At 66.0% G+C, this 49742-nt stretch carries 35 protein-coding genes (1 of these 35 only partly in view); 15 read left to right on the top strand and 20 right to left on the bottom strand.

What is annotated here, in order from left to right:
• Positions 1-142: 142 nt before the first annotated feature.
• Both CH274_RS05630 and CH274_RS05625 read right to left on the bottom strand, forming a co-directional pair.
• On the bottom strand, positions 143-1501 hold the full coding sequence (locus CH274_RS05630) for a YibE/F family protein (protein WP_094656828.1): 1359 nt from the start codon (positions 1499-1501) through the stop codon (positions 143-145).
• 215 nt (positions 1502-1716) lie between these two features.
• Positions 1717-2967, bottom strand: a complete 1251-nt coding sequence (locus CH274_RS05625) for a pyridoxal phosphate-dependent aminotransferase (protein ID WP_094656829.1) — start codon at positions 2965-2967, stop codon at positions 1717-1719.
• Between the two features lie 101 nt (positions 2968-3068).
• Here CH274_RS05625 and CH274_RS05620 point away from each other — a divergent pair, with 101 nt between their 5' ends.
• Complete coding sequence (locus tag CH274_RS05620; protein WP_094656933.1) at positions 3069-3773, top strand: SOS response-associated peptidase; 705 nt, start codon at positions 3069-3071, stop codon at positions 3771-3773.
• Positions 3774-3780: 7 nt separating this feature from the next.
• Here the strand turns inward: CH274_RS05620 and CH274_RS05615 are convergent, their stop codons facing one another.
• The gene (locus tag CH274_RS05615; RefSeq protein WP_094656830.1) at positions 3781-4008 is read right to left on the bottom strand and encodes a DUF3263 domain-containing protein; all 228 of its coding nucleotides are present in this window, start codon (positions 4006-4008) and stop codon (positions 3781-3783) included.
• A 101-nt stretch (positions 4009-4109) separates the two neighbouring features.
• On the opposite strand from CH274_RS05615, the gene CH274_RS05610 reads away from it, so the two are divergent.
• Positions 4110-6023 (top strand): dipeptidyl-peptidase 5, encoded by a 1914-nt coding sequence (locus CH274_RS05610; RefSeq protein WP_094656934.1) that lies wholly within the window; start codon positions 4110-4112, stop codon positions 6021-6023.
• Here CH274_RS05610 and CH274_RS05605 read toward each other — a convergent pair.
• The 3 genes from CH274_RS05605 to CH274_RS05595 form a co-directional block, all read right to left on the bottom strand.
• Complete coding sequence (locus tag CH274_RS05605; RefSeq protein WP_032396085.1) at positions 6016-6285, bottom strand: hypothetical protein; 270 nt, start codon at positions 6283-6285, stop codon at positions 6016-6018. The genes CH274_RS05610 and CH274_RS05605 overlap by 8 nt on opposite strands.
• An 89-nt stretch (positions 6286-6374) precedes the next feature.
• Positions 6375-7394, bottom strand: coding sequence for a type IV toxin-antitoxin system AbiEi family antitoxin domain-containing protein (locus CH274_RS05600; protein ID WP_256993477.1), 1020 nt, complete (start codon positions 7392-7394; stop codon positions 6375-6377).
• A 171-nt stretch (positions 7395-7565) separates the two neighbouring features.
• Positions 7566-10844 (bottom strand): (Fe-S)-binding protein, encoded by a 3279-nt coding sequence (locus CH274_RS05595; protein ID WP_094656831.1) that lies wholly within the window; start codon positions 10842-10844, stop codon positions 7566-7568.
• A gap of 579 nt (positions 10845-11423) precedes the next feature.
• Here CH274_RS05595 and CH274_RS05590 point away from each other — a divergent pair.
• Complete coding sequence (locus tag CH274_RS05590; protein WP_032396083.1) at positions 11424-12080, top strand: hypothetical protein; 657 nt, start codon at positions 11424-11426, stop codon at positions 12078-12080.
• Between the two features lie 281 nt (positions 12081-12361).
• On the opposite strand, the gene CH274_RS05585 is transcribed toward CH274_RS05590, so the two are convergent.
• The 6 genes from CH274_RS05585 to CH274_RS05560 form a co-directional block, all read right to left on the bottom strand.
• Positions 12362-13471 (bottom strand): S1 family peptidase, encoded by a 1110-nt coding sequence (locus tag CH274_RS05585; RefSeq protein WP_094656832.1) that lies wholly within the window; start codon positions 13469-13471, stop codon positions 12362-12364.
• 89 nt (positions 13472-13560) lie between these two features.
• Positions 13561-14859: a S1 family peptidase gene (locus tag CH274_RS05580; protein ID WP_179275635.1), complete on the bottom strand. Its 1299-nt coding sequence runs from the start codon at positions 14857-14859 to the stop codon at positions 13561-13563.
• 75 nt (positions 14860-14934) lie between these two features.
• Positions 14935-16581, bottom strand: coding sequence for an Hsp70 family protein (locus CH274_RS05575; protein WP_094656833.1), 1647 nt, complete (start codon positions 16579-16581; stop codon positions 14935-14937).
• A complete protein-coding gene (locus CH274_RS05570; RefSeq protein ID WP_094656834.1) occupies positions 16578-17738 on the bottom strand; it encodes a hypothetical protein in 1161 nt (386 codons plus the stop codon). The genes CH274_RS05575 and CH274_RS05570 overlap by 4 nt, the downstream gene beginning before the upstream one ends.
• Positions 17739-17781: 43 nt before the next feature.
• A complete protein-coding gene (locus CH274_RS05565) occupies positions 17782-20292 on the bottom strand; it encodes a helix-turn-helix transcriptional regulator (protein ID WP_094656835.1) in 2511 nt (836 codons plus the stop codon).
• A gap of 7 nt (positions 20293-20299) precedes the next feature.
• Positions 20300-22069 carry an Hsp70 family protein gene (locus CH274_RS05560; RefSeq protein ID WP_094656836.1) on the bottom strand — a complete coding sequence of 590 codons (1770 nt, stop codon included), beginning with the start codon at positions 22067-22069 and terminating at the stop codon, positions 20300-20302.
• Between the two features lie 261 nt (positions 22070-22330).
• Here CH274_RS05560 and CH274_RS05555 point away from each other — a divergent pair, with 261 nt between their 5' ends.
• From CH274_RS05555 to CH274_RS05545, 3 genes are all read left to right on the top strand, one after another.
• Entirely contained in the window at positions 22331-24856 is a 2526-nt protein-coding gene (locus CH274_RS05555; RefSeq protein WP_094656837.1) for an IniB N-terminal domain-containing protein, read from the top strand.
• Between the two features lie 148 nt (positions 24857-25004).
• Entirely contained in the window at positions 25005-26813 is a 1809-nt protein-coding gene (locus tag CH274_RS05550) for a dynamin family protein (RefSeq protein WP_045196879.1), read from the top strand.
• Complete coding sequence (locus tag CH274_RS05545) at positions 26810-28270, top strand: dynamin family protein (protein WP_032396077.1); 1461 nt, start codon at positions 26810-26812, stop codon at positions 28268-28270. Before CH274_RS05550 ends, CH274_RS05545 begins: the two co-directional genes overlap by 4 nt.
• A 1-nt stretch (position 28271) precedes the next feature.
• Here the strand turns inward: CH274_RS05545 and CH274_RS05540 are convergent, their stop codons facing one another.
• The 3 genes from CH274_RS05540 to treS all read right to left on the bottom strand — a co-directional run bounded on the left by CH274_RS05540 (position 28272) and on the right by treS (position 35716).
• Positions 28272-32861: an EAL domain-containing protein gene (locus CH274_RS05540; RefSeq protein ID WP_094656838.1), complete on the bottom strand. Its 4590-nt coding sequence runs from the start codon at positions 32859-32861 to the stop codon at positions 28272-28274.
• 86 nt (positions 32862-32947) lie between these two features.
• Entirely contained in the window at positions 32948-33496 is a 549-nt protein-coding gene (locus CH274_RS05535) for a hypothetical protein (RefSeq protein WP_094656839.1), read from the bottom strand.
• Between the two features lie 39 nt (positions 33497-33535).
• Positions 33536-35716 carry a maltose alpha-D-glucosyltransferase gene (gene treS / locus CH274_RS05530; protein WP_032396074.1) on the bottom strand — a complete coding sequence of 727 codons (2181 nt, stop codon included), beginning with the start codon at positions 35714-35716 and terminating at the stop codon, positions 33536-33538.
• 297 nt (positions 35717-36013) lie between these two features.
• Between treS and CH274_RS05525 the strand changes: the two genes are divergently transcribed.
• The 6 genes from CH274_RS05525 to CH274_RS05500 all read left to right on the top strand — a co-directional run bounded on the left by CH274_RS05525 (position 36014) and on the right by CH274_RS05500 (position 42193).
• The gene (locus CH274_RS05525; RefSeq protein WP_094656840.1) at positions 36014-36514 is read left to right on the top strand and encodes a Pro-kumamolisin, activation domain family protein; all 501 of its coding nucleotides are present in this window, start codon (positions 36014-36016) and stop codon (positions 36512-36514) included.
• 304 nt (positions 36515-36818) lie between these two features.
• A complete protein-coding gene (gene dnaK, locus CH274_RS05520) occupies positions 36819-38663 on the top strand; it encodes a molecular chaperone DnaK (RefSeq protein ID WP_032376212.1) in 1845 nt (614 codons plus the stop codon).
• The gene (grpE, locus tag CH274_RS05515) at positions 38660-39292 is read left to right on the top strand and encodes a nucleotide exchange factor GrpE (RefSeq protein ID WP_032396072.1); all 633 of its coding nucleotides are present in this window, start codon (positions 38660-38662) and stop codon (positions 39290-39292) included. The genes dnaK and grpE overlap by 4 nt, the downstream gene beginning before the upstream one ends.
• Before the next feature lie 30 nt (positions 39293-39322).
• Positions 39323-40498: a molecular chaperone DnaJ gene (gene dnaJ / locus CH274_RS05510; RefSeq protein WP_045196873.1), complete on the top strand. Its 1176-nt coding sequence runs from the start codon at positions 39323-39325 to the stop codon at positions 40496-40498.
• Positions 40498-40914, top strand: coding sequence for a heat shock protein transcriptional repressor HspR (locus CH274_RS05505; protein ID WP_045196872.1), 417 nt, complete (start codon positions 40498-40500; stop codon positions 40912-40914). The genes dnaJ and CH274_RS05505 overlap by 1 nt, the downstream gene beginning before the upstream one ends.
• Before the next feature lie 517 nt (positions 40915-41431).
• Positions 41432-42193, top strand: a complete 762-nt coding sequence (locus CH274_RS05500; protein ID WP_045200378.1) for an FAD-binding oxidoreductase — start codon at positions 41432-41434, stop codon at positions 42191-42193.
• Between the two features lie 3 nt (positions 42194-42196).
• On the opposite strand, the gene CH274_RS05495 is transcribed toward CH274_RS05500, so the two are convergent.
• Positions 42197-42598: a MarR family winged helix-turn-helix transcriptional regulator gene (locus tag CH274_RS05495; RefSeq protein WP_045196871.1), complete on the bottom strand. Its 402-nt coding sequence runs from the start codon at positions 42596-42598 to the stop codon at positions 42197-42199.
• The gene (locus tag CH274_RS05490) at positions 42595-44010 is read right to left on the bottom strand and encodes an MFS transporter (protein WP_094656936.1); all 1416 of its coding nucleotides are present in this window, start codon (positions 44008-44010) and stop codon (positions 42595-42597) included. The genes CH274_RS05495 and CH274_RS05490 overlap by 4 nt, the downstream gene beginning before the upstream one ends.
• Before the next feature lie 154 nt (positions 44011-44164).
• On the opposite strand from CH274_RS05490, the gene CH274_RS05485 reads away from it, so the two are divergent.
• A complete protein-coding gene (locus tag CH274_RS05485; protein WP_032396068.1) occupies positions 44165-44395 on the top strand; it encodes a hypothetical protein in 231 nt (76 codons plus the stop codon).
• 1 nt (position 44396) lies between these two features.
• Here CH274_RS05485 and rsgA read toward each other — a convergent pair whose 3' ends face one another.
• The 3 genes from rsgA to CH274_RS29095 all read right to left on the bottom strand — a co-directional run bounded on the left by rsgA (position 44397) and on the right by CH274_RS29095 (position 47235).
• Positions 44397-45413 carry a ribosome small subunit-dependent GTPase A gene (gene rsgA, locus CH274_RS05480; RefSeq protein WP_094656841.1) on the bottom strand — a complete coding sequence of 339 codons (1017 nt, stop codon included), beginning with the start codon at positions 45411-45413 and terminating at the stop codon, positions 44397-44399.
• A 148-nt stretch (positions 45414-45561) separates the two neighbouring features.
• Entirely contained in the window at positions 45562-47010 is a 1449-nt protein-coding gene (locus CH274_RS05475; RefSeq protein WP_094656842.1) for an alpha,alpha-trehalose-phosphate synthase (UDP-forming), read from the bottom strand.
• Between the two features lie 51 nt (positions 47011-47061).
• Positions 47062-47235 (bottom strand): hypothetical protein, encoded by a 174-nt coding sequence (locus tag CH274_RS29095; protein WP_008710019.1) that lies wholly within the window; start codon positions 47233-47235, stop codon positions 47062-47064.
• 105 nt (positions 47236-47340) lie between these two features.
• On the opposite strand from CH274_RS29095, the gene CH274_RS05470 reads away from it, so the two are divergent.
• Together CH274_RS05470 and CH274_RS05465 are read left to right on the top strand one after the other, a co-directional pair.
• Entirely contained in the window at positions 47341-49089 is a 1749-nt protein-coding gene (locus CH274_RS05470; RefSeq protein ID WP_179275636.1) for an ABC transporter ATP-binding protein, read from the top strand.
• Positions 49086-49742 carry the 5' portion of an ABC transporter ATP-binding protein gene (locus tag CH274_RS05465; protein ID WP_094656843.1) on the top strand. The gene runs 1092 nt beyond the window's last position, so the window shows 657 of its 1749 coding nt (coding positions 1-657); it begins with the start codon at positions 49086-49088; the stop codon falls past the right edge of the window. The genes CH274_RS05470 and CH274_RS05465 overlap by 4 nt, the downstream gene beginning before the upstream one ends.

The following is a 49742-nucleotide window of genomic DNA, read 5'->3' as shown; positions in this document are numbered from 1 at the left end:
CCTCCGCTATGGCCGGTCACAGTGCCCCGCAGTATCACCACAGCCCGTGTGTCACATGTCCCTGGACATCTCGTGTCTCATATGTCTCCGGACTCAACACGTAGCCCACTACGAACTTCTGCTCACATGGGGCGAAGCCGCTCTACGCACTGTGGCGGCCGGAGCGCCGGGTCTTGCGGGTAGGTACCGCGGCCCGGCGCTCTGCTCGGTTCGAGGTTCCCACGACGGTGATCGGCCGCGCCAACAGCACAGCGATCGCTGTGGTCAGCGGAACCGACAACGCCAGCGCCACACCGCCCACCGCGGACCGAACGATCTCGATGGCCACCGAATCGCCGGTGAGTACGTCCTGGATGGACCGGTCGGCGACGCTGAAGAGCAGCAGCAGCGGCAGCGCGCCACCGGCATAGGCGAGCACGAGCGTGTAGACCGTGCTGGCGATGTGGTCACGCCCCACCCGCATCGTGGCGGTGAAGATCTCGCGCCGCGACGCCGTCTCGTCCACCGAGGCGAGCTCGAAGGCGGCCGAGGCCTGCGTGATCGTCACGTCGTTGAGCACTCCGAGCGAGCCGATGATGAAGCCTGCCAACAGCAGGCCGGTGACGCTGACGTTGCCGATGTACGTCTGTACGGCGGTGTTCTGTTCCTCGGACAACCCGGTCAGGTGGGTCATACGGATGGCGATGTAGGACAGCACCGCCGCCACCGCCATGGAGGTCAGAGTGCCCAGCAGCGCCGAGCTGGTGCGCAGATTCACCCCGTGCGCCAGATACAGCACGGCGTAGAGGATCACCGCCCCGGCGACGAGGGCGACCGGAATGGCGGGTGCACCGTCGAGCAGGGCGGGCAGCATGAACACCACCAGCACGGCGAACGCGATGAGCAGCCCGACCAGTGCACGGAATCCCCGCCAGCGCGCGACGACGCAGATGACCACGGCGAACACGCCGACGATCAGCGCCAGCGGCAGTCCGCGGGAGTAGTCGTTGAAGGAGTAGCGGACTCCACCGGCGGGGTCGGTCTGTACGACCAGCCGGATGTCCTCACCGGCGCTCAGGCTCGGTTGGCCGGGCCCGGGCGCGATCTCGAGTACCGTGCGCTTGCCTGCGTCGGCACCGGTGGTGATGTCGACGATGCTGCGCTGACATTCGTACGAGTCGTTGACCGCAGGCGTCGGGTCGCCGGTGAACGCCCGGCCTGCGTCGGGACTTCCGCACGGCCCGATGCTCTGCGAGGTGATGGTGCCTGCCTCGGTGGACACCGCGCCACCGCCTGCGGTCTGGAACGGCAGCGGGATGTCGATGCTCTGCTGGCTGGGCCACAGAGCGACGGCCCCGCCGATCACGGCGATGGCTATGGCGACCAGCAGTCCGACGACCACCTTGGCCGCCACCGGTCCCAACGGCACCGGTGAGTCGCTGTGGCCGTGACCGTGACCATGACCCACATGAGATCCGAGGCTCGGTTTACTGCCGTCGGAAGGACTGCCGTGTGATTCCACGGTGTCAGGCTAGTGGCCGATGCGAGGAGCTCGGTGGCGGGGAGCAGGGGGGGGCGTCCCCCGCCACCACCTGACCGACCCGGGGGGGAGGGGTACGACCAGGGCTCGCGGGCACCGAAGTGCCGTCCGCCAATGTACAGATCATTCGTCGTTCAGGCGGGATCGCCCCGATGTTTTGTGCATCACTTTCAACTACTTTTCGGTAACTTCGTGTCTCACTGCTTGTACGACGCGAGGAAATTGCCGAACCTCTCGATTGCCACGGCCAGATCTCGTGCCCACGGCAGCGTGACGATGCGCACGTGATCGTGGCCGGGCCAGTTGAATCCGGTGCCCTGAACCACCAGGATCTTCTCCTGCAGCAGCAGATCCTGGACGAGCTTCTCGTCGTCGTAGATCTCGTGGACTTCGGGATCGAGTCGCGGGAACGCATAGAGTGCACCCCGCGGTTTGACGCACGAGACGCCGTGGATCGCGTTGAGCTTCTCCCACGCGACGTCGCGCTGCTCGAGCAGTCGGCCGCCGGGCAGGATCAGATCCTCGATACTCTGATATCCGCCGAGTGCGACCTGAATGGCATGTTGCGCAGGCACATTGGGGCACAGTCGCGTCGACGCGAGGAGGTCGATGCCCTCGATGAAACCTGCGGCGTGGGCCTTCGGTCCGGTGATCGCCAGCCATCCGGCGCGGTACCCGGCCACCCGATACGCCTTGGACAGGCCGTTGTACGTCAGGCACAGCAGGTCGGGAGCCAGGCTCGCCAGCGAGGTGTGCTCTGCGTCGTCGTAGAGGATCCGGTCGTAGATCTCGTCGGCGAGCAACAGCAGCTGGTGCTTGCGCGCCAGATCGACGAGGCCTTGCAGTACCTCTTTCGAGTACACCGCGCCGGTCGGATTGTTCGGGTTGATCACCAGCAGTGCGACGGTCTTCGGGGTGATCTTGGACTCGATGTCCGCCAGATCGGGATTCCACCCGTTCTCCTCGTCGCACATGTAGTGCACGGCCTTGCCACCGGACAGCGTCGTCATCGCCGTCCACAGCGGGTAGTCCGGGGCCGGGATCAAGACCTCGTCACCGTCGTCGAGCAACGCCTGCATCGTCATCGTGATGAGCTCGGAGACTCCGTTGCCCAGATAGATGTCGTCGACGTCGAGCTCGGGGAAACCCGGTTCGAGCTCGTAGCGCGTCACGATGGCCCGTCGCGCCGACAGGATGCCCTTGGACTCCGAGTACCCCTGGGCCACCGGCAGCGCCGCGATCATGTCCCGAACGATCACGTCGGGGGCCTCGAATCCGAACGGTGCCGGATTGCCGATGTTGAGCTTGAGGATGCGATGCCCCTCGGCCTCGAGCCGGGCGGCATGGGCGTGTACCGGTCCGCGGATCTCGTACAGCACGTTCTGCAGCTTGGTCGATTGCTGCAACGTGCGATAACGCGGCTGGGAGTGGATCTGCGGAGTGGTCACCCGTCACATCGTGCCAGGTGGGCGGTATCGGTTTCCACGAGGTTGTTTCGCGCGGGGTTGTTCGAGCGCGTTGTCGGTGCCGGGTGGAACAATCTCGTTCCATGTGCGGACGGTATGCCAGTACCCGGAGTGACAGCGACCTGCAGGCGGTGTTCGACATCGCCGAGACCGTCGGTGCGGAGGTGCCACCGTCGTACAACGTGGCCCCCACGCAGACGGTGCGGACAGTGCTCGAACGGTCGCCGAAGGACGAACCCGAGGCCGACGCCGTGCGGCAACTGCGGTCGGCGCGGTGGGGCCTGATTCCGTCGTGGGCAAAGGACGCGAAAATCGGTTCCCGACTGATCAACGCCAGATCCGAGACCATCACCGAGAAGCCGTCGTTCAAGAAGGCGGCAAGCCGTCGGCGATGCATCGTCCCTGCCGACGGGTACTACGAGTGGGAGAAGCGCGACGGAGCGAAGGTGCCGTACTTCTTGCACCAGGACGGCGTGCTCGCGATGGCCGGGTTGTACGAGCTGTGGCGAGACCCCACCAAGGCCGAGGACGACGAAGCACGTTGGGTCTGGTCGGTCACCGTGCTCACCTCGCCTGCCGCCGACGCGCTCGGCCACATCCACGATCGCTCGCCCGTCGTGCTCCCGCCGGATCTGCGCGCGAGTTGGCTCGACCCTGCGGTGACGGACCTCGGTGACGTGCGAGACCTGTTGGCCGCGATCCCGGAACCACGGCTCGAGCCCTACGAGGTGAGTACCGCGGTGAACAGCGTGAAGAACAACAGCCCGGAGCTCTTGACGCCGGTGTAGGGGTGGCTCAGCCGAGTCGCAACCGGCAGATGTCGGCGATCGCGGCCCGTTCGTCCGGCGTCAGCTCCTCGGCGACCGGCGAATCCAGTATGCGACGCAGTCGCTGGAAGTAGGTACGCGCGTCGACGCCGAATGCCACGTAGATGTCCTCGTCGCTGCCACCGCCGTACCCACGCCAGGTTCGGCCGAATGTCAGAATCTCGTGGTCCACCGAATGGGTAGTGGTCCGGCGCATGGTGTTCCCCCTCGTATTACTTGCCTCCCATCATCCGGGTCACGGTTGAAGAGCCGGTGAACACTGCGTTACGTGCGCGTCAGTTCACTAGGGTGGTCGGGGTGACCGCACTCGCCTTCGGATCCTGGCCCTCGCCCATCACCGCAGCAGATCTGTCCTCGGCGGGCCACCCCGTCGAGGGTGGTTGCTTCGTCGGCAGCGAGATCTGGTGGTCGGAACTGCGGCCCGCCGAGCAGGGCAGGACGGCCATCTGCCGCTATGTCGACGGCGAAGTGCAGCCCATTCTGCCCGCACCGTTCAACGCCCGCACCCGCGTCCACGAATACGGCGGGGGAGCCTGGACCGCGACGGCAGACGGAGACCTGGTGTTCGCCGAGTTCTCCGATCAACGCGTCTACCGACTCACCCCCGGCGGGGCACCGGTACCGCTGACTCCGAAACCTGCTGTGGCGTCGGCCATTCGGTACGGCGATCTCTCGGTGGTCGGCACCGACGTGATCGCAGTTCGTGAGATGCACGACGCAGGCGCGGTGTCACGAGACATCGTGGCCATCGATCTCGGCGGCGGTGGGGTGCGTTCGCTGGTGGCGGGCTCGGACTTCCTTGCGTTCCCGAGACTCTCGCCCGACGGCACCCGCATTGCCTGGATCGCCTGGAACCATCCGCAGATGCCCTGGGACGGAACCGAATTGCGCGTGGCTTCGCTGGCCGATCCGTCGTCCTGGACGGTGCTGCTCGGTTCGACCGAGGAATCGGTGATGCAGCCGGAATGGATCGACGACGAATCGCTGTACGTCATCAGCGATCGAAGTGGTTGGTGGAACCTGTATTCGGTCACGCTCGACGGTTCGGTGACTCCGCTGGTGACGCTCGACGCCGACTTCGGGGCTCCGCTGTGGCGGTTGGGGTCGATCTGGTATTCGGTGCTGGACGACGGGAAGCTGCTCACCGTGCGCACCGTCGGCACCGACACGTTGGCGGTGCTCGATCCTGCCTCCGGGGCACTGGAGGACATCACGCTCGACGGTGTGACCTCGGTGGGGCTCGGTGGGCGCGCCGGGTCGACGGTGCTCCTCAAGTGCGGTGGAGCCAGGGTGGCAGCGGGGTTGTTCGCCCTCGACCTGGAATCCGGCGAATTGACCTCGGTACGTTCGGGTTTCGAATCCGTACCCGACAGCGCATACCTGCCCGAGGGACGTCAGGTGACATTCCAGGGGCCAAACCGTGAGGTGCACGCCATCACCTACGCGCCGCGCAACCCGTCGTACGAGGGCTTGGACGGTGAACTGCCGCCGTACGTCGCGTTCGTTCACGGCGGCCCGACAGCGCACGTCGCCCCTGCTCTGAACCCGTTGTTCGCCTACTTCACCAGCCGCGGCATCGGCGTCGTCGATGTGAACTACGGCGGGTCGAGTGGATACGGCCGCGAATACCGCAACCGGCTGCGCGGGCAGTGGGGAGTGGTCGACGTCGAAGACACCATCGCCGCGGTGCAGGGTCTGGCCGACAGCGGGCTCGCCGACCCACGCCGGTTGGCCATCGAAGGCGGGTCCGCAGGGGGTTGGACGGTGTTGGCCGCGCTGACGTCTTCCGACGTGTTCGCTTGCGGTGCATCGTACTTCGGCGTCGCCGAGCTGGAGCTGTTCGTCGCCGAGACCCACGACTTCGAGTCCCGCTACATCGACGGGCTCATCGGACCTCTGCCCGAGGCAATCGACCTGTACCGCACCCGCGCGCCGGTCAACAACGTCGACGGACTGTCCTGCCCGGTGCTGTTGTTGCAGGGGCTCGACGATCCGATCGTGCCGCCGTCGCAGGCCGAGCGGTTCCGAGATGCCATGGTGAAGAAGGGAATTCCGCACGCCTACCTGGCCTATGCGGGCGAGTCGCACGGATTCCGCAAACTGGAAACGCAGGTGAACGCGCGGGAATCAGAACTGTCCTTCTACGGCCAGGTGATGGGCTTCACTCCGCCCGGAATCCCGGAGCTGCAGTTGTGGCGTCCCGCTAGCTGAGTGGTGGGTGCGCGCGCTTCGCTTCCAGAAATTCGAGGAGCGCGCTGGGGATGGCGCAGTACTTGCTGTTGCCCTCGGACAACCTGCTGCCCACCTCGAACGCTGCCTTGGACGGGCCGTCGTTCTCGAGGATGAGGGCACAGAGGCGCTCGTCGGTGCGGCCGGACTCGCAGCACTGCTCGACGTGTGCTCGGTCGTCGGGGGTCAACGCCGTCCACCACTCGTCGTAGCGGCGAAAGAGCTTGTCCGCGTCGTCGGTCATGCCTGCTCCCTACTTGTCGGTACGCCTTCGGGTCCGACCATACTCACGGTGTCCGATTCGGGCACTTTCGAGGGGGGTGCTCGGCAACCTCACACCGCTTGTGCAGGGTGCGCGCCCCTGTTTCGACGCGACGAGGGGCGCGCGGTCGATAGAAGGGTCGCTCGGTTGCCCAGGTTGCCCAGGTTGCCTACGTTGCCTCGTGCGGCTCTGTCGGCAGCGTCGCGGATCATCCGATCGACGAGCTCGGGGTGATCGAGATCCGACCAGGCGATGCGCACCATCTGGCGGCCGGTTGCGCGAATGCGATCCTCGCGACGCTTCTCGTCCCACAACACATCGGCCGCAGACTTCCCTTCGGGCACGTAGCGTCCGTACTTAACCTTGCCGTCGAATTCGACAACGGTCTCGAGGTCGGGCAGATCGAAATCCACGCGCCCGACGAAACCGCGGGAGTCCGTGATCGGCACCCGCAGCTGCGGTGTGTAGCCCAGCTGATGCAGCACTACTCGGGCACGTGACTCCCCGACACTCTCGGACCGGCCGTCCATGAATTCCGCGACTCGGCGCGCCATCCGGTTGCCTGGATGGTTCGGACATGAATCCAGCGCTGCGACAACATCTTCGGAGGTGATCCCGCGGGTTCTCGCAGCGAAGTCCGCGATGCAGACGGCCGTCTCGAACGGAAGCGTGCGAGCGCAATCGGCAACCGTGCGCGCCGGACCGGTGACACGCACACCGCCGAGGTCGACGATCTCTTCGTCGGTGTACGGCGAGGTGTGCACTGCTCGAACGGCACTGCTACGACCGCCGCCCCGGGCACGATTGCGGGTGATGTGCACCCGGCTCAGGTCGGCATTCCACACGTCGAGACCATGGAATATCGCTGCGCTCACATGGCTGACCACGGCATCGGGAGCGATGGTCGCGTCGAACACCGCCTCGGCGATGACCCGATGCTTGTCTTCCCTGGGCAGTGCGTCGAATTCGTCTCTGCTGACGAACCGTCCTGGACGGAGTCGACGCCACGCTCGCGTTCGGCAGTAGCGCTGCAACTCTGCGTCGGAAATGCCGCGGGAGAGTGCGTCGGATCGCGAGACGATGCGGGTCATGAACGAATGCTCTCGGGCGCAATCGCTTTCGACAACCCCCACTCGGCAGATTGTGGATAACCGGTGTGCCTGTGGATAACTCGTAGGAGTGGACCTCACACCCTTACTGACGACTGCGCGCCCCTGCTCTGAGGTGAGCAAGGGCGCGCAGTCGGTGAAAAGGGTGTGAAGTTACTTCCGGCGACCCGGAACCTTTGCCCCCGGAGCGAATCCGAGTCCACCGGCCTTCGGCTTGGGCGGAGTGCGATCGTCGGATTCACCCGCTGCGTCCGACGCCTCGGCCTTCGGTGCCTCTGCTGCCGGTGCCTCGGCCTCCGGTGCCTCTGGTGCCGGTGCCTCGGCCTTCGGTGCCTCGGCCTTCGGTGCCTCGGGTGCAGCGGCTTCCTCGGTCGGCTCGGCCTTCTCGGGCTCTGCAGTCTTCGGCTCGACGGGTGTCGCGGCGGCCGCACCGGGCGTGCGTGCGCCCGGCTTCTTGAATCCGGACTTCACGGCCAGGCCCTTGGGCTGGACGGTCGGCTTGGATTCGGTTGCGGCCTCGGTGGCGGATGCCGCCGACGCCGTCGCCTCGGCAGTAGGAGCCTCGGACTCGGGAGCCTCAGCAGCAGGCGCTTCGGCAGCAGGCTTACCCGGTGCCTTGGCGCCCGGCTTCTTGAATCCGGATTTCACGGCCAGACCCTTGGGCTGGACGGTCGGCTTGGATTCGGTTGCAGCCTCGGTGGCGGGTGCCTCCGACGCCGTGGCCTCGGCAGTAGGGGCTTCGGCAGGCTTACCCGGTGCCTTGGCGCCCGGCTTCTTGAAGCCCGACTTCACGGCCAGACCCTTGGGCTTGACCGACGGAGTCGACTCCGAGGTCTCTGCGGTGGCAGGTGCTTCGGCCGCCGCGGGAGTCTCGGCAGGTGCAGGTGCAGCCGCCTTCGCGCCGGGTGCCTTGCCCTTCATCTGCAGGCCCTTGCCGCCGGGTGCCTTGCCGCCGGCCATGCCGAGACCCTTGGGCTTGGCGGCGGGTTCTGCGTCGGCACTGTCGGCCGGTGCAGCGGAACCGGGTGCCTTGGCTCCCGGAGCCTTGGCCAGACCCTTCATCTTCAGTCCGCCGGCCTTGGGAGCCGGAGCTGCCGGAGCGGACTTCGCCTCGGCCGGTTCCTCGACGGGTGCGATCCGCTCGGCCTCTTCGACCTCGGCGGCATTCTCCGTTGCCAGCTCCTCCTGAGGAGTGCGCTCGCGGGGGATGACCTTGATGTTCTCGGCCAGCACCGAGGACTCGACGCGGGTGATCGACTCGAGCATCAACTGTGCGACGTCGACGACCTCGACGCCCTCGTGTGCGCCGCCTTCCTGACGTGCGGTGACACCGTCGGTGAGCATGACGCGGCAGAACGGGCAACCCGTGGCGATCTTCTTGGGGTTGGTCGCCAGTGCCTCGTCGACCCGGTCGATGTTGATGCGCTTGCCGATGTTCTCTTCCATCCACATGCGTGCGCCACCGGCACCACAGCACATGGACCGCTCACCGTGACGCGGCATCTCCTTGAGGTTGGAGCCCGACGCCGCCATGAGCTCACGCGGGGCGTCGTACACCTTGTTGTGACGGCCCAGGTAGCACGGGTCGTGGTAGGTGATGTCCTGGCTGACCGAGGCCACCGGGATCAGCTTCTTCTGCCGCACGAGTCGGTTGAGCAGCTGGGTGTGGTGGACCACCTCGTAGTCGCCGCCGACCTGCGGGTACTCGTTGCCGAGTGCGTTGAAGCAGTGGGCGCAGGTGACGACGATCTTGCGCTTGTTCTGCTCGACACCCTCGAAGACGTTGTTCAGCGTCTCGATGTTCTGCATGGCGAGCTGCTGGAACAGGAATTCGTTGCCTGCGCGGCGAGCGGAGTCACCGGTGCAGGTCTCGTCGGCACCGAGCACCAGGAACTTCACGCCTGCGGTGGCGAGCAGCTCGGCGACGGCCTTGGTGGTCTTCTTCGCGCGGTCCTCGTAGGCACCGGCGCAGCCGACCCAGAAGAGGTACTCGTAGTCCTGGAACGAATCGGCGTCCTGGCCGAAGACCGGGATGTCGAAGTCCATCTCGTTGATCCAGTTGAGCCGGTCCTTGGAGTTCTGGCCCCACGGGTTGCCCTTGTTCTCGAGGTTCTTGAACAGACCTGCGAGCTCGGACGGGAACTCCGATTCGATCAGCACCTGGTAGCGGCGCATGTCGATGATGTGGTCGACGTGCTCGATGTCCACCGGGCACTGCTCGACGCACGCACCGCAGGTGGTGCAGCTCCACAGCACCTCGGGATCGATGATGCCGCCCTCGATGGCGTCGGCGACGAGCTTGCGATCGGCTTCGTCACGAGCGTTCTGCGGGATGGCGTCGAGCGCCTTCTGATCGACGTTGCCCTCGGCGTCGACGAGTCCGACCTCGTCGCCGGCCATGTCCTTCTTGCCGCCGGCCAGCAGGTACGGGGCCTTGGCGTGGCTGTGGTCGCGCAGCGACATGATCAGCAGCTTGGGGGAGAGGGGCTTGCCGGTGTTCCAAGCGGGGCACTGCGACTGGCAGCGGCCGCACTCGGTGCACGTGGTGAAGTCGAGCCAGCCCTTCCAGCTGAAGTCCTCGATCTTGCCTGCGCCGAACGCGTCGACGTCGGGGTCGGCCTCTTCCATCTCGAGGACCTTGCCGCCGGACATCATCGGCTTGGCCGGCCCGAGTGCGACGGTGCCGTCGTCCATGCGCTTGAAGTAGATGTTGGGGAACGCGGTGAAGCGGTGCCACGCGACACCCCAGTTGATGCGCGAGCCGACGATGTAGAGCCAGATCATGCCGGACATCAGCTTGATGAAGGCGAACACCGAGACCATGTTCGAGTTGGCCGGCAGGAGCTCGGCCAAGCGCATCGTGAAGAAGTCGGTGTACGGGTTCGAGTGTCCGTAGGTGGCGATCTTGCCCGCCTTGACGAACACCATGCCCAGGCCCTCGATGAGCACGACGGCCTCGACGAAGTAGGCGGCCTTGAACCCGGAGCCGGCGAAGCGCGACTGACGCTCGGGCTTACGCGGGTGGTTGAGCTGGCGAATGATGATCAGCGTGGTGATGCCGATGACGGTGCCGAGTCCGAGCAGCTCGTCGATGAGGTGGTAGGCCGCGGTGTCACCGACAATGGGCCAGTGGAACTCGGGGTTGAACGTCTGGCCGTAGGCCTCGAACCAGACGATGGCACCGAGCATGAAGCCGATCATGACCAGCCAGTGTGCCCAGCCGACGGTGCGGAACTTGACCATCTTGGTGTGAGCCAGGAACTCGACGACCATCTGCTTGAAGCGAGGGACTATCGGTCGCCAGCGGTCGGGTGCCGGCTGGCCCAGTCGCACGATGTTGAACATCCGCAGGCCCCCGCGAATGAAGACGTACCAACACACGAGGCTGAGCAGAGCACCGACTGTGCCCAACGTGATCGTCAGGGCGTTCATGTCGCGGCCTTTCGCTAAAGGTGGCAGCTGGAGGGCTACCGCGGGTTCAGCCCGTCGAGCTGGATTCCGGTCTATGTTACTCGCCAGTAGTAATTCCGCTGTACTGATGGGTAACTTAGCATCGCCGGGTGAAGCGATGCTGGTTGGTGCGCAAATGAGGCCGTCCGACGGGTGGGCTGAACTCGTCAGTAGGTTGTCTCGCAGATCACCGTATGCGTATGCCGTCGAGGTGTTCTCGCAAAGGCAGTCCTTACTTGGCGGGGAGTCGCCGTATCGGTATCCAGCGGAAACCGACGCCGAGTACTGGTTGCGCTCCAGTCTCGGGGGCTACGACAGATTGCAGCGACTTCGATGGAGTTCACGTATGCCGATGCTGCACAGGCGGCGAATCCGACTGTGACAGTGAACAAGTGGTGGAGGTCGGGGCGGTTTCAGAAGGACAACGATCGGTCCGATTTGTACGCTACAATTTCGAGCGCACCACAAGTCTCAGACGCGTCATCGGGGTGACTTTGCGTTTGACGGTTGCCTAGCGGAACTGCCAAGCACCCACTGCACAGAAACGGAACTGAACTCCACATGAAACTTCGCAAACTGGCCGTCACATCGGCCCTCGTCGCAGTCGCGATGGGCCTGGCCAGCGGAACCGCGTACGCGCAGCCCGCCGAGGAAACAGCCCCCGGTGACACCAACTACACCGTCGACCTCGAAGATCGCACGATCGTCACCACCATCGATGCAGGCGTCTTCAAGGTCGCCGACGACGGCAAGACGGTCGACGTCCTCGACGCCGCCGACAACACCCTCGTGACGCTTCCGCTCTCGTTCAACCTCGGCGGACTCAACTTCCCCTACGAGCAGAACGTCGACGACAACGGCAAGACCCTGCGTCTGGTTCCGAACCTCGACTTCACGAAGGCATCGGCCAACTCGCGCAGCATCGGCGCGACGACCGTCGCCTCGCCCGAGGAGAACCTCAAGGCGCAGCAGAACTTCTCGTCGCAGCTCGGTATCGCGACCGCGATCGGTGGCTTCACGGGTACAGCCATCGGTGCTGTTGTCGGTGGACTCGGTTTCCTGGGCGGACCCGTCGGCTTGGCGTCGGTACCGCTCGGTGCAACGGTGGGCGGCATCGCGGGCACGATCATCGCCGGCGGTCCCACTCTCGTCGTTGCCGGTATCGACCTGATCAACACGCTGAACGCGGCACCGGGCACCACGGTCTGGGCCAAGTAGCCTTCAGCCCATACGCCGAGCAGGGCCCGCACTCTCACCGAGAGTGCGGGCCCTGTTTCTTTCGAATCCGTCAGGCTCCGTGGATGGTGGCGAGCGAGATGGCCTCGACGACGATGGTGTAGGCGTAGCCGAAGAGTGTGAATCCGACGGACAGCAGTTCGGTCATGGAAGGTTCCGCCTCAGCAGTCGAACGGGTGCACTGTTCGAGCGCGCCAATGCGCCTCGCAGCGATGGACTCGTCGGATCATACGGAGCGCGGGTGTGTTTGTCCGGGTGGACGCCTACGAGGTTCGGATGGTCAGACCGGGGTTCTCTGCGAGTACGTCGTTGATGGGGGTGGCGAACAGCTCGGGTCGCTGACCCTGCAGCATGCTGACGACGGTCGCGATCTCGCAGGAGGGCTGGTCTCCCACGTTCGACGCATTGGCGATTCCGACGGCGAGGGTGCCGCTGACGACGGGGCCGCCGCTGTCGCCGCGTAGCGCGCAGATCGAGGTGGAGAAACTGCGGTCCAGGACGTTGTCTCCCAGTGCCACCTGCAGGCCGGTGGAAAGAATTGTGCCGCAACTGAATCCGGTTCTGGATCCGGACTTGCAGACCGGCGCACCCACGATCGGGTCGACCGTGCCGGTGACATGCAGCGGGTCCGCTCCGGGGACTCGCACTGCGTTGCTCTCGAATTCGGCGACGTTTGCGTCGTCGATGTCGATCAAGGCGTAGTCGTTGCGCGACTGGCTCGTTCGGTAGAACGTTCCGAATTTCGAGCCCACGAGACTGCCGTACATCGGGTACGCGCCCGTCAGTGCTGCGGAGCCGGTATCGGTGGTGCTCGGATTGCAGTGGCCTGCAGTGATGTTGACCGATCCGCGCGTCGTGTCGACGGCATTGAACCCGAGCGAGCAACGTTGCCCGAGGCCGGCCGGTGTGCCCGCGAGAAAGCTGTCGCCGCCGAGATACGAACTCGCACGGATCGGGCCTGCCGTCGGTGACGGATCGAAGTGGAGTAGGTCCCACAGCGGCCGGACGGCATCGAACATGGCCTGGGGGATCACGAGGGGCGAGGCATCGATCTCGAAGCCGTTGGCGGACGCGGCATCTGCCACGTCGGCGCGGGTAGGTCCGTCCGCCACCGCGACGACGGGGCGTCCGTCGGCGTCCAGCCACGCGCTCGCGACCCCGTCGGAACCGACCGTATCGGTGAAGTCGGCCAGTCGACGTGCCGCGTCGGCCCGATCGAGGAATTGTTGCGGAGTCAGGCCGAGGTCACGGGCCACGGCGTCGGCCAGCGCGGGAGGCAATGGTGGTTCTGCGCTCGCGGTCGGTGCGAACACCGCCATCGTCGCCAGAATCGGAACCGCGACGAACGACAGCCGGAAAGCTCGGCGACGCATAGAAACCTCTCCCCCGGGCATCTGGTGATGTGATGCCGTTCACCCTGGAGTACGACTATAGGCGGTGGAGGGCTCCCGAAGTACCCGACTCAGTCGGTTCGCAGCGTGGCTCCGGTTGCGCGCGTGACCTGATCGATGGGAATGCCCAGGCTGGCGGTGCCGCCGTACTGTGCCAGCGCGAGGTTCGCCTCGTTGCAGTCGGGTGCGCCGCCGCTGTTGGATCCGCTGGTGATGCCGAGGGCGAGTGTCCCGGTCACGATGGCTCCACCGCTGTCGCCTGCGAGAGTGCATGCGGTGCTGGCGAATCCGCGTACGGTGCGGGACGTGCCGTCCTCCATGTAGAGCTGCGTCTCGACGCGATCGGCCGCAACCACTCCACAGGTGAACGACGACGACTGCCCGGACTTGCAGACCGGTGCGCCGATGACCGGTGATGCTGTTCCGGTGACGGTGACGGTGCTGCCGTTCGCGCCACGGACGGTGGGGCGGTCGAGTCCGGACGCGATGCCGGTGTCGTTCAACGCGATGACCGACCAGTCGAGGCCGTCCTCCGCGCCCAGACTCGACCGATCGAACGACCCGATCTGCGTGCTGCGTGCGATATCGGCCGGATCGGGAAGATAGACCGGTGCGCCGCCGGATCCGGTGGCCTTGTCGGGATTGCAGTGGCCTGCGCTGAGATTGACGGCGGCACCGGAGGGGGCGACGGCGTTGAAGCCGAACGAGCAGATGCTGATGTCGGTGGCCGGAGCGTCGGCGATGGGTCCGGAGGTGGTGACGTAGGTGTCGCCGCCCATCGGAGTCGGGTCGACCGGCTTGTTTCCGCCGGGAGAGAGAATGACCTTGATGTTCGCCAGCAGTGTCGGCAGATTCAGTGCGCTGCCGATCGGGCTGTTCACCAGGTCGATGACGATCTGATTGTCGATGAAGTCGATGGCGGTGCCGTTGATCTGCTCCGAGATCTCGCGGGGGAGGCCCGCGATCCAACTGTTGAGATCGGCCAGCGACTTCTCGAGCCCGTCTGCCGACACGGGCGACTGCGCGGTGGCGTATCCGTCCTTGGCGACGGCCTGTGCCGCGGCAGGCGAGGTGACGGCGACGACGGCATTGCCGTCGGGCCCGATCCAGGCACCGGCGAAGTCGGCGGGACGGCTGGCCCGGAAGTCCGATGCGTATGCGGACAGTTCCTGCGCGCGAGCAGCACGATCGAGGTACTCCTGCGGGGAGATCTTCAGATCTCGCTGCACGGCCTCGACGAGCTCGCGGGGAAGCTGATCGGCGGGTGACTGGACGACGGGGTCCGCTGCTGCCGTCCCGGAGAACGAAGCGAGAAGAACGAAAGCCGTCGAACACAGCACTGCGGCACGCAGCGCCCCGGTGTTACGCATGAAATCCCTTCATCGGGTGCTTGGCATCAGCGACCCACCCTAGGGCATCGGGCGCAGAATCAGTGTTCGTGCAGGTCAGGGGTTGGGGACCGGGTCGGTCGTGGTCGTCACCGGAGCCGAGGTCGTGGTGGTGGTCGTAGTCGTGGTGGTGACCGGGGTTGTCGTCACCGGAGTCGTGGTGACCACCGGTGTCGTGGTGGGGACCACCGTCGTCGGCGCGGGCACCGGCGCAGGCGGCGGGGCAGGCTGGGGAGAAGGCGCGGGCGGGACGTACGGCTCGTACGTCGGCTCGTCGATCACTTCCGGAACGACGACGGGCTCGACGGGGCTCGAGGTGGTGGTCGACGGCGTGCGAGTCGAGGTGACGATCGGCGAGCCGGCATCGGTGACTGTCGGAGGCGTCGCGGCGGGGCCGGAGCCGAACACTCCGCTCACTGCCGCGATGGCGAGCACGATGACCACGCCTGCCGCTGCGCCGGCCACGATGGTGGCGATCGTTCGGGAGCGCTCGCTGCGTTCCTTCTTCGCCCCTGCCGATGCGTCGACAACCGGGGTGGCGGGAACGTAACCGGTGGTCGCGGCGTTCTCGTCGACCGGAACGATCGGCTCGGATCGAAATTCCGAATGGTCGAACACCGGAGCGACCGCGGGAATGGCCTCGGAGAAGGCGAGCGACGGTTCCGGCGCGACGACCGGGATGGCGTCGGTGTCGAGGGACTCCGTGCCGTCGTTACGGGTGACGATCGGCGCGGCACCGGTCACCAGCGAGTTGCCGTCGACGTCCTCGACCTCGGCGAGTACCAGTGCGCCGCGGGTCGCAGCGAGCGGCTCGACGAGTACTCGGCCCGACGAGCGTTCACCGAGGTGCGTCGCGACCGACGGGAGTGAGGCGCTGGCACCGGTGAGTATCACGGTGCCGGTCCCCGGTACGTCGAGACGGTGAAGCAACGGCGCGACGAGGTCCGCGAACTCGGCTCGTGTCACCGTCGTGGACTGCGAGACACCGGGAAGTTCGACGGAGATCGTGGCGGTCTCGGCCGTGCTCAGGGTCTGCTTGGCCGCCTCGCACGAGGCGACGACGCCGGCAAGGGCAGCCAGCACTGCCGCGTCGGACAGGTCGATGTGCTCGCGATCGGTCACCACGTGATCGAAGAGTGCGTCGGTGAAGGCGTCTCCGCCTACGCCGGAGACACGGACGGTCCCACCTCCGGGATAGGTGGAGATGTCGGTGCCGGTGGCTCCGATGTCGACCACCGTGACCGCAGCCGAAGAGCTCGGCTGCGCGAACGCGCTCGAGGCTTTGGCGTCGGGCACCAGGGCAACGTCGGCGAGGCCGGTGTGATCGAGGGCGTCGCGCAGCAGGGCGACGGCGGCCCGAGTCCACCGCATCGGGTACGTCATGGTCGTGACGGGCATGTCGCCGACCACGCCGTCCTTCGCCGACACCATCGTCACGAGGCAATTGGCGGCGTTGGCCATCAGGTCCTCGGCGCGGTAGGCGTCGGCGTCGGGCTCGAGATCCTCCTGCTGACCGACCAGATCGACGAACCGGGTGAACGGGGCCGTGTCGGCCGATTCACCGAGGTGGGCGCGGCCGTCCTCGTCGAAGCGCAGGGTCGTCGGCAGGACGACGATCGTCGGTTCGTCCTCCACCGATGCGCGGTAGGCCGCGACGGACCTGGTGTTGCCCACGGTGATTCCGAGGTGACCGGTACCGCTCATCGAGTGTCCCCTGTCGATCGGTCGTTCGGCTCTCGGTCGGAGGGTGTGCCGCCGCGGGCCGCCGGAACCTGCTCGGATGCAGTCTGCTCGGTGTCCTGGCCGGATTCGGGAGTCTCGGTGGGCGGATCGGTCGGCTCCTCGACCGGCAGTTCCGGCTCGACCGGTTCGACGAAGATCGGAGGCTTTTCGGGGGTGGTGTCCTCGGGTGCCTCGTTCGCCGGGCGTGTCGAGATCTCGGTCTCGGTCGGCTCGCGCCGCGGGAGGTCGGAGGTTTCGGTCGGAGTCGTCTCCTCCGCGAACGTGGTGGTCGCGGGCAGCGGAACGACGGGAGCGATCTCAGCGGCAGGCTCGAGAACGACGGTGGGGAAGTCGATCGGGCCACCCGATCCGGAGCCGATCGAGGATGTCGGCGGCACCACCTGGGCATTGTCGATGGTGGGGACCGCGGTATCGGTGGACGTACCGAGTTGCAGTGCGAGTAGTGCGGCACCGACGGTCAACGCAGCAGCGAACGCCGCCGCAGCGAAGAGTGGGCGACGGTCGGATCCGGTCGGGGAGACCACCGCGAACCGCTCGGTGACGGCATCGACGGGGAATCGAGCAGCCAGAATCGCAGCACCGCGGGCGGCGGCGACGCCGGAGTCCTTCTTCTGCAGGGTCTGCAGGACCGACGCGTTCCACGCGGCGAGCGCCTCGGCCTCGGGCACCAGCGAGACGTGGGCGAGGCCGTGTGCGTTCATCGCCGAACGCAGAGCGAACACCTGCTCGGCCGTCCAGCGGGCAGGGTAGGTCGCGGCCGCCGCCAGATCGCGCGGCTGCAGATCGATCGACGACGCCACCTCGGTGAGCAGGCACAGCAGGGCCATCGACGTCAGCTGCTCGGCAGGCAGAACAGTGCCCTTGCTGCCGCTGACACCCACGCCGTCGGCGAGGGTGTCGAGAAAATGTGTGTAGGCCTCGGACTCGTCGTCGGTCGCATCTCCGAGCGAGACGGTGCCGTCGGGATGAGTGTTGAGCACGGTCGCGTGCAGTGACGCCAGGTGCAGCGAGGGTCCGGGCGCAATCGGATGGGACACGGCGGCGACGGCGCGCTCGTCGTCCAGGTAGAGGCCGACATCCGGTGCGCCGACACTCGCACTGCCGGGCTGCTCGGTCATGGCGCTGCTACCTGTTCTCGACTCGGGGAGTGGTGCTCGGTCGTTATGTCGCTCCCGGTCCCCGCACAGTTACAGGGCCGACGCCCACGCTGGTCGAGGCCCCGTAGCCCATGGCGCGCAGCATCGAGATCAGCTCCGACCGCGACTGGGCACCGAGCCTGCGCCGAATGCGGGCCACATGATGCTCGACGGTCTTCGGGGAGATGTAGAGCCGGCTGCCGACCTCGCGATAGGTGACTCCGAGGACGAGCAGTTCGGCGACCTCGGCCTCGCGTTCGCTCAGCGAGCCCGTCGGCTGCGGCGTCGACCGCGGGTTGTCGCGCCCGGTCGAGCTGGGTTGGCGCAACGACCTGGCGATGTGCAGCAGCGACGTCGCCGTCGCAGTATCGGTGACGGTCAGGGCGGCCTCGCTCGCCAGTCGGGCTCCGTCCCATGGCAGCCCGAAGGCGGTGAGGGTGCGCGCGGAGGTCTCCACCTCGGTTGCGTCGGGTCTGCCCTGCAACACCCCGAGCCATGCGCGACCGGCAGCGGCGAGAGCGGCGCTGTACGGGTGAGTCGGAGCGGCAGCGGCCAGGGCCTTGGCGTGCGGCACCAACGCATCGGGAGTCTGGGCCACGATGGCCGCCTGCACCTGGTACCAATGCAGCGCCGACGCCCAGACGGGCGGATCGCCGAGCGCTGCGAGCAGATCGGTTGCCTGCGACACCAGATGTTCGACGCGGTCCACCTGGCCGAGTCGTGTTGCGGCCAGTAGCAACTCGCCCAGGGGCAGCAGCGCGAACAGGTCTGTGGAGTACTCGGCGATCACGCTCTGCGCCTGGGTCCATGCCGTGATCAGTGACCCCGAGTCACCGGACCTACGAGCCAGACCCACCCGAATCGCGTGCAGAAACAACTGATTGCGCACGTGCGACACCGGAATCCGCAGTGCCTCGATCGCGGCACCGGCATCGGCGGTCTCTCCCCGCAGCATCGACGCCCAGGCCCCGACGAGGCTCAGCCTGGTGTGCGCCTCGGAACCAGGACGATGTTCGTCGAGTGCCCGCGTCACGATGGAATCCACCCGGGGCAGATCGCCGCAGTGCACCGCGTGCAAGGCCGACACGGCAGCGGCAGTATCCGGTGTGCACGAGCGATCGGAAGCATTGCCCGTCAACGTCATTGCCCGCATCAGTGCATTCGCACTCGCACTCGACGCCGCTGCGTTTCGCGAATCGATCGACCCGATCACTCCGGTGACGAGCAGGCTGCCCGACGCGGTACTCGACGTCGGCGCGAGAGCGGCCACGGCAGCCATGGAACGGTCGGCGGCGCTGCGATCACCGGCTGCCGCGGCGGACAGGGCAGCCCACACGGCGTCGGGTCCGAGTCGGTCCTCGCCGAGCCACGCGAACAACTGCGCACTGCGCGAGGACATTCCGCGTTGCGCCGCAATCGACGCCGACACTCGCACCGCGGTCCGCAGATCCGCCGCATCGCACCCCGCGGCACCGTCGAGAATCGCATCGGCGAATCTCGCCGCCTCGTCCAGATCCCCGGTGGCCGCCGCGACCTCGGACCGTCTCGCAGCCAGCATCATCGAATCGAACCCTGCCTCGACGGCCGCGCCGTACAGGGCACCGGCGGCATCGACGGGAGCCGAATCCGCCTGCTGAACAAGATAATCGGCGAGACCGGCATGAACGACGCCGCGCTCCGCCAACGCACGGGCCGCGGTGGCGTCGAGCAGGCGGGATCGGGTGGCGACCTCGGTGATCGACGAGAGCAGGACGCGGCAGCGCCCGTCTCCGATCATCTCGATCAGCGGGGCCTCGGCGGACGGAATCAACGTGCCCGTGGTGTCGAGCATGCCGGAGCTGCAGGCCAGATCGACGATCGACTCGACATCGGTCGCACGCGGCACGATCTGCGCGGCCGATGCCGGGTCCGGTGTGACGCCGAACCGAGCTGCGAGCAGCAGTGCCCGTGTGTCGTCGGTGGTCTCGATCAGCATCCGACGGTGTTGTTCGGCAATCGATTCGGCGACCACGCGAAGCGGAGCCGGATCGGAACGGTCCCCGCCGAGCGCACCGAGGGCCGCGTCGACAGCGGCGAGAACTCCGCCGGTCGCCTTGGCGACGGCAGCGGCGAGCGACGCCGAGATCGGCCGGACGGTTGCTGCAGCCCTGGCCGCGATGGCCACCTTGTCCAGCGGAACCAGTGTCAATCGGTTGGAGCCGGCGGACGCGATCAGCTTCTCGATGCGTGAATCGAAACTGCGCGGCGCGGTGGCGACGATCAGAGTGATATCGGATCGGGTTGCAGCCGCTGCGATCTCGTCGAGACGCTGCTCGGACAGCAGGTGCGCATCATCGACGAGAATCGTCGAGCCGGACGGCGCGTCGGCGATGGTGCCCGCGTACACGTCCGTCGACGCCGCAACGGACTCGAGAACCGCGGATCGGCCGGAGCCGCTCACTCCGACTACGACATGAAATCCGTTGGCTACGAGAGCATCACGGACGAAACGATCGGCACGCTCGACGCCGACAAGTCCGGAACGCGTACTGGTCACGATCGACCTATCGGCCGGTCAAGCCGCCGAGGGCTCCGCCGAGTCCGTCACCGACGCCGCCGACGGCACCGCCGAGCCCGTCACCGACGCCGCCGACCACTCCGCCGAGCCCGTTACCGACGCCCTGTCCGACATCGCCGAGAGTGGGGCCCTGATAACTGGGAACCTGCACGCTCGGTGCCTGCGGAACCTGCACGGCAGGCGGTTGGTAGTTGGGAACGGTCGGAGCAGCGACGGACGGGACAGTCGGAACCGTGGCCGCGCCGTTGTCGGCTGGGGCTGCAGCAGGCGCTCCCGCGACCGGAGCGCCGGTGGCGGGGTCGATCTGCGTCACCGTGCCGTCGGCGTTGACCACCGTGGTCGGTGCGCTCTCGGATCCGCTTGCGGCGACACCGTTCTCGCCGGTGGCCGCCGTCGTCGTAGCGGCATCCGCCACCGCTGCGGTGGTGCCCGGCGTCTCGGTGCTCGAGATCGACGTTTCCGCGTTCGATTCGGCCGGAGTTGTGTTGTCGGAGGTCAACGCCGTTCCCACCGACAGGCCTCCGCCGGCCAGAAGGGCGAGGACGAGAACGGATCCGGCCACGACGCCGGCCTTCTTGCGACCGGACATCCCTGCGTCGGATTCGACGGCGGTTGGCGTCGGTGCGGGCCGGGGGGTGGGGCGAGGCATCGGCGCGGCCGCCGCATCGGACGCCACTGCCGTGGTGGGTGCCGCGGCCAAGGCTGCGGCGTCGTCGGAGGCGGTGGCGTCGGCGATGTCGCTGCCGAGAATCGCGGCACCGATTGCGACGGTCAGTTCGGGACGCGGTCCGGCGACCACGGGTGCACGCAGTTCGGACGACATCAGCTCGGCGACCAGTGGTATGGCCGAGCTGCCACCGACGAGGACCACCTGGTCGATGTCGGTGACGTCGAGGCCGGCGGCCGTGACGGCGTCGCGTACCACCCCGATCGACCCGAGCAGAGATGCGCGCACCAGTTCTTCGAGCTCGGAGCGCACCAGGCGAACCTCGGTGTGCAGGCCCGGCAGGTCGACCGTCAGGGACGTCGAGGTGTCGTAGGAGAGTTGTTCCTTCGCTTCACCGCAGCGTGCCCGCAGTTCCACCAGCGCGCCGACGGTATCGGGATCGAAGGGATCGAATTCGAAGGACTGGCTGCCCGAGACGGTGTCGAGCACGTACTGCATGATCGCGTGATCGAACTGCGCTCCGCCGTACTCCTGCGAGTGAACCCCGGTGCCGACGGTGCCTGCCTCGGAGCCGGTGCGCATCAGAGTGACGTCGAGTGCGGTCGCGCCGAGGTCGTAGACCACGGCCAGGCCATCGGACTGCGTTCCTCGGGTGACTTCGAGCCAGCGCATCGTTGCGACGGACTCCGGGACCAGCGTGACGTCGGTGAGCCCCGCGCGGTCCAGCGCGTCACCGAGAACCTCCGCGGTGTACGCGGTCCAGCGAGTGGGGTGAGTGACGACGACGGTAGGAGCGGACTCGGTTCCGGCGGAGGCCTCGGCAACGAGCGCGCGAGCAGCGGTGGCGTACAGGTCCTCGGCGTGATGGCTGCGGCCGTCGTCGTCGATCAGTTCCACCGGATCGCCGACCCGGTCGGCGAAGCCGCTGATCAGATTCCGAGTGGACCGGTCCCACAGCTCTGCCAGACGCGGGGCTTCGCCCGGGCGGAGGTCGAGTGCCGAACGCTTGACCACCGAGGTGACGGGATCGGTGTCCAGTGCGGCCGCCGCCGTCACCGAACCGATACGTATGCCGAGCCCTGCGTTCATCGTCGTGTCGCCGCCTTCGTCTCGCCCTGCCGTCGGTACTTCTGCCGTTACTCGCACTGTCGGCAGAAGCTACCTATTCGTTACGTCTCACAGCAGGTTAGAGCGTGAAACGAGTGAAATCCCCTAAAGCGCCGAGATCCCCTAATCGAAGTCCCCTGGCAACCCCCGGGGGAGTAGGGGGATCGGCCCCGTTGGGCGGGGGCTCTGCGGTGCATAGCTTTGTGATCAACCACGAAGCACCCCTCGTCAAGGAGACCCACGATGGCTACCAACGCCGTACTCGATTTCATCCTCAGCCTGCTGCGCGACGACCAGGCCGCAGCCGCCTACTGCGCCAATCCCGAGACGACGCTGGCCGCCGCGGGACTCGGCGACGTCACTCACGCCGACATCGTCGCGGTCGCACCTCTGGTCGCGGAGTCGGGACTGTTCGCCGGTGCGGGCAGCCAGCTCTCGGCCATCCTGGGTGCAGGCGGGTCGGCGGGACTCGACGGCGCACTCGCCGGAGGCGCGAGCCTCGGTGGCGGACTGTCCGCCGGACTCGGATTGGCAGCAGGCGCAGTCGCAGGCGGCGGACTCGCAGCGGGCGGCAGCCTGACCGGAGGAATCGACGTCACCGGTGAGATCGCTGCTTCCCTGCAGGCAGCACTCGCTGCAGCGTTGGCCGTCGGAGGCCAGATCGGTCTCGAGCTCGGCACTGCCTTCGGCGGCGCACTCGACGCTCTGATCGGTGCAGGCACAGGTATCGGCGGCGGGCTCGGCGGCGGCGTGGATCTGGACCTCGACGGTCTGCTCGGCGGAACCGTCGGACTCGGCGCTGCACTGACCGGACTGATCGGAGCAGGCGCAGGCATCGGCGGTGAGATCGGCGGAGACATCGCCGCACAGCTGCAGGCAGCACTCGACGCCGCCATCGGCGCGACCGGTGCCGTCGATCTCGGCGCACTGGCCGACATCCAGGGCGGCCTGGCCGGCGCACTCGGTGCGGTCTTCGGAGTCGGCGGAACCATCGGTGCAGAGCTCGGCGCTTCCCTCGGAGGAGTCTTCGACGCCGCACTCGGTGCCGGAGCCGGACTGGACATCGCCGGCGACCTCGGTGCCGCTCTGACCGCGGGAATCGGCGGCGCACTCGGCGGGCTGGGAACCATCGGAGCAGATCTGACCACCGACATCGGTGCCGCATTGGACGGCGCGCTCGGCGCAGGCGGCGCACTGGTCGGCGACCTCGCAGGCGGAGTCGGCGCGAGCCTGGGAGGTCTCTTCGCCGCAGACGGTGCCATCGCAGGATCCATCGGATCCGCGCTCGGAGCAGTCCTCGACGCAGGTGCCCTCGCAGACCTCGATGTCGACGCCCTGCTGGCCGCGGGCGGCAACCTCGGCGCAGTGGTCGGCGGCGCACTGGGAACCGCACTCGATCTCGACACCAGCGCAATCGGCAGCCTCACCGCCGCACTCGACGCTGCACTCGACGGCACGATCGGAGCAGGCGCAAACATCGGCGGCGGACTTGTCGGCGGCCTCGAAGGCGGAGTTGCCGGCGGCCTCGAAGGCATCCTCGGAACGGCATTCGGCGTCGGCGGAGCAGCCGGAGCCCAGCTCGGCACCGCCCTCGAATCGGTACTCGACACCAGCGCAGCACTCGACCTCGGAGCCGCACTCGGAGCCGGAGCCGACGTCAGCGCAGGACTCGTCGGAGCGATCGACGCAGCGGTTGCCGCCGGAGCAGACCTCTCGGGAACCGTCGAAGGAGCACTCGCCGGAGTCGGCGGACTCGGCGCAGACCTGTCGGGCGGCCTGGCCGGACTCGGCGGACTGGGCGCGGGCCTCACCGGAGGACTCGCAGGCCTCGGAAACGTCGGTGCTGATCTGACCGGTGGCCTGGCCGGCGTCGGGAACGTCGGTGGCGAACTGGCCGGTGGCCTGGCCGGCGTCGGAAACGTGGGTGGCGAACTGGCCGGTGGCCTGGCCGGCGTCGGAAACGTCGGTGCAGATCTGGCCGGTGGCCTGGCCGGCGTCGGGAACGTCGGTGCAGGTGTGGCCGGTGGTCTGGCCGGAGTGGGTGATGCAGGTGCGGGTCTGACCGGCGGCCTGGCCGGACTCGGCAGCCTCGGCGGCGGTATCGCGGGCGGAGTGGCGGGCGGAGTCGCCGGTGGCGTGGATGCTGCGGCCTCGGCCGGTGCCGGACTCGAAGGAGCCGTCACCGGTGCGGTGAGCGGCGGAATCGATGCAGCGGCGTCGGCAGGTGCGGGCCTCGAAGGTGCCGCGGGAGCTGCAGGCTCGGTTACCGGTGGCCTCGAAGGTGCCGCGGGCGGAGTAGTCGACGCCGGAACCTCGGTGGGCGGCGAGATCGCGTCCAACGTCGGCGCAGGACTGGACACCGGTGCCTCGATCGGAGGCGACTTCGCGTCCACCGTGGGTGCGGGTTTGGATGCTGGTGCGGACGCTGCGGCTTCCGCGGGCGGCGGGTTTGATTCCGCTGCCGACCTCGGTGGCCAGGCCGCGGGCGGCCTCACCGGTGGCCTGCAGTCGGGTGTCGAGGGACTGGCGGACGCCGGCGGCAGCCTTTCCTCCGCGGCATCGGGATCGTTCGATCACTCCAGCTCGTTCGATTCCTCGGCTACGGCGAACGGCTCCGGCTGGTCGAGCGTCGACTCGGACGTCTTCGGTCAGGGCGAGACCGATTCGAGCCTGTTCAGCGACTCGAGCCTGCACGGTTCGGTGGACTCGGCAGCGGACTCCCTGGGACATGTGACCGTCGATCACGACTTCGACCCGACGCAGCCCTGATCCCCTCGCCTGCGGGTAGGCAATGACATGACTCGGCCCCGAGTGTTCCCCGGCACTCGGGGCCGAGTCGTAGCTAGAGTTCGTTCCTGGGCGTCAGTGGAGCCCGGGTACCGCGGAAGTCGACGAGAACGGTTGTGAGCACGAGCGTATGGACGGGCAATCTACGGAGCTGGCAGAGCTGCTGAGCCGAACCGCGGCGGTGGCGACATCGGCGGGAAGATCCGACCTGGTGGATCGAGTCGAGGCGGCGCGCTCGCGAGTGCTGGATCCACGTCGACGCATCATCGTGGTCGGACCGCTCAAGCAGGGCAAGAGTCAGTTCGTGAATTCGCTGCTCAATCTGACGGTGTGCTCGGTCGGAGACGACGAGACCACCGCCATCCCGACCGTGGTGTCCAATGCCGAGAGCCTGTCCGCGCAGCTCGTACTCGCCGATCCGGGCAACGAACCGATTCGAGTCGATGTTCCGCCCGAGCAGATCACGACGGTCACCCCGTCGAGTCCGCTGGCCCAAGGCCGTGAGGTGTTGCGCCTGGACATCGGGGTGGCGAGCCCGTTGCTCGCCGACGGGTTGGTACTGGTCGACACTCCCGGAGTCGGTGGGCACACGAATCCGCACGCTGCAGGCACATTGGGTCTCATTCCGTCGGCCGATGCGGTGCTCGTCGTGTCCGATGCCTCGCGCGAATTCACCGAGCCGGAACTGTCCTTTCTCCGGCAGGTGCAGGGACTGTGCCCGGCCGTGGCGGTGCTGATCACCAAGATCGACCTGTATCCGCACTGGCGGCAGATCGTCGAGGCCAATCGTGGACACCTGGATCGCGCAGGCATCGACGTGCAGATGTTGCCGGTCTCGTCTCTGTTGCGTTCGCACGCACTGCGTTTGAACGACGAGGAACTCAACGCCGAGTCCGGTTTCCAGCAGCTCTACGCGTTTCTGCGGGACGACGTGGTGGCCCGGGCGGATGTGCTGGCGCGCTCCTCGGTCTCGCTCGATGTCCGTTCTGTCACCGAACATCTGACGCTCTCGTTCGGTAGTGAGCTTGCGGCACTGAAGGATCCGGAGCGAGCCGCCGCGGCCGTCGCCGGGCTGCAGCGCGCCAAGGCCGCCGCCGAGGAGCTGCACAAGCGGTCGTCGCAATGGCAGCAGACCCTCGGTGACGGTATCGCCGATCTCGCCTCCGACATCGATCACGATCTGCGCGACCGGTTGCGGCGCGTCACCCGGGAAGCGGAAGAGACCGTCGACGAGGGGGATCCGGGCAAGGATTGGCCGCAGCTCGGCGAGTGGCTCGAGGAGCAGATCGCCGCGTCGGTGGGCGACAACTTCGTCTGGGCTCACGAACGGGCACTGTGGCTTTCGGAGTTGGTGGCCGAACACTTCGCCTCGTCCGGAGCGGCAGCGTTGCCCGATCTGGATCTCGGTGATCTCGACAACGTCCTCGATCCCGTCTCGTCCCTGGCCGATCTGGAATCCGGTCGTATCGGAATCACCCAGAAGGTCCTGGTGGGAATGCGCGGGTCTTACGGCGGTGTGCTGATGTTCGGCCTGATCACCACGTTCGTCGGATTGAGTCTGCTCAACCCTATTTCGATCGGTGCGGGCGTACTGCTGGGCACCAAGGCGTACAAGGAGGACAAGGAGAACCGCGTCAAAGCGCGGCGGTCCGAGGCCAAGATCGCGATCAGGCGATTCACCGACGACGTCAGCTTCCAGGTGGGCAAGGAGTCCAAGGACCGGCTGCGGCAGATTCAGCGAGTCCTGCGTGATCACTTCACCTCGATCGCCGAGCAGACGCTGCGCTCGCTCAACGAGTCGTTGCGCTCGGCGCAGGAGGCCGCCGCTGCCGACAACACCGACCGTGCCGCTCGCATCGCCGCGCTGGAGAAGGACATGCGGGTGGTGTCCGAACTGAATTCTCGGGCAGTATCTCTGGTCGAGGACGCTGCCGTATGAGCGTGGCGGCTCTCGCCCGGGCCCGCGACCTCATCTCTGCGGCACGATCGACGTACTCCGGTGATGCCGAAGCGTCCTGGATGCTCGACGAATGCCTCTACCGCCTGGACGAGCCGCTGCGCGTGGCCCTCGCGGGATCACTCAAGGCAGGTAAGTCGACGCTGCTGAATTCTCTCGTCGGGCAGGATATCGCCCCGACCGACGCCACCGAGTGCACGAAGGTCGTCACGTGGTACCGCAACGGCGTCACTCCCGCCGTCACGGCCTGGTACGACGGTGACCGAGCCGCGAACGTGCCGGTGCAACGGCGCGACGGGCGATTGACCTTCGACCTCGGGTCGTTGACGGCCGCGCAGGTCGACCGACTCGACGTCGAATGGCCTGCAAGCGCTTTGGCACAGACGACGATCATCGACACCCCCGGTACCTCGTCTCTGTCGCGAGACGTGTCGGCACGCACGTTGGCGATGCTCACGCCCGAGAACTCGTCGTCGGGTGCGGACGCCGTCGTGTATCTGCTGCGCACTCTCAATGCGACCGACGTGTCGTTTCTCGGTCAGATCGGCGCGCACGTGGGCGGCGATTCGGGACCGCTCGGTGTGATCGGCGTCGTCTCGCGAGCCGACGAGGTGGGTTCGGGGCGGATGGACGCGATGATGTCGGCCAAGGAGGTCGCTGCGCGATTCGCGTCCGAACTCGAGGCCACCGGCCTGTGCCAGGCGGTGGTTCCGGTTGCAGGACTGCTCGCGCTCGGCGCGGAAACCCTGCGGCAGAACGAGTTCGCGGCCTTCGAGATGCTGGCGACCGTGCCCACCGAGGATCTGCAGTTGGCGATGCTCTCGGCCGACCGTTTCGTGCGCGCGGAGAGCACGCTCCCGGTCGATGCAGCGCTGCGGGCCAGCATCGTCGACCGGTTCGGGCTGTTCGGTATTCGGATGGCTGTGACGTTGATTCGGCTCGGGGTGCGCGATTCGCCGACGCTGGCTGCCGATCTGGTCGAGCGCAGTGGGCTCACCGAACTTCGGTCGGTGATCGACGTGCAGTTCGGTCAACGTGCCGACCAGCTGAAGTTGCATTCGGCTCTGGTTGCGCTGCAACGGATCCTGGAGTTCAGGCCGGAGTCTCACGCGCTTCGCACCGAGGCCGGCCGAATGCTCGCCGACGTGCACGGATTCGCCGAACTGCGTCTGCTCGGTCGATTGCGTTCCACCACACCGAAACTGCCCGACGGCGGACTGCTCGAGCTGCAGCGCATCATCGGTGGCTTCGGTATCGCTGCCACCGAGCGTCTCGATCTGCCTCCCGATGCCGGACGAGCTCAGCAGCGCGACACCGCGCTGGCGGCCGTGCACAAGTGGCGCGCATTGTCCGAGCATCCACTGCTGGACCGGTTCACCTCAACCTCGTGCGCCACGGCGGCCCGCAGCGCCGAAGGAATACTCGCGTCTCTGGCCTGATCTATCGGGCCGAATCGGCCGCGGCGATCCAGTCGATCGCCTGGCGTAGCGGCATCGGTCGGGCAATGTGATATCCCTGCGCCATGTCCACGCCCAGTGTGCACACGTAGTCCCACATCTGTTGGCTCTCCACGCCTTCGACTACGGTTCGTGCATCGAGCGCTTTCGCCAGTCGCACAGCGGCATCGAGAATGGCTCGGCCGCGCGGGTGACTCGATGCTCGCTGAAGCAGAGATCGGTCGATCTTGATGACGTCCGGTTCGAGTCTGTCGAGCAGCTCGAGGTTCGAGTATCCGGTGCCGAAGTCGTCGATGCTGATCTTCGCGCCGAATCGTTTCAGTATGCCCAGGGTGTCTCGGGCTCGACCGTGCTCGTCGAGCAATGCCGATTCGGTGACCTCGATGACGAGCTTGTCGAACCCTCCTGGTGGTGCCCAGGTGATGAGACGGTCGATGACGTCGCGTTCGTCGAGTTCGATTCCGGAGAAATTCGCGGCCACCTGTGGGCGGGTCTCACCGAGTTCGTCTTCGAGTAGGTTCAGATCCGCATCGAGCAACGTGAGAACGATCTTTCCCAACGCCCGGAGATGGCCTGTCTGAGTGGCGTGGTCGATGAACTCCTGAGCGGGAACGACGACCCCGTTCCGCCGCCATCGGACCAGTGCCTCCAGCATCGTCACCCGGCCGGTGCTCACATCGACGATCGGCTGGTAGTGCAACTCGAAATCCTTGTTGCGGAACGCTTCTCCCAGCTCGTGGCGGATCGATGCCCGGTCGTCTGCGATCGCGTTCATGCTTGGAGCGAAGTACATGTGACGGTCACGGCCGCCTTTCTTCGCTTCGTACATGGCCGTGTCGGCGTTGTGCAGCAGTGCGTCCGCAGTTGTGCCGTCGTCCGGACTCAGGGCGATACCGATCGATGCCGAGACGTACACCGTCGCGTCGACGAGGGTGATCGGGTTCCGTAAGTCCAGAAGAATTCTGTGCGTCAGGATCTCGAGGCTGTCCAGGTCCTCGCTTCGGGTCACGAGAACGGCAAATTCGTCGCCGCCGAGACGACCGACGATGTCGTGTCGGCGTGCAGCCTGCTGCAGTCGTGCAGCAACCGTGCGCAGTACGACATCACCTGCACGATGCCCGAAGCGATCGTTGATCTCCTTGAAGTCGTCCAGGTCGATCCACAGTGCAGCGACTCTCGTGGTCCCGGAATCCAGGAGTTCGGCGAGGCGTGATCGAAAGAACTGCCTGGTGAGCAGACCGGTGTGTCGGTCGAACTGTTCCCGAGCGGCCAGGTCGGCGCTGATTTCGCGTATCCGTGAGGTGTCGTGAACGATTGCAACCGAATGCGGTCCGGCGGGCGAATCGGATTTCACCGGTACGGCACGGAATTCGATACTGATCGGATGCGACGATCCATGTGCGTCGACGACCGTCCAGCTGTCGAACGCACCGTTGTCCGCCGGACCCGGTTCGATCTCGGGTGAAGGGGCCACGGCTCCGGCCCTTCGATCGATGAGCATCGACAGGCTCGTTCCGATCAATTCGTGTGGCTCGAATCGGGTGATGGCCGTGAAACCGGTGCTGATGGACAGTATCCGGTTCTCGCGATCGAGCACGACGATCCCGGCGGTGACCGTGCCGAAGAGTGCGTCGAGTACGGCACTCCGCTCCGCTGCCTGGTCCTCGAAGACTCGGCGGTCGGTGACATCGACGGCGCTGCCGATGACCAGTCGGTCGGCGGGGTCGGTCGTACGGACCGTGTGGGCAACTTCTTCGATCCAACGAATCGATCCGTCCGGACGGACGATGCGATACTCGCATGTCCAATCTTGTTCGGCAGCAGCAGAAACAGTGGCGACTCGGTCTCGGTCCTCCGGGTGCACGGTCGACAGAAGTAGCCGCGGCTCCGCCATGACCCTGTCGCGGTCGAGACCGTAGATGTCCTCGACGCGTGAGTTGACGAACGTCAGCGTGCCGGTGGCGTCGCGCTGCCAGACTATCTCGCGGATGGAGTCGGCAACGAGGTGAAAATTGCTCAGTGCGGCATCGCGAGCCCGCCTCGTGGCGCTGATCTCGCCGACATCGGTCACCACCACGATGACACCCCGCACGTCGCCGTCGGAACCCAGATAGGGCTGGGTCTGCAGAAGGTAATCGGCGTTGGCGCTGCTGATTTCGCGTATGCGCGACTGGCGATGTTCGAGTGTCGCGTTGAGGTCCTCCTCGAGGCCGGGGATCTCGACCGTGGAGGGAATGGCTGTGAGCGGTCGGCCTCGGTCCGCGTCGATCAACGAGAACAAGCGAACGGCGAGGGGAGTGAAGCGGGTGACGCGCAGTTCGCGGTCGATGATGATCAGTCCGCTGGTGAGCGACGACTGAATGTTGGTGAGATCGGAGTTGGCCTGTTGCGCCTCGTTGGTGCGCGCTTGGAGTTCTTGGTTGAGGGTCGTCAGCTCCTCGTTGGTCGCTTCGAGTTCCTCGTTGGCGGCCTGGGCTTCTTCGGTGGTGGCCTGTAATTCCTCCGAGGATGCCTGCAGCTCTTCGTTCATCGCCTGCAGTTCTTCGTTCGAAGATCCGAGGTCGGCGACGATGGCCTCCAGCGCCCGCTGCGTGGAGTCGAGTTGTGCATTCATGTCCAGGACGGGTGTGGACGAATCCACCGTTCCGTGCGTGGGCGCAGACTCCTCGGCGCGGAACGACACGACCGTCCGGGTCGTGAACTCCGTCGATACCCGAGCGCCCGTGATGCGCACGCGATGTGCCTCGCCGGCCACCAATTCCACTGTTGTGGACTCGGTTTGACGCAGTCGACTGAGTAGCGTCCGCACCTTGAGGCGATAGGGTTCCCGGATGATCTCGGCCACCGCCCCGGTCTGTCTACCCTCGCCGACCGTGCACCATCGTGAGACGTCGCCGATCACCTCGATCAGTACATCGCGGTCGTCGACGATCAGCATCGGAGCCGAGGTGATCTGGAGTATGCGGCGGTATGGGAGTTCGGTGTCGGCGCGAGTCGGGCCTGTGCCGCTCGGGAAATTGGCCCCGCCGGCCGGTGGAGCTTGAAGGCGTCGAGTCACGGCGATGGACGGCAGGCGGCTCGAGTCGCCCCGCCGGTAGATTCGGTGTGTGTAGTCGGCCGCGGTGAACACGGCATCGACATTGGAGATTCGCTCCGACAAGCCGAGAACGACGAGCCCGTCCGGCACCAGGGCGTAGTGGCACAGATCCATCACCCGTGCCTGGAGGCGCGGCTCGAAATAGATGAGTGTGTTGCGGAGCGAGATCAGGTGCACCCGAGGAAACGGCGGGTCGTACGCCACATTGTGGCGAGCGATGATCATGCACTCGCGCAGTTCCGGGACGACGGCCCATCCGGCGGTGGACTGATACATCCATCGGTCACGAAGCCGTTGTGGAACGGCCTCGACCTCGGTGGCGCGGTACTGGCCTCGCCGCGCGACGGTCAGCGCAGCGTCGTCGAGGTCGGTGGCGAACACCTTCAATCTGCTGCTCAGCCCACTCCTGTTCTCGGCACCATCGAGAGCATCGGCAGCCAACATCGCAATCGTGTAAGCCTCTTCTCCCGTTGCACATCCGGGTATCCACAGGCGGAGGGGTTCGTGAGCCGCCAGCGAACGGACCACGGTCTTCAACCGCAGTCCCACGCTCTCCCACACTGCTCCGTCGCGGAAGAACGAGGTGACACTGACGAGAATCGCTCGTGCGAGTGCACCGGCTTCGGCGGTGTCGTCCGCCAGCGAGGCGGCATACTCGGCCACCGAGATCCCTTTACCGTGTCGACGACGCTCGATCTGTCGACTCAACGTCGAACGCTTGTAGCGCGAGTAGTCGATACCGGTGGCCAGGCGCAGGCACTCGACGATCGTCGCCAGATCTGCCGCGTCCGGATCCGGGGTGTCGGTCGAGACTTCCGACCGGGGTCGGTCCTCCGCCGCTGCCCCGTCCGTTGTGGGACCGGTCTGCTCGTCCGCAGGGCGCGCCGATCGCCCGAACAACAGGTCGTGCAGTTCGGTGCCGATGGACTCGGCAGGAGCGGTCAGATTCACCGACCCGGTGTCGAGGGTGGAGGTGGGCATCTGCTCGAATGCCGCGGTCGTCGGGTCCTGGACTGCAACGACCCCGCCGCCGTCGCGGATCGCGGTCGCCCCGGCGGCACCGTCACCGCCGCTGCCGGACAGGACCACGCCCACGGCGTCGGGGCCGAATTCCGAGGCCAACGACTGCAGCAACCGATCGATGTTCGGCCATGGTCGCTTCTGTGGACTGGGTTGCGGAAGTCGTATCGAGTCCTTCGCGACCACGATGTCCGAGCCGGGAGGCCCCACGTAGACGACCCCAGGTTCGAGTTTCGCTCCATCCACGGCGGCCACCACTGCCATCGTCGTGTGGTGCGAGAGAAGTTCCACCAGGGCACTGTCCTGATTCGGAGCTCGGTGCTGAGCCACGACAAAACACCAGGAAGCGGCGGCCGGAGCTCCGGAGAGGAACCGGGCGACCGCGTCCAGTCCACCGGCCGAACTGCCGACTCCGACCACCCGCAATCTGGGATGGCCATCGTTTCCGTCAACCATCGGCAGGCACCTTCCTGGACGTCGGCACTCACTCAACCACACGATGACCGGTACCGTACGTTCTTCGGACGCGCGGACGCGACTCGTCAGCGCCGGGGTGCGAGCGCGACGAGGGTGGTGGCCGCGGAGGCACCCGCGACGACGAACGGCCCCCAGTGCAGGACGCCACCGAGCAACGCGGGAGCGTCGGAGACGAACGTCGAGAACGTGATCGATGCACCGACGGTCAGGATTCCGACCGCGCCCATCAGGACCTTCGACGACGTCGCTGCATTGCGCAGTAGATTCAGTGCGACGAAACCGAGCAGCACGAGCACAGCCGCGGCGGCCCCGCTGGACAGCAGCGTGGCCGAGGCAGTGTTGCGGACGTCGGCCGCACTTGCTGTCGAATCTTGTTGCGCTACTGCATTTTCGACGCCGGAGAGCACAGGCTCCCAGTTCAGGGCGGCCGCCGCGGCCAACGCGAGAATCAGTGCCGCTGTCAGTGCCCACAGCGCATTCGCGACCTTCGGCAGTACCGAGGAAGTGGGCTCCTGCCGTGGCCGCAGCGGTTCGACGGCGACATCGGGCCGCGGTGGTTGCGGACGGGGAGGGCGGGGCCTCCGCGATGTCGGGTCGTTCTGTTCATCGGCCACGCGCAGGAGTCTATCCGTCGGCGGTGACGGGCCGCTGTCTCAGCGCAGCACCACCGGCACACCCTCGTACGGACGCAGGGTCATCGGGAAGCTGTTCAGCTCGTCAACGGTGGCGATTTCGTTGTCGTCGAAGACATCGACGGCGCATGTACCGGGCACCAGGTGCTTGGACTGGATGGTGGCACTGATCTCCTCGGACGAGAAGTTGAGTACCGTCGCCTGGATGGTTCCCTGGCTGAGCTCGTGCACCATGACCAGCAGGCCCTTGTGCGAGACCGTCGGAATATCGATCTGCTGAGCGGTTGCGATTCCGAACCGCTTGCGCAACTCGATGATTCGCGCCAACTGGCGGGCGAACGACTGTGGGTCGGCCAGCTGCTCGGGGAGCGAGCCGTACAGGCTGCGCCCGCGGGGAATCCCCGACTCCGAGCGCACGGCCTCGGGGAAGTACCCCATCAGATCGTGTGCACCACGGTTGAGCCACCGAGTGTCACCTTCGCGGATGAGGTCGTCGACCTCCTCGGCGTCGATGGGCAGAATGCCGAGCAGATCCCAGCCCGACAGGGCGAACACGCCCGGCTGCAACGCGTTGTACATCGCCAACAGCAGGTGAGCCCGCTTGACGGTGTCGATGTCTCGCTCGTCCATGCGGTCCAGATCGCGGATGCCCAGCGATGCGGTGATCACGCTCGCTGTGGTGCAGGCGATTCCGTTGGTGGTGAACGTTCGGTTGTACGGTGCCCACCGTCCGGTGAGTCGATCGGTCAGCTCACCGCGAATACGGTCACCCAGATCGCTGCCCTTGACCGCCTCGCCGCCGTAGGTGAACTCGTCCTCGGCGTGCAGGGTGGCGAAATGGATGAGCTCGAACGTCATCTCGTCGTGGTTCTGCAACGCGTGCACCAGAGACGCCGTGTCGACGCCGTGATCGCGGGCCAAAGTCATGGTGAGCCTGAGGAATTCGGTGTTCCCCATGACGAGGGCATGCTGATATGCCGGGCGGTTGATGAAGTCGTACGACAGATCGGCTCCGTTGGCACCCATGGCCTTGATGTCGTCGATGGTCAGGTTCAGCTCCTGGAAGGTGAACCCGCCCATCTTGCGCACCACGCTGGCGATCAGGTGGTTCGCTGCCTCGGACAGTGGATGGCCCTCGGACCAGCCCGGTCCCTCGGCTCGACGCTCCACACCGAGAAAACCGTTGGCGTCCAACCGCAATGCGCCTGCACCCAGATCGGCGATGGAATGGCACGCGTCGCCGATCACCAGTCGCATTCCGGCGAAGGAGGGATCGAGCCAGTTGATCGACGGCTGACCGGCCTTGAAGTAGTGCAGGTACACCCAGCGACGTTCGACGCCGTCGATACCGACGACGGGAGGTGTTGCGCTCCAGTTGGTTTCCTTCACGCCGAGCTCGTAGAAGATGACACGCTGCAGCTGACCGATGATGTATCCGGCGCGGGCGAGATTGGCCTCGGCCTCGGCGTCGATGTTCTGAGAATCGGCACCGGCCCGCACTCGCGGCAGCAGATGCCAGTCCTGCGGTTCGATCTCGACCATGTGGTAGATGCCGGGGTAGTCGGCCACGGCCATCTCGGCAAGTCTGAAGTCCGCGCCCTTGCCGGTATGGCCGGGAACGATGTCGTCGATCACGATGCCGTCGTACGCCGAGGCCACCACGCACAGGCGTCGGAACTCTTCTTCCGATCCGAATGCGGGGTCGATCTGCATGCCGATCCGGTCGAAGTGTCCGTCGACCGAGGGGGTCGGACGCCAACCGTGGATACCGCCTGCCACCTTCACCGGGCCGGTATGCACTGCGGTGACACCGATTTCGGAGAACGCCTGCCACAGCTTCTCGTCGCCGAGAGTGCTCAGGAAACTCGTCTGTGGGGCGTTGATCACAGAGATGGGATACGCGGTGAACCACACCGGTGCGCGCTCGACGGCGGCGCGCGGATCGGGGTCGGCATACGGGTTCTGCCACATGCTGCCCTTGCCCGAGAGTTGCTCGGCGATCAACTTGGCATCGCGCAGCATCGACTGTTCGGTGAGCCAGTCCACGTACTCGGGGTTCGACGCCACCGGTTCGCTGTCGGGAGTGGGGCTGTTGCTTCGGTTGGCGCGACGCACCGAGGGTCGAAGTGGTTTCGGCCGAGCCGGATAGAACTTCTCGTCGTAGGTGATCTCGCTCGGTTCGTGCTGCACTTCGGGATCCATGTGCCTCCGTAGCCTCGCTTTTCCTCAACCCTACGTAGGGCGCGGCCGATCCGCAGGGTTGTGGTTCCCCTGATCGGTGAGCGGTGAAACCTGGCTCGCCGACCGGTGAAACCTACGCCGAACTACACGGATGTGATTCGCCAGGGGCCCTTTCCTTCGATATGCGAACGTCATCGAATCGAGACCGCCTGGTGTGGAATGTCTGATTCGGATAGGCCATAGTGAGTCAGGTACCAACTGACCCATCTGTCACATCAGACTCATGAGTCACATCCCCCTCAGCTACAGGAGTTGTTCATGCGACGTCTTGCCCGCACATCGATCCTGGCCTCGACGGCCGCTCTGGCCGCCGCCATCGGTGCGGTCGCCCTCGCACCGGCAGCATCGGCCGAACCGGCACCCGAACCCGTCGGCCCGTTCGGCTCGGTGGTGCTCGAAAGCCCGGACCTGGTGGTGACCATGGCCGCCGTCTGCGACACCACGGTCGAGGACGCACCCGAGGGCGGTGTCGTCGCACTGCAGGTCAAGGTCGACAACGTCGGCGCGGACGACGCCTCGAACGTCAACGTCAACTACGGCGCACTGCCGGGCGTGCAGGGTCAGAACACCGAGGCGACCATCGAGGCAGGCGAAGCGGCCACGTACACGGTGCCCTCGGTCGATCGTGAATGGATCGCTCGTCCCGCCGGTGCCGCGGCATTCGCCAGTGCACTCGATGCGAACTTCCTCGACAACATCACCGGTGGCCTTCTCAGCCACAGCTGCATTCCCGCACCGGCCGAGGAGCCTGCCGAGTAATTCCTTCCGCAACAGCTTTCTCCCCGCTGCGCCGCGACGATCCTTGCTGATCGTCGCGGCGTACTGCTGTGGAGGGGCTTCGCCCCATGTGAGTAGAAGTTCGTAGCAGGCACCGAATTTCCATGCACGTGCGGCGCAGCCGCTCCCTCGGGAACAAATTCGCCACACCCTCCGTTGTGCAGGTCAGCAGCCTTGAGTGGATGAGGCTCAAGTTGGAAGTTGACGCGACAGATCGCGTTATGCAAACTTGAGTGGAGTTCGCTCACCCAGGGACTGAATCCACGCAACAACAGGAGGAAACATTATGGCTCGTGCGGTCGGTATCGACCTCGGGACCACCAACTCGGTCGTGTCCGTCCTCGAGGGCGGCGAACCGGTTGTCGTCGCCAACTCCGAGGGATCACGCACCACCCCGTCGATCGTCGCTTTCGCCAAGAACGGTGAAGTGCTGGTCGGCCAGCCCGCGAAGAACCAGGCGGTCACCAACGTCGACCGCACGATTCGTTCCGTGAAGCGCCACGTCGGCACGGACTGGACCGTGGAGATCGACGGCAAGAAGTACACCCCTCAGGAGATCTCCGCGCGCACGCTGCAGAAGCTCAAGCGCGACGCCGAGGCCTACCTGGGTGAGGAAATCACCGACGCGGTCATCACCGTTCCCGCCTACTTCGAGGACGCACAGCGTCAGGCCACCAAGGAAGCCGGCCAGATCGCCGGCCTCAACGTCCTGCGCATCGTCAACGAGCCCACCGCGGCAGCTCTCGCATACGGACTGGACAAGGGCGACAGCGAGCAGACCATCCTCGTGTTCGACCTCGGTGGCGGCACGTTCGACGTCTCGCTCCTGGAAATCGGCGACGGCGTCGTCGAGGTCCGTGCGACGTCCGGCGACAACCACCTCGGTGGCGACGACTGGGACGAGCGCATCGTGACCTGGCTCGTCGACAAGTTCAAGGCTCAGAACGGCATCGATCTGACCAAGGACAAGATGGCTCTGCAGCGTCTGCGTGAGGCTGCCGAGAAGGCGAAGATCGAACTGTCCTCCGGGCAGAGCACCTCGATCAACCTCCCGTACATCACGGTCGACGGCGACAAGAACCCGCTGTTCCTCGACGAGCAGCTCAGCCGCTCGGAGTTCCAGAAGATCACCTCCGACCTGCTCGACCGCACCCGTGCGCCGTTCCAGGCAGTGGTCAAGGACTCCGGCATCGCCGTCAAGGACATCGACCACGTCGTGCTCGTCGGTGGTTCGACGCGTATGCCCGCCGTCTCCGAGCTGGTCAAGGAACTCTCCGGTGGACGCGAGCCCAACAAGGGCGTCAACCCGGACGAGGTCGTGGCCGTCGGTGCTGCACTGCAGGCCGGTGTGCTCAAGGGTGAGGTCAAGGACGTTCTGCTCCTCGACGTCACGCCGCTGTCCCTCGGTATCGAAACCAAGGGTGGCGTCATGACCAAGCTCATCGAGCGCAACACCACCATCCCGACGAAGCGTTCCGAGACCTTCACCACCGCTGACGACAATCAGCCCTCGGTGCAGATCCAGGTCTTCCAGGGTGAGCGCGAGATCGCCTCGCACAACAAGCTCCTCGGCTCCTTCGAGCTGACCGAGCTGCCCCCGGCTCCTCGCGGCGTCCCGCAGATCGAGGTCACCTTCGACATCGACGCCAACGGCATCGTGCACGTCACGGCCAAGGACAAGGGCACCGGCAAGGAGAACACGATCAAGATCCAGGACGGCTCCGGCCTGTCCAAGGAAGAGATCGACCGCATGGTCGCCGACGCGGAAGCTCACGCAGACGAGGACAAGGCTCGTCGCGAAGAGGCCGAGGTCCGCAACCAGGCCGAGTCCCTCGTCCACCAGACGGAGAAGTTCGTCAAGGACAACGAGGACAAGGTCGACGCCGAGCTCAAGGGACGCGTCGAAACCGCTATCGCCGACGCCAAGACGGCTCTCGCGGGCAGCGACATCTCGGCAGTCAAGACCGCCGTGGAGAAGCTCTCGACCGAGTCGCAGGCTCTCGGCACCGCCATCTACGAGGCTCAGGCCAAGGAGCAGGGCGGCGCAGAGGGTGGCGCCCAGGCCGCTGACGACGGTGTCGTCGACGCAGAGGTTGTCGACGAGCCCGCCGACGACACGGACAAGAAGTGACGTCGGAGAACACCGAGCAAGAACCGGTCACTTTCGTGGACAAGCGAAAGATCGATCCCGAGACCGGTGAAGTACGGGAAGGTGACGCAGTTCCGGAGCCCCTGGTGGGCACCGGGGCTGCGCCCCAGCCCGACTCGGTGGACGAAGGGACCGTCGACGGTGACGTCGTGGAAGACCCGCGTGACACTCAGGTCGCAGAACTCACCGCAGATCTGCAGCGCGTCTCGGCGGAGTACGCCAACTACCGGCGTCGCACCGACCGCGAGAAGCAGACCGGAGCGGAGAACGCCAAGGCGTCCGTCGTCTCGCAGCTCCTTCCGGTTCTCGACGACCTCGAGCGAGCTCGCCAGCACGGCGATCTCGAAACCGGACCGCTCAAGGCAGTGGCAGACAAGTTGGCAGGGGTGTTCTCGAACATCGGCCTGACCACCTTCGGAGCCGAGGGCGACGCCTTCGACCCGGCCATCCACGAGGCCGTCTCCCACGAGGGCGACGGCAGCAGTCCGGTCGTCGGGACGCTGATGCGTCCGGGCTACAAGCTCGGCGAGCGCGTCCTGCGGACCGCGATGGTCGGCGTCGTGGACAGTGCAGCGCAAGAATCGGATGCACCTGCGTCCGACGAGCAGTAGACAGAAAACAGCGAGAGGAGGAAACGCCCGGTGAGCCAGCGGGAGTGGATCGAGAAGGACTTCTACAAGGAGCTGGGCGTTTCCTCCAGCGCGACTGCAGAAGAGATCAAGAAGGCGTACCGAAAGTTGGCCAGGGACAACCATCCCGACGCCAATCCCGGCAACGCCTCGGCCGAGAACAAGTTCAAGGCGGTCAGCGAGGCGCATGCCGTCCTCGCCGACCCGGCCAAGCGCAAGGAATACGACGAAGCACGACGACTGTTCGCCTCGGGCGGATTCGGTAGCCGCGGTGGCGGTGGATTCTCGCCCGGTGCAGGCGGATTCGGCGGTGGAGGCCAGACCTTCGACGTCGGCGACATATTCGGTCAGGGCGGCGGCGACGGCGGAATCGGCGACCTGTTCGGCGGCCTATTCAATCGCGGCGGCGCGCAGCAGCGCACCCAGAGCAACCGGCCCCGACGCGGCAGCGACGTCGAGACCGAGACCTCACTGCAGTTCCGTGAAGCGGCACAGGGCGTCACGGTCCCTTTGAAGCTGACCAGCCCGTCCTCGTGCACCACCTGCCACGGCAGCGGCGCGAAGCCCGGAACCAGCCCGCGGGTGTGCCCCCGATGCAACGGCCAAGGCGTCGTCAACAGAAACCAAGGCGCGTTCGGCTTCAGTGAGCCGTGCGACGACTGCCGCGGAAGCGGATCCATCATCGACGACCCGTGCGCCGACTGCCGCGGAACCGGAGTGCAGAACCGCACCCGGACCATTACCGTGCGCGTCCCGGCCGGCATCAGTGACGGCCAGAAGGTGCGACTCGCCGGTCAGGGCGAAGCAGGCCTGCGCGGCGCGCCGTCGGGCGACCTGTTCGTGACCGTACGGGTCAAGCCCGACAAGGTATTCGGCCGCACGGGCGACGACCTGACGGTGACCGTTCCGGTGAGCTACGGCGAACTGGTGCTGGGTACCACGTTGTCGGTGCCCACCCTCGACGGTCGCGTGGGAGTGAAGGTTCCACCCGGCACCGTCGACGGCCGAGTGTTGCGTGTGCGCGGTCGCGGTGTGCCGAAGAAGTCCGGTACCGGCGATCTGATGGTGACCGTCAAAGTTGCCGTCCCGCAAAAACTGGACGATGCTGCCACCGACGCTCTGAAGACTTATCTGGAAGCCGAGAAGGCCAGCGGATTCGACCCGCGGGCCGGGTGGGCAGGTGTGTGATGTCGGTCCCTCCCGAGGGTGGATCCGCGAAAGCCGGTGGCGGTCAAGCTGATCCCGACGCCCAGGTCTTCGTGATCTCCGTCGCGGCACAGCTGGCCGGTATGCACGCGCAGACGCTGCGCACCTACGACAGGCTCGGACTGGTCACCCCGCACCGCACCACCGGCGGCGGTCGACGCTACTCCCCGCGTGACGTCGCACTGCTCCGTGAAGTGCAGCGACTCTCGCAGGACGAAGGCGTCAACCTCGCCGGTATCAAGCGCATCATCGAGCTGACCAATCAGGTCGAGGCATTGCAGGCACGGGTTTCGGAGTTGGCTCAGGATTTGGCCAACGTGCACGCCAGTTATCGCCGCGACCTGGTGCCGATCCAGCGCAACGCTCTCGTGGTCTGGAAGCCGCGCCACCAGCGTTAGCTTCGCTTCACGTTTCTCCCGCGTCTGTTCGCAAAAGCGCGCGCCTTTGTCAGGTGCGCGCAGTTTCGGCCCCGTCTGTTCGCAAACGCGCGCGCTTTTGTCGGGTGCGCGCAGTTTTGCCGGTGATTCGGTCGCCATTTCGCGCGCGTTCAGCGAATGCGCGCGCGTTTGCGGTGGCGAGTGGTGCTGAGGGAGCGAACCTGGGCGGGGCTGCGCGGGTCGGGCTCGGTTCACGGGGGCTGCGTTATGGGTGTCTCGGGCGCACATCCTTGCAAACGCGCGCGCTTTTGTCAGGTGCGTGCAGTTTTGCCGGTGATTCGGTCGCCATTTCGCGCGCGTTCAGCGAATGCGCGCGCGTTTGCGACCCCAACGCGCGCCCGACCCCGACGCGCGACCCCGACCTCGACCCCGACGCGCGCCGACCTCGACCTCGACCCCGACGCGCGCCCACCCGACGCGCCCGCCCAACGCGCGCGCGTTTGCGAGACACCCGGCGCCGACCCCTATTCTGGTCGGCATGCAGGCGTGGAGTTCGACGGTCGTTCAGTATCACCGTCTTCGGAACGATCTCGCCGTGATCAGACTCGAGGGCGACGCGGTGCCGTTTCGGGCGGGCCAGTCGGTGTCGGTCACGGTTCCTCAGAACACTGCTCTGACGCGGCGGTACTCACCTGCGTTGCCGCCTTCTCGAGACGGCAAGCTGGAATTCCATGTTCGAGCCGTGCCTGCCGGTTGGGTGAGCGGATCGATCGTCAACGAGACGCGGCCGGGTCATGTGTGGCAGATCAGCGATCCGCAGGGTGGTCTCCATGTCGACGATTCGGGGCGCGATGTGGTCATGATCGCGGGTGGGACCGGTCTCGCTCCGTTGCGGGCGATTCTGCTCGACCTCACACGTCGAGAGCAGCCGCCGAACGTGACGCTCTTCGTCGGCGGTAAGTCGCCTCGTGATCTGTATGCGGGCGACATGCTGTGGCTGATGGCGGCGGAGTTCCGGTGGTTGACGGTGGTACCCGTGGTCGATCAGTTGCACGAGCCGTGGGCGTCGGATCGGTGGAACGACCGCATTCATGCCGAGATCGGTTCCAGCGCATCGTTCTTCGAGCCGGAGCATTGCTGGGAGGGCAGTGTGGCCGACGTCGTCGCGACGCAGGGGCCGTTCCCGGATCGCCAGATCCTTGTCTGCGGCTCACCGGGTATGGAAGCAGCGACCGTGCGCGCGCTCGTCGAAATCGGCACCCCACTCGACACCATCCGCCGCTCGAGCACTGTCCTCTGAACATCAGGGCAGCTGCAGAATCCGACGCAGATGCGCCAGGTCTTCGGCGGAAACTGTCGTGAATTCCGGTGGCGGGGCGTCGGCGATCGCTCGGGCCTTCTCGGCGAGGAGACGTCCGGTGTCGGTGAGTCCGATGATGCGGCGTCGGCGATCCTCGGGATCTTCGGTACGCAGAACCAGCTCGCGTTTCTCGAGTTCGCGGACGTTGAGCGAGATGTACGGCGCGTCGGAGGCGAGGATCTCGGCCAGCTCGGTGATCGTCCGATCGCCGGTGAGCAGCTTGGTCAGCAGCTTTGCTCGTAGGAAGCTCATCCCGGTGGCGTCGGCGACGGCTCGTCGGGTGTCGTGCTTCTCGAGCATCAGTGCGCGCATCTCGCGCCAGACGTGTGCTGCATCGCCGGTCATACGAGCACCGGTTGGTCGATTCGATCGGCGGTTGCGCGTGCCCATCGGCCGGTGGTGACCACTGCGAGCGCGGTGACGATCACGCCTGCGCCTGCGATGACGAACCAGGCAGGGACCGCGGCGGCGGTGAAGCCGGCGGAGATCTCGCCGACGATGCTCGCCGTGACGATGGATCCGACGACGGCCACGCCGAGCGATTGACCCACCTGCCTGCTCGTCGATGCGATGGCAGATGCCACTCCGGCCTGGCTGCGTGGCATTCCGGACACCGCGGTGTTGGTGATCGGGGCGTTGACCATGCCGAAGGATATTCCGAAGATCACGTATGCGACGGCCAGCCATGCGAACGACGTCGTCGGAGTCAGTCGGGTGAGCATCAGTGCCGAGGCCACGAAGCCGACTCCGGCGACGAGCAGCGGAATGCGCGCTCCGAGGGTGCCGACGATGCGACCGGAGATCGGCGCGAAGATCAAGGTCATCAACGCCATCGGCAGGGTGTAGAGACCGGCGTGCAGTGGTGAGTATCCGCGCACGTCCTGCAGGTAGAGGGTGTTGAGGAACAGGAATCCGCCGAGGGATGCGAACGCGCACACGGCGATCACCGTCGCTCCGCTGAAGGGTGCGCTCCTGAAGAACTTCAGTTGGATGAGCGGTTCCTCGATCCGCGACTCGACCAGCAGTAGTCCGACGAGAGAGCCGACGGCGACGGCGCCGGTGAACACGATCAGCGGGGATCCCCAACCCTTCGCGGGACCTTCGATGATGGTGAACACGAGGGACGCGAGGAACGCGAAGATGAGGAACTGGCCTGCAGGGTCGAATTTGCGTGAGTGTTCGGCTTTGGATTCCGGGACGAACTTCAGTGTCATCGCCAGCGCGAAGATTCCGATCGGAACGTTGATCCAGAAGATCGACTGCCAACCGGCACCGGTGACGAGGACTCCGCCGAGGGCGGGGCCGGCCGACATCGAGATGCCGACGACGGCACCCCACATGCCGATCGCTCCTGCGCGTTCTTTCGGATCGGTGAAGGTGTTGGTGATGATCGACATCGCGACGGGGTTCATCATCGAGCCACCGATTGCCTGGAGCATGCGGAAGGCGACGAGCCAGCCGAGCGACGGTGCGATGCTGCACAGCAGGGAGCCGAGGACGAACGTTCCGGTGCCGATCAGGAAGAAGCGCTTGCGGCCGTACTTGTCGGCCATCGAGCCGCCGAGCATCAACAGTGATGCCACGACCAGCGTGTATGCGTCGATGATCCATTGCAGACCCGAGACCGATGCGTTCAGATCCGCGCGCATCGACGGCAGCGCGACGTTGACGATCGTGTTGTCGGTGCTGACGAGGAACAGGCTCAGGCAGCAGATGCCGAGCACGAGATATCGGTGTCGTCGAGTCAACTCGGCCACGTTCACCTCCACGATAATGCTTGTATATCTACAACTATTACATGAGTACTCCTAAATTGTTCGACGAGCAAGTGAGATGCGGGCCAGGCAGGCCCGATAGGGTGTGTGTCACAGACTTGCTCGAACCCGATTGCTCGCTGAATGGAGAACAACAGTGGCTTCCGAGATCGCACCAGGCGACCTGGTTCAGGCGTCCGGGCATGCCGGCCCGTGGAAGGTGCTCGAGATCCGTCAGGGTCTGGCGTTGCTCGAGCATCACGACGGTCATCGGTTGTCGGTACGCACCACCACGGTCGAGGTGGTGCGCAAAGCGTCGAACAGTGAAGGTTCGGCTCGGCAGGCCGAGACGGAGACCGACAGCCCCTCACTGTTCGACGAGAGCTGACCTACCGCCCTCTACCGTCGACTGCGTACTTCTGGCGCAGCGACTTCGAGATCTGCTTGTACTCACGCAGCTTCTCGCTGCGTGCTCGTGCATCGTGCCTGGAGGTGGCCCAGGCGTTCTCCCGCAACAGCTTTCGGTAGTTGCCTAACCGTCTCTCGGTGAGCTCGCCCGCGTCGACGGCGGCGAGTACCGCGCACCCGGGTTCGCGTTCGTGCGCGCAGTCAGCGAATCGACACGACGCGGCGAGTTCGTCGATGTCGGAGAAGGCACTCGCCACAGCGTCTTCCGATCCTTGGACGCCCACCGAACGTAGTCCAGGCGTGTCGAGCAGCACCAGTTCTCTCTCCGCGATGGGCACCAATTCCCGATGCACCGTCGTGTGCCTGCCTTTGCCGTCGCCCTCGCGGGTCGCCCCGGTGGCGAGAACCGCACCGCCCAACAGAGCGTTGCCGAGTGTCGACTTGCCCGATCCCGACGGGCCGATCAGGGCGACCGTGCCGCGCAGATGTGCTGCCAGCGAATCGATTCCGCCGTCCGATACTGCACTGGTGCTGCACACGGTGACGCCCGGCGCGGCGGACGACAACACTTCTTCGGCGACGCTTCCGCTGTCGGTCTTGGTTATCGCGAGGACGGGAACAGCGCCGCTGCCCCAGGCGAGGGTGATGTAGCGCTCGACGCGACCGAGGTCGAGGTCGGTGTCCGACGCGACCGTGACGACGACGGTATCGACGTTGGCTGCGAGAACCTGTGTGTCGGATGTGGTTCCGGCGGAGGCGCGTTCGACGGCCGTGCGGCGGGGCAGGATGGCGATCAGCCGGAACGATTCTCCGTCGAGTGCCACCCAATCCCCGGTGCAGACGGCACCGCCCGTACATCGAGCGATTCCGTTCTCGGTGGCGGCGTCGAATCCGCCGCGGTCGACGCGAACTATGCGGGCGAGAACTGCGTCCTGAGAATGCTTTTCGAACTCATCGAGCCAGTGCCGATCGAGGCCGTAGTGAAGTAGAGAGGACATGCGAGGGTTCCTTCGGAGAGGAGTGACGTGGGCTCGGGTGTGCGCTCGTCCAGGTGGCCACGATGCCCACCTCCTCACTGTTGGAATACACAAAAAGAAACCGTCGACGGCAAAGTTACAGCCGTCGACGGGTCGAAGGAAAGCGAATTTATCGGGTGAGGTTGGTGCCCTCCGCCGGCGCTGCGAGCGCGGTGAGGAACGAGCGCGCCCAGCGATCGACGTCGTGGGCGAGAACCTGCCTGCGCATGGCGCGCATGTGACGCTTGCCCGACTCCGGGTCCTGCTCGAGGGCTCCGATGATCGCGTCCTTCACGCTGTCGAGGTCGTGCGGGTTGCACAGGTATGCCTGTCGCAATTCGGCTGCGGCACCGGTGAATTCACTGAGCACCAGTGCGCCACCGAGATCGCTGCGGCAGGCCACGTACTCCTTGGCGACCAGGTTCATGCCGTCGCGCAATGGGGTGACCAGCATGACGTCGGCGGCGACGAAGTAGGCCAGCAGGTCGTCGCGGGGGATGGGCCGGTGCAGGTAGTGCACCACGGGATGGCCCACCTGGCCGTACTCGCCGTTGATGCGGCCCACCTGCTGCTCGATCTCACCGCGCATGGCGACGTAGCTCTCGACGCGCTCACGGCTGGGCGTCGCCAACTGCACGATGACGTTCTCGGCCGGATCGACGCGGCCCTCTTCGAGCAGTTCGCGGAACGCGTTGAGCCGAACGTCGATTCCCTTGGTGTAGTCGAGGCGATCGACGCCGAGCATGATGCGCTTGGGGTTGCCCAGGTCCTTGCGCAGTTGCTTGGCCCGATCACGGACGGCCTTGGAGCGAGACTTGGTGTCGAGGTCACCGGAATCGATGGAGATCGGAAACGCGCCGACTCGCACGGTCCGGAAGCCGACCTGCACGACGCCCAACTTCGACCGCACTCCGACGGTTCCGCGGGACGTGGTTCCCCCGGCGAGGCGTCGGGCAAGGTAGAGGAAGTTCTGAGCACCGCCGGACAGGTGGAACCCGATGAGGTCCGCACCGAGCAGTCCTTCGACGATCTCGGTGCGCCACGGCATCTGCATGAACAGCTCGATCGGCGGGAACGGGATGTGCAGAAAGAATCCGATGGTCAGGTCGGGGCGCAGCATCCGCAGCATCTTCGGGACGAGCTGGAGCTGGTAGTCCTGAATCCAGACCGTCGCGCCCTGTGCCGCGGCCTCGGATGTCTTCTCGGCGAAGCGACGGTTCACCTCGACGTAGGCGTTCCACCAGTCGCGGTCGTACTCCGGCTTGACGATGACGTCGTGGTAGAGCGGCCACAGTGCCGCGTTGGAGAAGCCCTCGTAGTACTGGGTGTACTCCTTCTCGCTGATCGGCACCGGCCGCAGCTGCAGGTCGTCCTCGACGAACGGCTCGACGTCGACGTCCGAGACGCCGACCCACCCCACCCACGCGCCCTTGTTGGCACGCAGAATCGGTTCGAGAGCGGTGACCAACCCGCCAGGGCTTCGCTTCCATCGTGTGCTCCCGTCCGGGAGCTTTTCCAGATCGACCGGCAACCGGTTGGCTACGACGACAAAATCCGAACCCTGCGAGGCGTCAGCCACAACTGTCCAATCCGCTTGTAGATCCTTGGGTAAACAGTCCTGCGAAGAGCGTCAGTCGGTCTTCGCTACGGGATCTATACCCAACATCGACAGCAACATGCGGCACTCGTCGGCATCGGTCGCGTAGGCCGCGACGACGCGCTGAGCCTGGCTGGCCGTCTCGTATTCGAGTGGGACGATGTCTTCGTCGGCGATGTCGTTGTCGGTTGAGGTCTTGGCAGGCATGGTGTTCTCCGTACTCTCTGCTGGGCTTACACGGGGTTCGTTGGTCCCGACTCTATGTAAATGTGGCACCCCATCGCCAGTTCCCGATGCCCTAGGCTGCAGCAAATGACCGTTTCTGTGCCGCTCCGCCGTGCTAGGACAGTGGTGGAGGTGCCCTCTCCGGCCACCGGCTCCGCAATTCTGCGTCGCACCGTTCGACGGCATCGCACCCGCCTGATCGTCTCGTCGCTGCTGTTCGGGGTGCATCAACTGTGCGAAACGATGGTCCCGGTGGCGATCGGACTGATCGTCTCGCGGGCCGTCGACACCGGTGATGTGACCGCGATGGTGCTCTCGTTGGTCGGTCTGGCGGCCTTGTTCGTCACCCTGTCGTACGCGTGGCGGATCGGTGCCCGCATCATCGTGGTCGCCATCGAGCGGGAGGCGCACCTGGTGCGCGTGGAGGTCGCCGGTCGCGTCCTCGATCCGCGGGGTGTGCGTACCGAGTTGTCGGCGGGCGAGTTGCTGACGGTCTCGACGTCCGACGCCGAGAAGGAGTCCTGGATCCTCGATCTGATCGCACGGGTCTTCGCGTCCGCGGTGGCGGTCGTCGCGTCCGCCGTCGCGCTGATCGTGATCGACGTTCCGCTCGGTCTCGCCGTCGTCATCGGGACACCGGTCATCCTCATCGCGCTGCAACGACTCGCTCCGTTACTCACCCGTGCTGCCACTGCGCAGCAGGCCGAGGTGGCCGGGGTGTCGGGTATGGCAACCGATCTGGTCAGCGGTGTCCGGCCGCTTCGCGGAATCGGTGCCGAGGATGCCGCGACGCAGCGATTCGTGACATCGAGTCGAACAGCGTTGGCTGCGACTCTGAAGCTCGCTCGCGCGAACAACGTCTATCAGGGCCTGTCGGCAACGGTCAACGCGTTGCTGGCCGTCGGGATCGCCGGTACCGCCGGCTGGTTCGCATTGCAGGGCCGGATCTCGGTCGGTGAGTTGATCACCGTCATCGGCCTCGCTCAGTTCGTCATCGAACCTCTCACCGGATTGTCGAAGATCCCCGGCGTGGTGGCGATGGTGCGCGGATCCGCCGATCGGCTCGCCCTCGTACTCGGCGCGGAACACGTTCTACCGCAGTCCGAGTCAACGGTTCCGATAGACACAGATCTTGCCGTCGACGACGTTCGGTTCCGATCGCTCGACGGTCTCACGTTCCGCACCGAACCGGGCGAGATGCTCGGCGTGGTCACGTACCGGCCGCAGGACGGGGAATCGCTCGCTACGCTGCTGTCCGGTCAGATCTCCGACGCCGACTACACCGGATCGGTTCGTATCGGCGACATCACGGCGGGAGAGATCGATCTTCGACGCGCCCGAGAGACCGTGCTCGTCGAACCCCACATCACCGACCTGTTCGCGGGAACCGTCCGCAGCAACGTCACCGCAGGCCGGGAGCGGCCCGACGCCGAACTCGACGTCGTGCTGCACGCCTCCGCGGCCACCGACGTCGTCGAATTGCACGAGGCCGGTCTCGATCACGCCGTCACCGACCGCGGAGCCAGCCTGTCGGGCGGCCAACGCCAGCGAGTGGCGTTGGCGCGCGCACTGTCGGTCGACGCACCGGTCCTGGTGCTGCACGACCCCACCACGGCCGTCGACGCCGTCACCGAGCACGCCATCGCCCGCGGCATCGCCGAACTTCGACATACCGAACGAGGCTCGCAGACAACGATCCTCATCACCACGAGCCCCGCGTTGCTGTCGGTGACCCATCGCGTTCTCGTCGTCGACGACGGTCGCGTCGTCGCCGAGGGCACGCACCACCATCTCGCGTCCTCGGACGCGCAGTACAAGGACGCGGTGCTGCGATGACCGCCCCCGAACTTCTTCCCATCGCCACCGGTGCTCGCTCCGGTCGGTGGCTGCTGGAACAGCTGCGTCTGCGGAAAGTTCGCACCGCGGTGACGCTGCTGCTCGGCGCGGTTGCCGCGGCCATGTCGCTGGTACCGGTCTACGTGCTGGGTGTTCTGGTCGACCGTGTTCGCGACGGTGCCGACACGTCGACGATCATCGGTGTCGTCGTCGTGATCTCGGTGGCCGCGGTGATCGGCGGCATCGTCACCGGTTTCAGCGGTTATCTCATCAGCACTCTCGGTGAGGGCATTCTGGCGTCGCTGCGTGAGGCCGTCGTGCGCCGCGCGCTGCATCTGCCCGTTGCCACGTTGGAGCGAGTGGGCAAGGGCGACTTGCTCTCCCGGGTGGGCGACGACGTCGCGGTGATGGCCAAGTCGATCGGCGAGGTGATCCCGCAGCTGGTCGGTGCGATCCTGCTCGTGTGTCTGAGCATGATCACGATGCTCGGCATCGATTGGCGGCTCGGCCTGGCGGGGCTCGTCGCGCTGCCGATGTACGTCCTCGCGCTGCGGTGGTATCTGCCGCGCTCGGCGCCGAAGTACGCGGCCGAACGCGTCGCGATGGGTGAGCGAGCACAGTCGTTCGTCAGCAGCATGCAGGGCGCGAAAACC

This window comes from Rhodococcus sp. 06-418-5, from assembly GCF_002258285.1.
GTDB lineage: Bacteria > Actinomycetota > Actinomycetes > Mycobacteriales > Mycobacteriaceae > Rhodococcoides.
This window is presented reverse-complemented; position numbering and strand designations above follow the sequence as displayed.

Excerpts from the sequence above, each read along its gene's own strand:
- CH274_RS05555 (WP_094656837.1), top strand. The coding sequence starts at position 22,331 with ATGGCTACCAACGCCGTACTCGATTTCATCCTCAGCCTGCTGCGCGAC.
- CH274_RS05470 (WP_179275636.1), top strand. The coding sequence starts at position 47,341 with ATGACCGTTTCTGTGCCGCTCCGCCGTGCTAGGACAGTGGTGGAGGTG.
- CH274_RS29095 (WP_008710019.1), bottom strand. The coding sequence starts at position 47,235 with ATGCCTGCCAAGACCTCAACCGACAACGACATCGCCGACGAAGACATC.
- CH274_RS05615 (WP_094656830.1), bottom strand. The coding sequence starts at position 4,008 with ATGCGCCGGACCACTACCCATTCGGTGGACCACGAGATTCTGACATTC.
- CH274_RS05590 (WP_032396083.1), top strand. The coding sequence starts at position 11,424 with ATGAAACTTCGCAAACTGGCCGTCACATCGGCCCTCGTCGCAGTCGCG.
- CH274_RS05585 (WP_094656832.1), bottom strand. The coding sequence starts at position 13,471 with ATGCGTCGCCGAGCTTTCCGGCTGTCGTTCGTCGCGGTTCCGATTCTG.
- CH274_RS05580 (WP_179275635.1), bottom strand. The coding sequence starts at position 14,859 with ATGCGTAACACCGGGGCGCTGCGTGCCGCAGTGCTGTGTTCGACGGCT.
- CH274_RS05545 (WP_032396077.1), top strand. The coding sequence starts at position 26,810 with ATGAGCGTGGCGGCTCTCGCCCGGGCCCGCGACCTCATCTCTGCGGCA.
- CH274_RS05550 (WP_045196879.1), top strand. The coding sequence starts at position 25,005 with ATGGACGGGCAATCTACGGAGCTGGCAGAGCTGCTGAGCCGAACCGCG.
- CH274_RS05495 (WP_045196871.1), bottom strand. The coding sequence starts at position 42,598 with ATGACCGGCGATGCAGCACACGTCTGGCGCGAGATGCGCGCACTGATG.
- rsgA (WP_094656841.1), bottom strand. The coding sequence starts at position 45,413 with ATGTCCTCTCTACTTCACTACGGCCTCGATCGGCACTGGCTCGATGAG.
- CH274_RS05500 (WP_045200378.1), top strand. The coding sequence starts at position 41,432 with ATGCAGGCGTGGAGTTCGACGGTCGTTCAGTATCACCGTCTTCGGAAC.
- CH274_RS05605 (WP_032396085.1), bottom strand. The coding sequence starts at position 6,285 with ATGACCGACGACGCGGACAAGCTCTTTCGCCGCTACGACGAGTGGTGG.
- dnaK (WP_032376212.1), top strand. The coding sequence starts at position 36,819 with ATGGCTCGTGCGGTCGGTATCGACCTCGGGACCACCAACTCGGTCGTG.
- CH274_RS05595 (WP_094656831.1), bottom strand. The coding sequence starts at position 10,844 with ATGAACGCCCTGACGATCACGTTGGGCACAGTCGGTGCTCTGCTCAGC.
- CH274_RS05620 (WP_094656933.1), top strand. The coding sequence starts at position 3,069 with ATGTGCGGACGGTATGCCAGTACCCGGAGTGACAGCGACCTGCAGGCG.
- CH274_RS05600 (WP_256993477.1), bottom strand. The coding sequence starts at position 7,394 with ATGACCCGCATCGTCTCGCGATCCGACGCACTCTCCCGCGGCATTTCC.
- CH274_RS05505 (WP_045196872.1), top strand. The coding sequence starts at position 40,498 with ATGTCGGTCCCTCCCGAGGGTGGATCCGCGAAAGCCGGTGGCGGTCAA.
- CH274_RS05570 (WP_094656834.1), bottom strand. The coding sequence starts at position 17,738 with ATGACCGAGCAGCCCGGCAGTGCGAGTGTCGGCGCACCGGATGTCGGC.
- CH274_RS05575 (WP_094656833.1), bottom strand. The coding sequence starts at position 16,581 with ATGAGCGGTACCGGTCACCTCGGAATCACCGTGGGCAACACCAGGTCC.
- CH274_RS05560 (WP_094656836.1), bottom strand. The coding sequence starts at position 22,069 with ATGAACGCAGGGCTCGGCATACGTATCGGTTCGGTGACGGCGGCGGCC.
- treS (WP_032396074.1), bottom strand. The coding sequence starts at position 35,716 with ATGGATCCCGAAGTGCAGCACGAACCGAGCGAGATCACCTACGACGAG.
- CH274_RS05525 (WP_094656840.1), top strand. The coding sequence starts at position 36,014 with ATGCGACGTCTTGCCCGCACATCGATCCTGGCCTCGACGGCCGCTCTG.
- CH274_RS05540 (WP_094656838.1), bottom strand. The coding sequence starts at position 32,861 with ATGGTTGACGGAAACGATGGCCATCCCAGATTGCGGGTGGTCGGAGTC.